Source organism: Acinetobacter sp. YH12106 (assembly GCF_013418995.1).
Classification (GTDB): Bacteria; Pseudomonadota; Gammaproteobacteria; order Pseudomonadales; family Moraxellaceae; genus Acinetobacter; species Acinetobacter pseudolwoffii.
Genome location: NZ_VPAV01000006.1, coordinates 57,672 through 115,342, shown reverse-complemented (window position 1 = coordinate 115,342; position 57,671 = coordinate 57,672). Strand labels below are relative to the sequence as shown.

Genomic DNA, 57,671 nt, shown 5'->3' with positions numbered 1-57,671 from the left:
CATTAGGTAACAAGATTTCCAAAGACAAAACTGCAGAAAAAGCCAAATCACGCCACTACAAGAAAAAACGTCATTACCGTTATAACTGATCAATGCGTTAGACCTCAGACATTCGTCATTAAGAGCACCTTCGGGTGCTTTTTTTATGCTTTTCAAACACAGTCAAATTCATGTAATACATAAAATTATTCACTCAAAATCATGAATAAATTAAGGAGATAAAAATCACAATTCGTCAACACGGCCTTCATGCTGTTTGACGCTTGCTAGATTAAATTGATCTTATCAACAAATACAGCTAGATATATAAAAGGTGTACTCATGAACTATAAATCTCTAATGATCGCTGTCGTAGCAACCTCAGCCATGGGTATGACAGCAGCCAATGCGGGTAATACAACCAATACCGCCTTAGCTTCAGCACTTGGTGGTGTTGTTGGTGCGGCAGTAGGTAATAAAATGGGTGGTACAACCGGTGCAACCATCGGTTCGGCAATTGGTGGTGGTGCTGGTGCAGCAGTTGCAGCAAACAAGCGTGACCGTAATGGTGCAATTATCGGTGGTGCCCTGGGTGGTGGTGCAGGTTATGCAGTCGGCCGAAATATGGCGGGTACCAATGGCGGTTATATCGGTGCAGCACTAGGCTCTGCGGGTGGTTCAGCACTGGGTAAAAAAGTCAGTGAGGATCGCCGTTATGATGACCGCTATGACCGTCGCTACAGTTCAAAAAACTACCGCACGAATGACTATCGCTATAACAACCGTCGTCGTTAAGGCTGCACTCTCTAAGCTTCCCTCCTTAAATAAGCATCTTCGGATGCTTATTTTTTTGCCTGTTATTTTCGTTTACACTTATATCGATTTTTTTCGATATACAAATACAATGCAAAGTCGTATGCTTTTAGTCATGTCTATTTAAGAGTAATACGATGCGTACACTTAACGATACCCGGTTCTCTATCCTCGAACTGGTTCCTGTTCGTGACGATAAGACTATTCAATTCGCGCTGAACCACGCGCTGGAGCTTGCCCAGGCAGCAGAACAACTGGGTTATAGCCGAATGTGGCTGGCAGAACATCACAATATGGATGGCATTGCCAGTTCAGCCACAGCCGTTCTTTTAGGCTATTTACTGGCGAACACCAAAAGCTTAACTTTAGGCTCAGGCGGGATTATGCTCCCGAATCATGCGCCGCTGGTGGTGGCTGAGCAATTCGGAACTTTAGCGACCTTATATCCAGATCGTGTTGAACTCGGTCTGGGCCGTGCTCCTGGAACTGACCAGATGACCATGCGTGCCCTGCGCCGTGGCCGTCAGGAAACTGAAGATCAGTTCCCGCAAGATATTCTGGAAATTTTGCAATATTTTAAAGATCCAGAGCCAAATCAGCGTATTGTTGCGACTCCCGGTCAAAGCACGCATGTTCCGGTCTGGCTACTCGGATCGAGTCTGTTCAGTGCACAACTTGCAGCAAAACTGGGCCTGCCTTATTCTTTTGCTTCACATTTTGCCCCGCGTATGCTCGGTCAGGCGATTCAGCTGTATCGTGAAAACTTTGAGCCTTCCGAATATCTGGAACGTCCTTATGTCTCAATGGGTGTCCCAACCTGTGTGGCAGATAGCGATGAAGAAGCAGAATACCTCGCGACCAGTGCCTATCAGCGGGTTTTGTCATTGATTCGTGGTCAGACCTTAAAACTGAAAGCGCCGATAGATTCAATGGACGGTCTATGGTCACCTGCCGAGAAAATGTCGGTTGATAATTTCTTTGCCATGGCACAGGTCGGCTCCAAAGAAACTGTGAAAGCTGGGCTGGAATCGCTTTTGGCCAGATATGATGTCGATGAGTTTATCTTCACTTGTGACATCTATGACACTGACAAGCGTCTGCATAACTTTGAGCTGTTGATGCAGCTTAAAAACGGGCAATAAATGAAAGCGACATCTACCTATTCTCAGCAATGGGTAGATGTTGTATAACTTTCAAATAAAATAGCAACAATCTGTTCAACACCGTCATCCAAACTTTTTCTATTCATTCTTCTCTCTTACTTAACACCACCGCTTTTTAATCATATTTATATCTCCTGACTTAGAAAAAAATAAGCCGCTGTATTTCTGTCAAATAGATGACTGTCTAAGTTAAATTTTCTCCTTTACCCTGCTTCTGGTTTTTGTTTATATCTAGGACAAAGAAAATCAATTATTAAATAAATTCAAGGAAGTCTAATGGCCACCAAGCAAGATCTACACGCTGGCATTTTTGAAAATCATCCCGAACATTTCCAGCTGTTTACCGGAATAAATATCGCTTCTTCCGAGCTTATGAAACTGGATTATTCAAACAAAGATATTGCAATTATTGGTACAGACCAGTTTACCGTTACCCAGCTGGATAAAATTAGTCAACATGCCGGTTCGGTGAAAGTTTTTCAGATTAATCCTGCTTTTGTGCTGCCAGGTTCAGACCGCATTCTGCAACGCATTATTAATCATCCTTTAATTGGTAAAAATCGTCGTCTATTTAACAACCGGATTAAGAGTCTGCTTTCCCTCAGATTTCTGGAAAATCAGGTACAAAACCTGTGGCTAAGACGCCAGTTAATGCCAAATCTTGCATCTTCTCCTAACACCTATCTCAAGTCAGATCATTATTATGCCGCGCTACAGCGGGAAAATTGTCAGCTGATTACCTGGCCAATCCTAAAAATTACTGAAAACAGTATTTGCTGTATCAATGGAGATCAGCATCAGGTCGATATTATTATTCATACTTATTTAGCAGAAGAATAAGCTACGTTGGCAACTCAACATGAAAAATTGATGAAATCTAGAACTCTACACCCAGGATTAATAGTGTACTTATTCAACAAATTGATTAAATAACGCTCTTTTGTATTTTTAATTATGATACTTGATATTTTTTAAATTTATAAAAATCATATATTATTTCTATAAATAAGCACTTATTGGTATTTTTTAGCTATAAAACAGAGCCAAATCAAAGTTTGGCTCTGTTTGGCTTTTTAGCCAATTCGACGTTTTAAACCCGTCATTTGCAAGACACGTGTCGAGATTTCTTCAATCGACATTTCAGAGACATTCAGGTACTTGATTCCTTCCGAAATGTAGATTCCTTCAATGGCACGCAGCTCCATCTGGCACTGGCTAAAGCTGGCATAACGACTATTGGCCTTACGTTCAGTGCGAATCGCGACGAGACGGTCTGCATCAATCATCAGACCAAACAGCTTGTTTTTATGCGGACGCAGTACCGCTGGCAAGCGATTATCGTCCAGATCTTCTTCTGTTAGTGGATAGTTGGCCACCCGAATACCAAATTGCAAAGACAAATAAATAGAGGTAGGTGTTTTACCCGAACGCGACACCCCAATCAGAATCAGATCGGCTTTATCATAATGACGCGTACGCGCGCCATCATCATTGTCCAAGGCAAAATGTACCGCATCGATACGGGCTTTATAGGAGGCAGTATCAGTCACCGCATGGGTTTGACCGACTAAAGTTGTAGGCAACACCTGCAACTCATCCGACAACTTACTGATAAGTCCTTCAAATACATCAAGATTTATGGCATTTGCGGTATTAATAATCTCCCGCACATAAGGGTCGACTAAAGTATCAAAAACCAGTGGTTTTTCACCGTCTTGCAGAGCACGCGCATTGATCTCTGCAACCACACTGGTTGCGGCTTCTTCAGAGCTAATATAAGGGATAATATGAATGTCAAACTTTACATTTGGAAACTGCGCTAATAGTGAGTGTCCAAGCGTTTCAGCGGTAATTGCCGTGCCATCCGAGATAAAGAAAACACTACGCTGAATTTGTTTACCTTCTGACATTAAAATTCTCCTCCACCATTTGTCTTAGTGCTATATAATCTTTATAGTAAACCGATCTTACATGACTGTCGCTTAGTAAAATCAAAAACCTAGATGATTTGCTATACTCTCATGCCAAGATAGTGATTAATACTGCAAAAGTGGAGTAACAACTTTGGAAGCGCGCGTAATTGGTCTGGAAAAATTAGGGAAGCACGACGTTGAACTCGTGGGTGGGAAAAACTCATCCTTGGGCGAAATGATCAGCCACTTATCCAATGCTGGTGTATCGGTGCCAGGTGGCTTTGCAACTACAGCTGAAGCATATCGTGAATTTCTCGAGCAAAGTGGCCTAAACGCTAAAATTAATGCAGAGCTTGCAGCACTAAATGTGGATGATGTGAATGCTCTTGCTGAAACCGGTGCAAAAATCCGCCAATGGATTGTGGATACTCCACTTACCTCTGAATTAGAACAAGAAGTTCGTACAGCATTTGCAGAACTTTCTAACGGCAACCCTGATATCGCGGTTGCCGTTCGTTCATCAGCGACAGCAGAAGATTTACCAGATGCTTCTTTTGCTGGACAGCAAGAAACTTTCTTGAATATTCGCGGTATTGATAACGTGCTTATCGCGATCAAAGAAGTTTTTGCATCTTTATATAATGACCGCGCAATTTCTTATCGTGTCCATCAAAACTTCGCGCATGACGTGGTTGCCCTTTCAGCAGGGATCCAACGTATGGTTCGCTCTGAAACGGGTGCTGCAGGTGTGATGTTTACCCTGGACACTGAATCAGGCTTCCGTGATGCAGTGTTTATTACCGCGTCTTATGGTTTGGGTGAAATGGTCGTTCAAGGTGCAGTCAACCCTGACGAATTCTATATTTCTAAACCGCTGTTAAATGCAGGCCGACACGCGATTTTACGCCGCAACTTGGGTTCTAAACACCAGAAGATGATTTATGGTGAAGAAGCTTCTGCAGGTAAATCAGTGGTTGTCGTAGATGTAGAAAAAGCTGAGCGTCAACAGTTCGCTCTAAACGACCAAGAACTCCAAGAACTTGCCAAACAAGCGCTGATCATTGAAAACCACTACGGTTCTCCAATGGACATCGAGTGGGCAAAAGATGGCGATGATGGAAAAATCTACATCGTTCAGGCACGCCCTGAAACAGTAAAAAGCCGTGAAAATGTCGGCACCATGGAGCGCTATCTCCTCAAACAACGTGGTACTGTGATCTGTGAAGGTCGCTCAATCGGTCAACGTATCGGTTCTGGTAAAGTCCGTATCGTGACTTCAATCAAAGAAATGGACAAAGTACAAGACGGTGACGTGCTGGTATCTGACATGACTGACCCGGATTGGGAACCAGTGATGAAACGTGCTGCTGCGATTATTACCAACCGTGGTGGTCGTACCTGTCATGCTGCAATCATTGCACGTGAACTTGGTGTTCCTGCGATTGTAGGCTGTGGTAATGCCACTGAAGTACTGGTTGACGGTCAGGAAGTGACTGTGTCTTGCGCTGAAGGTGATACGGGCTTCATCTATGAAGGTGCGCTGGATTTCGAAATCCAAACCAACTCGATCGAATCAATGCCTGCTCTTCCGTTCAAAGTCATGATGAACGTCGGTAACCCGGATCGTGCATTCGACTTCGCGCAAATTCCAAACGAAGGGATTGGTCTTGCACGTTTAGAATTCATCATCAACCGTATGATCGGTGTGCATCCTAAAGCATTGTTGAATATTGACAGCTTGCCACGTGAAACACGTGCTGCTGTGATGGCGCGTACTGCTGGTTATGCTTCTCCAATCGAGTTCTATGTAGAAAAACTGGTTGAAGGTATCTCTACTCTTGCTGCTGCATTTGCAGATAAACCAGTGATCGTGCGTATGTCTGACTTTAAGTCAAATGAATACGCAAACTTGATCGGCGGTAAGTTGTACGAGCCAGAAGAAGAGAACCCGATGCTGGGCTTCCGTGGTGCAAGCCGCTACGTGTCTGACAACTTCCGTGACTGCTTCGAGCTTGAATGCCGTGCATTGAAAAAAGTTCGTGATGAAATGGGCTTAACCAATGTACAGATCATGATTCCATTTGTGCGTACTGTGGCTGAAGCAAAACGTGTGATCGAGTTATTGGAATTGAACGGTCTTAAACGTGGTGAAAATGGTCTTAAAGTGATCATGATGTGTGAATTACCAACCAACGCATTGTTGGCCGATCAATTCCTTGAACACTTCGATGGTTTCTCTATCGGTTCAAACGACCTGACCCAGCTAACGCTTGGTCTAGACCGTGACTCTGGTATCGTATCGCACTTGTTCGACGAACGTGACCCTGCTGTAAAAGCGCTTCTTGCTCTTGCAATCCAGGCATGTCACCGTGCAGGCAAATACGTGGGTATTTGTGGTCAAGGTCCTTCAGACCATCCTGATCTTGCGAAATGGCTCATGGAACAAGGCATTGAGTCTGTATCTTTAAACCCGGATTCAGTCCTGGATACCTGGTTCTTCCTGGCTAAAGAAAAAGTGGCAACTGCATAATAGATTTTAAATAAAAAAAGACCCTTTCGCAGGGTCTTTTTTTTATGGGATGAATATTCTTTTATATTTCAAAACGCTCTTCTGAAAGTTTTAAAAATATAAGTTTTTGTATTTTGTTTCTCCACATTCAAATTGTAATGACAAACAAATGCCAACAGTAAAATCATTTTTAAAGGGCAATAATTAAAGCGAATCGGATATGTTGAATGATGCACTCAAACCACCCGATCCTTGTTACACTGTTTTTGATTTGAAGCATTTTCTTCATAAATAGGATTGAAAATACTCAATTTATCTATAATCTTAACGATAAGATGGTGTTTGTTTTCAAAATAGAATTCAATACAATCTTAATTCAACCTATTATCAGTTCAAATTTATATATTGAGATTCAGTCTATATGCAGATTTACTTGGCACGAAACAATCAACAAGCTGGTCCATATACGCTCGAGCAATTAAATCAAATGCTTGCCAATCAGCAAGTCATGCTAACTGATTTGGCATGGCATCAAGGCATGGCAGAGTGGAAAGCTTTAGGTGAGCTTACCCAGGGAAAATCGGTATATCAACCTGAGGGTTATGTCGCACCAACCGCAACACCTGACACGCCTTTCCAGAACAACCCGCCTATAACAGTGTCTGGTACGCAACCACGCACCCAAGCAACTACGCAAAAAAATACACTTGCCAGTATTCCCAGCCGTATTCTGGCCAAAATTGTAGACGTGTTACTCTGGTTACCAGCGACTTTTATTCTGACTGGATTCTTCACCCCTGAACAGGAAGTCCGCTTTGCAGAATTGAACCAAGAGTTCATGAGTGTGATACTCAACAGTGATGCTGATCCTACCATGGCGCAGCAACTGCAAACCCAGATGTTTGAGATGTTTTCTCAACAAGCCTGGATTGCAACTGCGGTCTATTTACTGATCATGCTGGTGATTCAAGCCTACCTTATTGCCAAATCTGGGCAAAGTATTGGCAAAAAAATGACGAAAATCAAAATTGTAGATGCTGAATCTGGTGAGAAAGTTAGCTTATTACGTGCCTTCACCATTCGTAGCGTATTCTTTATATTTCTGAATATCATCTTCATGCCCTTGAGTTTAATGATTGACTGGGCCTTCGGATTGGGTAAAAAACGTCAGACCCTGCACGATAAACTGGCAAAAACTCAAGTGGTAAAACAATAATTTTGAATCACTTAAAATGGGATGATATTCATCCCATTCTTTCTTACATAACTTTGAAATTGAAATAAAATTCCTATAAATATTCCTAAATCCCGAGCAACAAAATCGGTTTTTATTACAGGCATTTAAAGCGGCTTTAGATATAGCTTAGTTCGTCAATCTCAGGCATAATGCCCTACAACGTAGCGGTGTATTATGATTAATAGGATGTTTTGTAAAAATCAGCCTTTTTCGTCATGTGCACTTTAATCGCTATCCCATATTAAATTAGGGAATGGGACTCTTCACCGAGGTTGTAAAATGAGACAAACGATTTTAGCTGTATTGTCTTTATCTGCGATGACTGCACTCTTGACCGGGTGTGGTGGTGATATGGTACTTCTGAACTCTAAAGGTCCAGTTGCAGCAGGTCAAAGTAACCTGATGATGACTGCGATTTACTTAATGCTGTTGGTGGTTATTCCATCAATCATCATGGCATTATGGTTCGGTTGGAAATATCGTGCATCGAATAAAGACGCAGACTATAAACCTACATGGACACACTCTACTGCGATTGAAATTGTGGTATGGGGTATTCCTGTCATTATTATTGGTATTTTAGCTTGGTTAACTTGGTGGGGTTCCCACAAGTATGACCCATACCGTCCAATTGAAGCAGATAAAGCACCATTAACTGTTCAAGTTATTGCTGAACAATTTAAATGGATCTTCATCTATCCTGAGCAAAACATTGCAACAATTAACGAATTGCGTTTCCCAGAGAAAACTCCGGTAAGCCTTCGTATCACGTCTAACTTCACGATGAACTCTTTCTTCATCCCGGCGTTAAGTGGTCAGATTTATGCAATGGCAGGCATGCAAACTCACCTTAACTTCTTAGCTGATGAAACGAGTCCAGCTGAAGGTTATCGTGGTTTCTCTTCAAACTATTCAGGCTATGGCTTCTCACAAATGCGCTTCCGTGCACATTCTGTGACTGATGCTCAATTCGCTGAATGGGTTGCTGCAGTTCAATCAGGTAATGGTACTTCAGTAAATCCTGTTGCAGTTCAAAAAACTGTTTTAGACCAAGCTGAATTTGCGACCTTACGTGACGGCAACCGTTCACAAAAACAAATTGATGCAATGGTTCGTAATGCAAGAACAGATTTAGAGAAACGACTTGCTGAAACTGCACAAGCAGAAGGCCCATATAAGACTCAGCCACATCCTGTGACTTATTATTCTTCTGTCGAGTCTGGTTTGTTTGAATCTGTGATTCACAACTATATGAGTAACTACCACGGTGCTGATCATACAGCTCCTGTAGAAGCTGCAGCGACTGATGCTGTTGCTCAGGAAGCATCTGCTTCTGAAGCTCATGTAGCAGGTGAACATGCGACTGCTTCTCAAGGAGAATAAGACATGAGCTTCTTAGGTAAGTTAGGTCCAGATGCAATTCCTTACGATCCAATCGTATTGGCAACTGTTGCAATGATGATCTTGGGTGCTATCGCAGTTGTTGCTGGTATTACCTACTTCAAAAAATGGGGCTACTTGTGGAACGAATGGTTCACATCTGTAGACCATAAAAAAATTGGTATCATGTATATCTTCGTATCTGTGATCATGCTGGTGCGTGGTTTCGCCGATGCGATCATGATGCGTCTTCAGCAGTTCCTTGCAAAAGGTGGCGGCGAAGGTTATTTACACCCTGAGCATTACGACCAGATCTTTACCGCGCATGGCGTGATCATGATCTTCTTCGTGGCAATGGGTCTTGTAGTTGGTTTAATGAACATCTCTGTACCGCTTCAAATCGGTGCACGTGACGTTGCATTCCCATTATTGAACTCACTCAGCTTCTGGTTATTTGCCGGCGCTGCGGGTCTGATGATGGTTTCACTTGCGTTAGGTGAATTCGCTGCAACAGGCTGGATGGCATACCCTCCACTGTCAGGTATCGAATATTCTCCAGGCGTAGGTATGGACTACTACATCTGGGCACTGCAAATTTCAGGTCTAGGTACGCTATTAACGGGTGTTAACTTCTTTGTTACCATCATCAAAATGCGTGCGCCTGGCATGAAACTCATGGAAATGCCAATCTTTACCTGGACATCTTTATGTACAGCAGTATTGATTATTGCGGCTTTCCCGGTGTTGACTGCAACAATTGCAATGCTAACGCTTGACCGTTACTTCGATTTCCACTTCTTTACAAATGACCTGGGTGGTAGCCCAATGTTGTATGTAAACCTGATTTGGACTTGGGGTCACCCAGAAGTGTATATCTTGGTATTACCAGCCTTTGGTATTTACTCAGAAGTTGTTGCGACTTACTCGCGCAAAGCATTGTTCGGTTACAAATCCATGGTGTATGCAACAGTAGCAATCACAGTATTGTCATTCGTTGTATGGGTTCACCACTTCTTTACCATGGGTGCAGGTGCCAACGTTAACGCGTTCTTCGGTATCATGACCATGATTATTGCGATTCCTACTGGTGTGAAAATCTTCTCTTGGTTATTCACCATGTACAAGGGTCGCATTGTTTACACAACCCCAATGCTGTGGACACTTGGCTTCCTTGTGACTTTCGGTATCGGTGGTTTAACAGGTGTATTGATGGCGGTTCCACCAGCGGACTTCCTGGTACACAACTCTTTATTCCTGATCGCTCACTTCCATAACGTAATTATTGGTGGTGTAGTATTTGCGATGTTCGCAGGTATCATCTTCTACTGGCCGAAAATGTTCGGTTGGAGACTGAATGAAACTTGGGGTAAAGCAGCATTCTGGTTCTGGTTCTTCGGTTTCTACTTTGCATTCATGCCACTTTATATCCTTGGTTTCATGGGTATGACTCGTCGTCTGAATACATTTGACAACCCAGATTGGGACCCATATGTAAATATCGCGATGTTCGGTTCAGTTCTTGTTGCACTTGGTATCGTATGTTTCGTTATGCAAATCGTGGTTGGTTTCTTACAACGTGACCAACGTCTAGATTTGACTGGCGACCCATGGGATGGCCGTACGCTTGAATGGTCGACATCTTCTCCTGCTCCGTTCTATAACTTTGCTCATCTTCCAAAGATCAATGGTATTGATACTTTCTGGGTTGAGAAAGAAAATGGTGTTGCATATGCAAAACCAACGAAGTATGAAGATATCCATATGCCAACGAATCGTGCTGCTGGTTTCGTTATCGCGATGTTCATCACTGTAATGGGCTTCGGTTTAATCTGGCACATCTGGTGGTTAGTAGTTGTTACGTTCATTGCTTCTATCATTAGCTTCATCGTGTCTTCTTTCACCAAGAAAGTGGATTACTATGTTCCTGCTGCTGAAGTTGAGCGTATTGAAAACGAACGCTATGCGATTCTTGAAAAACACTTGAAGAAGGACTAAGACAATGGCTGAAGTACTTCATCACGATAACCACGGACACGATGAGCATCATCACGATGATACTGACATCACCGTCTTTGGTTTCTGGACTTACTTGATGAGTGACCTTGTCCTGTTCGGTACACTCTTCATTGCGTTCGCTGTTTTAAGTAGCCACATTCCTGTGGGTACTCCAAGTGCGAGAGACCTGTTTGGCGACTCTTTAGGTTTCGTTCTGACTGAAACCTTCGCTCTCTTGATCTCTTCTGTAACCTTTGGTTTTGCAGTTCTTGCTGCATACAAAAAAGACGTTGCAAAAGTACTGACTTGGTTAGCGATTACTTGGGTATTCGGTGCTATCTTCATCGGCATGGAACTATATGAGTTCAATCACTTAGTTCATGCGGGTCACGGTCCAAGCACAAGTGCGTTCTTATCTGCGTTCTTTACCTTGGTAGGTACGCACGGTATTCACGTAACTTCTGGTCTGGTCTGGATGATCGTGTTAATGGTTCAAATCAAGAAATATGGTTTGACTCTTGCAAACACGCGTCGTCTAGCTTGCCTAAGCTTGTTCTGGCACTTCCTTGACATCGTTTGGATCTGTGTATTCAGCGTAGTTTACTTGATGGGAGTTCTGTAATGAGTCACGATCATAACTCAGCTGGTGCATCACACGGTAACGTTAAGCAATATACAATTGGCTTCGTACTTTCTGTCATCCTTACCGTAATTCCATTCGGTATGGTGATGGCAGGCGGTTTTGAACGCGGTATCTTGATTGCAGTAATTGCGATTACTGCGGTTGCTCAGATTCTTGTGCAGTTAATTTACTTCCTGCATATGAACTCTTCTTCAGAGCAACGCTGGAACGTGATTGCGTTCGTGTATACCATCTTAACCATCGCTATTCTTTTAGTAGGTTCTGTATGGATCATGAATTACCTACACTACAACATGATGATCTAAACTGGTCGTCATGTTGAAAAAGTATTTATTCCTGACTAAGCCAGGAATTCTCTTCGGTAACTTTGTTACCACTTTGGGTGGCTACTTCGTAGCCACTCAAGGTTCTGTAGATTTCCTTCTCCTGCTTATTACCCTTCTCGGTACTACGCTTGTCGTAGCATCAGGATGTGTGGTCAACAACGTGATTGACCAGGACATCGACCAAAAAATGCAGCGCACACAAAATCGTGCTCTGGTCATCAAAACCATCTCTGAACCTGTTGCCCTGGCTTTTGCTCTGGTCTTAGGCCTCATTGGTTTTAGCATTTTATGGTTCTGGGTAAATGCGTACGCTTTTCTTTTCGCGGTGATTGGTTTTGTTGTATATGTTGGTTTCTACAGCCTATGGACAAAACGAACCACAATTCATCAAACTGTAGTCGGCAGTATTTCTGGTGCAGCTCCGCCTGTCATTGGCTATACCGCTGTGGCCAATCAATTTGACCTGGGTGCATTACTGATCTTTTTAGGTTATGCGTTGTGGCAAATGCCTCACTCATGGGCAATTGCGGTTTACCGCTTTGATGATTACAAAAATGCAGGCATTCCCATTTTGCCTGTGGCGCGCTCGATTCATCGTACCAAGATCGAATCACTTTTGTATGTGGTGTTATTCACCCTGACCATGAATGCATTATTTGTATATGGCTATGCCAATTGGTTGTATGCAGTCATTTTAAATCTATTGTGCATTTACTGGTTGTATATCGGTGTCATTGGATTTAAAGCTGAAAATGATCAGCTTTGGGCAAAGAAATATTTTCTGTTCTCTGTCATCCTGATTACCGTGATCAGTATTGTATTTAGCTTTACTTCAACTGCGCCATCTACACAGATAGTGTTTTTTTAAAAAGATAGAGAGTTCGCCTCTATCTTTTTTTATTTTGATTTTATCCCCCCCACTCCGAGCATCTGTTTGCAGAATCAAAATTTCAGCTTTAAGCGCTCGTCCCCTCCTTTCTTATCTTCTGTGAAATTCACTCATTTTTGTTTTAGAGTCACATTCATAGGTTTAGGCCAATTCCTGCCTAGAAAGAGTCGGTTGATATGATCAACAGTATATTTAATAAATTTAAGCAGTTTAAGCCTGATTAAAAATATAACGATTTTTTGATAAGAGAATCTGGCAATAGATATAATTTCACAAAAATGGCTTATCTGGTTGAAATTATCCTCGAAAATCTCTACAATTCACCCTTCGCAAACACTGCGACACAACCTTGGTTGTGACTCCTTGCTTCAATTTACTTAAATTGGGGCTGTCCAAACCGTAAGGAGCTGACAATGCGTCATTACGAAATCGTACTTTTAGTACACCCTGATCAAAGCGATCAAGTCGTTGGTATGGTAGAACGCTACCTAACTCACATCAAAGAAGCTGAAGGTCAAATCCACCGTCTTGAAGACTGGGGCCGTCGTCAATTGGCTTACCCAATCAACAAGATCCACAAAGCTCACTACATTCTTATGAATGTTGAGTGTGGTCAGACTACTCTTGATGAGCTTGAAGAATTGTTCCGTTATAACGATGCAATCATTCGTAGCCTTATCATCCGTCGTGAAAACGCAATCACTGAAGAGTCACTATTGGCGAAAAGTGCTGAAGAAAAACGTGCGCGTAAAGCTCAACGTGAAGAAGCACAACACGCTCAAGACTCTGCTGAAGCTTAAGGAGAACATAACATGGCACGTTTTTACCGTCGTCGCAAGTTCTGCCGCTTTACAGCTGAGAACGTTACGTACATCGACTACAAAGATATCGACACTTTAAAACAGTACATCACTGAAAACGGCAAGATTGTTCCTAGCCGTATTACAGGTACTAAAGCTCGTTACCAACGTCAATTGGCGCTAGCTATTAAACAAGCTCGCTTCTTGTCTTTGATCCCTTACACTGACAATCATAAGTGAGGTTGAGCTGTGGATATTATCTTATTACAACGCATTAAAAACCTAGGTAAACTAGGCGATAAAGTATCAGTTAAAGCTGGTTATGGCCGTAACTTCCTTATCCCACAAGGTATGGCAGTTGCTGCAACAGAATCAAACACTGCTGCTTTTGAAGCTCGTCGTGCTGAACTTGAGAAAGCTGAAGCTGATGTTTTAGCTGCTGCTCAAGCACGTGCTGACCAATTGAACGAAGTAAATATCGTAATCACTGCGAAAGCAGGCGACGAAGGTAAACTATTCGGTTCTATCGGTACTCGTGACATCGCTGACGCGTTGACAAATGCTGGTCTAGAAGTAGACCGTGCAGAAGTACGTCTTCCAAATGGCGCACTTCGTCACACTGGCGAATTTAACATCGCAATCCAATTGCACCATGATGTTACTGCAGAAGTTCTGGTTACTATCGTAGCTGAGTAATTTCTCGCCTCAAAAAGAGCATGCGAAAGCATGCTCTTTTTTTATCTATAAAAAAATGACAGGTATCTCCTGCTTAAAAATTATTTTATTACCCATACAAATGAAAATTTACCCTTCGCATTTGATTTCAGAACGCGTATGATTTCATGTCGTAGTGAATAAAAGCTATTCATCTCCGATAATGTTTAACCATTGTATTTAAAATCAGGGATTTATATGTCACAGGCGAATGCCAGCAAAAAGCCGACCAGCGCTAATATCGAAATCAGTACTGAGAACAGCAATCTCAAGGAATTTCGTACTCCACCGCACAATTTAGCGATTGAACAAGCCGTACTTGCTGCATTAATGACCGTTGCCGAATCTTTTGAACAGGTCGGTGATGTGCTGACTGAAAATGATTTTTATGCGACCCGACATAAATATATTTTCCGCGCCATTGATCAACTCTCTAAAGAAAACTCACCTTATGATGCGGTACTGGTGCATGACTGGCTGATCAAGCAGAACTTGCTGGATGCCATTGGTGGTGAAGAATATCTGATGCAGCTCATGGCAGACTCGCCATCGAGTTTCTACAACCTGGAAACCTATGCAGGCAAAATTAAAGAATTCTCCACCCTGCGCAGCATGATTAAAGTCAGCTCTGAAATTTTACAAAATGCCTATGACACCAAAGGCCGTACCGTCAGTGAAATTCTGGACTTGGCTGAAACCAATATTTTCTCGATTGCAGAACAACATAATAACAATGCCAAGGCGCAAGGGCCTAAACCGATTAACTCTGTCGTTGCCGATGTTTTTGATAAATTGAATGAATTATCACAAATGGAAGGTAGCATTACCGGTTTAACCACAGGTTTTGTGGAACTGGATAATAAAACCTCAGGCATGCAATCCGGCGACCTGATTATTGTCGCAGCGCGTCCGTCCATGGGTAAAACCACTTTTGCCATGAATCTGGTCGAAAGCGTTTTATTTAATAACAACCTGCCGGCGCTGGTCTATTCTATGGAGATGCCAGCGGATTCGATTGCCATGCGTTTGATTTCGTCATTTGGCCGTGTGCATCAGGGGCATTTGCGTTCAGGCAAAATGGACAGCGATGAGTGGTCAAAAGTGACCAGTACCATTGTGCATTTACAGGAAAAAAACCTGTATATCGATGATTCCTCTGCCCTGCCACCAACTGAATTACGTTCCCGTGCCCGTCGTATTGCCAAAATGCATGGTGGCAAACTCGGCTGTATCATGGTCGATTATCTTCAGTTGATGAAAGTACCCGGTATGGGCGACAACCGTGTCGGCGAGATCTCGGAAATTTCACGAAGTTTAAAAGCCTTAGCCAAAGAAATGCAGTGCCCTGTGATTGCACTTTCCCAGTTAAACCGCGCCCTGGAAAACCGCCCCAATAAACGCCCGGTGATGTCCGATTTACGTGAATCCGGTGCAATCGAGCAGGATGCCGATTTGATCATGTTCATTTACCGCGACGAGGTTTATAACAAGGAGTCAAAGGAAGCCGGCACTGCTGAAATTATTATTGGTAAGCAGCGTAACGGCCCGATTGGTACGGTACGTCTGGCTTTCGAAGGTCAATATACCCGTTTTAGTAATCTCTCACCTGAGTTTTATGCTCAGTATGATGATGAAGAGTAAACAAGCTCAATCATCAGATTTCCATCGTCCCTCCAGGAGTAATTTAGGGTGCGCCAAGCTACAGTTTATATTGACAGTGCAGCACTGCAATATAATTTAAACCGTGTCAAACAACTTGCCCCAACCGCTAAAATCGTCAGTATGGTCAAAGCCAATGCTTACGGACATGGAGTTAAAGACTGCCTGGCAGCCTTAAGTGCAAGCGATGCTTTTGGTGTCGCATGCTTACAAGAAGCCCTGGAAATTCGTGAACTGGGTTATCAACAGCCGATCACGCTCATCGAAGGTGTTTTTGTTGCAGACGAAATGCCAATCGTGATTGATCAGAATATTGAAGTGATTGTGCATCAGCAGGCACAGGTCGATTGGCTCTTGGCACATAAAGATGCTTATATCGCCAAAGACCTGAAAGTCTGGGTCAAGCTGAATAGCGGGATGAACCGTCTTGGCTTTAAAATTGATGTAATTAAAGACGTGATCAATCAACTCAAAGCTGAAGGTTTTACTTGTGTTTTGGCGATGCATTTTGCCAATGCCGATGCTGATCACCCGCTGAATGATGAACAAATCCGTCAATTCTTAGAAATTAAAAATGACTGTGCACCATTGATGGGTTCATGTTGTAACTCAGCAGCCATTTATAAATATCCAGAATTGCATTTTGATTTTGTCCGTCCCGGGATCATGCTTTATGGCGCGACTCCATTTGCAGATCGTGATGTGCATGATCTGGATTTAAAACCAGTCATGACCTTTACTGCCGAAGTGATTGCGCTCAACCATATCAAGGCAGGTGAGCATGTCGGTTATGGTTCAACATTTACAGCTGAGCAAGACATGACACTTGCGATTGTTTCAATTGGCTATGGTGATGGCTACCCTCGTGCTTTCCCGAAACAGAACTATGTGGCGATTAATGGCCAGCAAACGCGTGTCATTGGTCGTGTAGCAATGGATATGATCGCGATTGATGTAACTGCTATGCAGGTAAAACCTGGTACTCAAGTCGAACTTTGGGGGAATACCCGTTTGGTCGATGATGTTGCTGAAGCCAATGGCACCATTGGTTATGAACTGTTATGCAGACTCAGTCATCGTCCGCTACGTAAAGTTATTTGAGTTGATCCTCAGAGCCAAAAAAGTCCAACAGAAGTTGGGCTTTTTATTTAAGCTGATTTTTGTTCTTCAGCCTGCTCTAAACTCAATTTCTCTAATAAAGCATCGACATGATGTTGCTGAAAGGCAAAAGGATTAAAGTCATTAAATCCCATGTCCTGACAGAATTGCTGGATTTGACTGCGTTTAGAAATATACTTCATCGACCAGTCGGGGAAACTCGGATATTCGATTTCCTTGGTCTCAAACAATTTAATATCATGATGGCGAGGATCTTTATTGAGTCTCTCGAGCAGCAGACTTTTTAAGGTTAAACACTCACCTTCCAGACATTGAAAAAAATAACCATCGGCAAAATACAGCACTCCTGTGACTTGATAGCGATGATTAAAATCACGTGCTTCTTTCAGGATATTGGTCAGATCTTCAAGCAAATCAACTTTAGAAGACGTACTTTTACTGGCGTAACAAAATTGGTACATGCGCTAACTTATCTATTTTTATTATGCTGGTGCACAGAAGTTCATACTGTACGCGAAAAAACTGAACCAGAATACCTTTTACAGAAAATATTCATTCGATGGAACAGGTAGCGCTGCCAGTCCTTTTTTCAAGGTGTCTGACCATTGCCGGCTGATCGACGTGAAATATTCATCATCTTCGGCAATACGTTTACCCCTCGGCATCATTAAACTGTCTTTTTTATACACCAGCACATCGAGTGGCATTCCGACCGATACATTGGAACGTAAGGTCGATGCAAATGAAATGAGCGAACAACGCAGAGCTTCATCCAGCGGCATATCATAAGTCAAGGCGCGATCCAATATCGGCTTGCCATATTTACTCTCGCCAATCTGGAAATACGGCGTATCCCGCGTGGCACAGATAAAATTTCCTTGCGGATACACATGATAGAGCTGCATTTCTTGATCTTTGAGCTGACCACCCACCAGTAAATTACAATAATAATTACTCTGTTCCAAAATGTCGCTGGTGACATTGGCGATGACTCTCTTAAGCGTGCTCCCGATCAGTTCAGCCACATCAAACATGGTATGCAGACTGAGTATATTGGGTTCCTGCTTCAATTCTAGCTGATTTTTGATACGCCCAATTACGGCTTGTGTTGTGGCCAGATTTCCGGAGGCCTGTATGACGATCATACGCTCCCCAGGAATACCAAAGGTATACAGTTTGCGAAAGACAGAAATATGATCTACTCCGGCATTGGTCCGTGTATCACTAATAAAAAGCATACCTTGCTCTAAACGTAGCGCACAACAATACGTCATTCTTTTGTCCTTATTAACATCCTAGTACCTGAACAATGGAATGCATGGATTCCACACCGCCCTTCTCCCTCACACCACGTACCGGTGCTACATCCCAATAATCCCGCCCAATGGCCACATAAATATGCGAGCTTGGACTAAACAGCAGATTACTCACATCAAAACAATACCATGTCTGCTCTACAAACACCTCTGCCCAGGCATGACTGGCCAGATGTGAAGCATTTTGTGCATATAAATAGCCAGACACATAACGGGCAGCTAAGCCCAGATATTTACACATGGCAATGAAAATATGACTATGATCCTGACAGACCCCCTGACGTGCTTCAAAGGCATCTATGGCAGAGCCTTGCACTGAGGTGCTATTGGAAATATAAGGGACATGTTCCAGCAAGGCCTGTGCCAGTTCAATCAGATGTTGACGGCTTAATGCAGGGACATGAGCTTGTGCAAAATTTTTCATTGCTGCATTACATTGCGTTGATTCGGTCGGCTGTAAAAAAATATTGGGATTGATTGAATCATTCAGTCCAGTCTGATGCGCGGGATTCAGCTCGACAATCCCTTGCGCCATGATCGTTAAGGAATAATAAGGTTCGCGCTGGTTACAGGTCATCCACAGATTATGAAAGGCATCTTTTCGGATTTCTTTATTCCCCGGTACACTAATATCCCAGGAATGCACCCGTTGATGCGCATTGCTCGAAGGCATCATTTTGATGTACTGAATACTGTTCCTCACCTCAGCTGTATACATATAATGCGTTTGGTGATTCACCATCAATTTCATACATCTGCCTCAAACAGTTGATGGATATGGTCGCTAAACTGATAGAACTGAATCCGGTTCGGTTCTGTACGCAACTGTTCCCAGTATTGCTCCAGGTCACCCCAGCCCATTTCCACTAGAATTCTGACTACATCATCGATCTTGCACAGTGTCGTACTGGTTTCTTCACCGAGTCGTAACTGATGATCGAGCTGTTCGACACATTGTCCCAGGCTAAAGAACAGAAAAATATCGGCAGATTCAGCTTCCAGAATATCTTCACATTCAGTCACCACTTCACAAATATAACCAGCATTTTTGTCTGCAGTTTTGATCAGTTTCATTAGTTCTGCATAGCCTGATGCAGACAATACTCCGCGTAGTTCCTGAATATTATCTTTAGCCACTTTAAACTGCTGGCTAAAAGATGCGGTCTGAGTTGAATCTAGTACCAATTCATTTAAGGAACTGGCATCAAAAGCGGGTAAACAAAAAGCATGGGCATAGGCCACAGCTGCTTCGTCTTCTAAAAATGGAAAGCGCGCACATAAAAAATGAGTGCGAGATAAATAACGCCCTAACCAAAAAATATGTTGTGCATTGCTATTCAGCAAAACCATGACATTTTCCTTCTTTGGAATATTATGAATGTAAATTGTCGACTACCCAGGTATCTTTAATACCGCCACCCTGTGATGAATTCACCACCAGTGAACCGGGCTGCATCGCTACACGTGTCAAGCCACCCTGCACAATTTCAGTACGGTAAGGCGAGCTTAAGACAAATGGGCGCAAGTCAATATGACGTTCAGCAATACCAAAATTGGTCAAAGTCGGACTAACCGATAAGTCCAAAGTTGGCTGCGCAATATACAAATGCGGCGCAGCTAAAATTTTCTCCCTGAAAAATTCAATTTGCTGTTTCGAAGCCTGTGGCCCAATCAGCATGCCATAACCACCCGAACCCTGAGCTTCTTTTACCACCAGCTGGTCCAGATAGGCCAAAACATAGCTTAAATCTTGCTGATTACGACATTGATACGTCGGAACATTTTTTAGTATTGGCTGTTCACCCAAATAAAAATGAATCATTTTATCGACATATGGATAAATCGATTTGTCATCTGCGACACCTGTACCCGGTGCGTTGGCAATCAGGACATTATTTTGTAAATAAGCTGACATTAAGCCAGGTACACCCAGGGTACTCTCCGGTTTAAAGCATAATGGATCGAGATAAGCATCATCGACCCGTCTATAAATAACATCGACTCTTTGGCGACCACGTATAGTTTTTACATAAACCTTCGAGTCATCAACAAAAAGATCACGTGATGTTACCAACGGTACATTCATTTCTCTTGCGAGAAAGGCGTGCTCATAGTAAGCACTATTAAAACGCCCTGGCGTCAGCACTACGACAAAGGGTTTGTCGACATGGGCATTTTCGATCAGGATTTCTTTTAAAAGCTGGGGGTATTGCTCAATTCCAGCAATCTTGGACTGTTCAAATATTTTCGGCATCAGCTTTTGGCTAATCTTACGGCATTCCAGCATATAAGAGACACCCGATGGCGTTCTAAGATTGTCCTCCAAGACATAAAATTTGCCCTTGGAATCACGTATTACATCAATGCCACTAATCTGGCTATAAATCCTGCCTTTCAGGCTATGTTGATACATATGCGGCTGATAAGCCTCATGCGTCAAAATCTGGAGTTCAGGAATGATATTGGCTTTTAAAATATCCTGTTGATGATAAATGTCATGTAAAAACAGATTCAGTGCGCGCACGCGTTGTGCCGACCCCAGAGCCACTATATTCCACTGTTTGCGGTCAATCACTCGTGGAATGATATCGAAAGGAATGCTTCGCTCTACCCCCTCTTTATCTTCGTAAACCGTAAAGCTAATGCCATGATGTAAAAAATGTTCTTTTGCCACCTGATTCAGAGCATTCAATTCATCCAGCGTGTGTTGGGATAACCATTCTTCCAGTCTTTGACTTGCCTGACTGGACATGACTTGCTCATCCTGCATTTCATTAAAGAATTTTGAAGACAACTGTTGAAATAAAAGTTGTGGATTTGCTGTAGTCGATACCGTTGCTGTTTTAGCCTCTATAAAATTTTTCCCAAGATTTTGGGAACTAAAATTATCAATTTTTTCAATTACATTTGTATCCCGATTTCCTTTAAGCATACAAACCTCGTCTTATCATCTATTATAATTAAATCAAAGCAATATCCATGCCATTGAACCTATATTGCGACTACCATTAATCTAATAAATGCGCCCTGAACTCAATGCCATTTCTTACCAAGTTGTTTTTAGTTTGTAGGACAATTGTTGCGCAGAAAGACTTGCGAAAAAATGAGAGTTTTTTTATTGTGTTAGTCTAAGCCTAAATCCCATCCTCTTTATCGCCAGCAAAATAAATTATGTCAGCACAAGAAAAAGAAACCTCGAATAGCCTGTATCGCCAATGGCAAATCTTGTCGCGTCTTTCTACCGGCAAATGGATGGGAACACGTGAATTACAGGAAATCTTGAATCGCGAAGGAATTGATATCAGCCTGCGTACCATTCAGCGTGACCTGAACCAGATTGCGCAGCGCTTTCCAATCGAAAGCAGCAAGACCACACCACAAGGCTGGCGTTGGCGCTCAGATGCACCGCTGCAAAGCTTGCCGCATATGACCAGCTCACAGGCGGTCACCTTTATGATGGTCGAAGAACATTTAAAACATTTGCTGCCACCGAGCCTGATCGAAGAAATGAATCCCTGGTTTGATCTGGCACGCCGCAGTCTGTCCTCGCAAAACAATGTCCGCCAATGGATTAATCGGGTACGGATTGTGCCAGCCACCCAACCGCTCATTCCACCTTTCGTGGATAAGACTGCACAGCAGGCGGTATATGAAGGCTTGTTGCAGGACAAACAGCTGGAATGTGTCTATCAGGGCCGCGGTCACAACAGCGAAGAAAAGACTTATATCCTCAATCCACTGGCTTTGGTGCAAAAAGGCTCCATCATTTATCTGGTCTGTACCCGTCATGACAAATCTGATATTCAGACCTTTGCCCTGCACCGTTTTAAATCGGCAGTAGTTCTCAATTCACGTGCCCTGCATCCGGTGAATTTTGATATTGATGACTATATCGATTCTGGTGCATTGGGCTTCCGGGTGGATTTCAATCACCCTACTGAAAATGTCATGCTAAAACTGAGCATGTCGGAATCGGATGCACATTATTTTGAGGAAAGTCAGCTCAGTAAAGATCAGAAGATTGAAAAACTGGACAATGGTATGTCGCTGATTAGTGCAACGGTTCCTTTTACTTCACAACTGGTGTGGTGGCTGCGCAGCTTTGGTAAAAAGATTAAACATATTGAACCCAGTATGGTGTCCAATGCAGTTAGCCAGATGGATGAGGAAAACCCTTAACCAAATGGATTTCATTCAGCTTTAATAATTCCAGAATAAAAAAATCCCCAGATTGGGGATTGGAGAATTATGCTTGTATTTTTATGATTGTTCTGGTGGTCTACCGCTGTACCAACCTGCTTTTCTCTAATACCCCGAAATGCAGATTGGATGAAACCTCAATATTTAAATAGAACTGAGACATGAGCAAGCCAGTTCGGCATTATTAAAGCGAATGGATTTTTTTGTCATGGTTTATAACTCCTGTATGGGTGATAAATCGACTATAAAAGCATTCACTCTGCCTGTGAAATAAATAGAATATATGTGCTTTGCATATTTTTTCTATAGGAATTTTTCCGCAAAATTTATCTGCAATTGCTACTGATTGCTTGCCTGTCTGGGTATGATTTTTGGCAAGTTTATAAAATTGAATAACAATTCTATGCTTGCATAAGATACCTGGCTCTGCACATCATAAAGCCCTATAGAAGTAGAAATAGGGACTTAATTTTACAATGGCTAACCCTGCTCAATTAGTACGGCACAAGCTGCTCAATACTTTCTTTTCTCGCCATTCAGTCTGGTTTGCCTGCATTCTGATTGCAGTGATTTTTACCACATTCCATATCGGTTATTCGCCGCGTTATATCTATTATTTTATGCCGCAAACTTTGGTGAATACCCTGTGGATTCTGAGTATACTCCTGAGCCTGTTGGGTTTGTATGATGTACTGCAAAACAAGCATTCTATTCTGAAAAACTACCCCATCATGGGACATTTCCGCTTTATCTTCGAAGAATTTCGTCCGGAGATTCGTCAATATTTTATTGAAGCCGACCGCGATGCACTGCCCTTTTCCCGTATGCAACGTAGTCTGGTGTACCAGCGGGCGAAAAATGAAAATTCAGATAAACCTTTCGGTTCAATTCTCAATGTCTATGAAGACAATTATAGATTTGTCAGTCACTCTTTGACGCCATGTAAGGTGGCCGATCCACAAACTTTCCGTATCCTGATCGGCAATGAGCAATGTACACAGCCCTTCTCTGCTTCCATTTTAAATATTTCAGCCATGAGCTTTGGCAGTATGAGTGCCAATGCAATCCGTGCGCTGAATCTCGGCGCTCAAAAAGGTGATTTTTTCCATGATACCGGTGAAGGCAGTATCAGCCCCTATCATCTTGAATATGGGGGCGATCTGGTCTGGGAAATTGGCAGTGGTTATTTTGGCTGCCGTACCTTAGATGGACAGTTTGATCCGGAACGCTTTGCGGCACAAGCCAAATTACCGCAAGTAAAAATGATTGAAATCAAGTTATCACAAGGGGCTAAACCCGGACATGGCGGTATTTTACCTAAAAGTAAGATCTCGGAAGAAATTGCCCAAATCCGGGGCATCAGCCGTGAACATGATTGCGTATCACCCTCTAGTCATCCCGCCTTTAGCACCCCGATTGAAATGATGAATTTCATCCAACGATTACGTGAACTTTCCAACGGAAAACCGGTCGGATTCAAGCTATGTCTGGGGCAGCCCTGGCAGTTTATGAGTATGGTCAAAGCCATGCTGCACACCCAGATTTATCCCGATTTCATCGTCGTCGATGGCTCTGAAGGTGGAACGGGCGCTGCACCCATTGAGTTAATCGACTTTGTCGGTGCACCCCTAAGAGAAGGTTTACTATTTGTGCATAATACCCTTGTTGGTGCAGGTTTAAGAGATAAAATCAAAATTGGTGCAAGTGGTAAAATTATTAGTGCATTTGATATTGCCAGCACGCTCGCGATTGGGGCAGATTGGGTGAATTCGGCACGTGGTTTTATGTTTGCCGTCGGCTGTATTCAGGCTCAAAGCTGTCATACCAACCAGTGTCCTGTCGGTGTCACCACACAGGATAAAGATCGTCAAAAGGCCTTACATGTGCCCACCAAAGCAGAGCGCGTATTTCATTATCATAAAAACACCTTACACGCCTTGTCTGAACTGATTGCTTCTGCAGGCCTGAAACACCCTTCGGCGATTAAGGCACATCACTTGGCACAACGTGTGAATAATCACGAAATAAAGAACTTTGCGCAGATTCATTTTTGGTTGAAAGAGGGAGAATTATTATCCTGTGAAAATAAGGATGAGGAGAACTTCTACTTCCGGATGTGGAACCTGGCTAAACTGGATAAATTTTAACTCAATACAGTTAAATTAGAAAAGGCGTTTAATCAAACGCCTTTTTTCACATTGAATTGTAGATCAATAATAGGTTTTACTGCCCTGTGCATGTAGAAAAGCAGGAATCAAGCCGGTCAATGCAGCACGAATATCCGCGCGTTCATTGATCAGTTGATGCGAACCTTCTTCCAGCATCAGTAAGGTCTGGAGACGGAATTTACGTCGGATAAATTCGATATTATAGCGCCAGTCTACGGTCTGATCCTGTGCACCCTGTGCCAGCCAGACCGGAATACGACAGGCCGGACGCGCTTCCATTTCCAGCATCCAGCGCGACATCGCCAGAATCCAGTCCATACCCATCATCCGCGGCTGTAACGGATCTTTAAGCCGGATAAAACGCAGAAACTCCGGATTATGGTTATTGCGTCTGAAATGCCGGGGAACTTCACGCTTGATCCGGCTAATAATGCCCAGCCCGACCGAGTTATGCCACCAGGCTGTTTTCGCAGGACGAATCAGCGGCGATAACAGCAAAACCCGTTCTACAAAAGGATTTTCGCGGCGCTGTGCAAATTCGAGTAAGTGATGCATCCAGATTGCACCACCGGTACTCTGTCCAATTCCCACCCAAGGTTTGGGCAATTGCGAGGCAAGTTGTACATAGCGATGTACGGCATGCAAAACCTGCTGATAATGATCAAAATTCTGAATGCTGGCAGGTGAACCATCACTCAGACCATGTCCGGGCAGGTCATAGGTCAATACACTAAAACCTTGCTCCAGCAGCTCTTTGACAATCGGCTGATAAATCCCGCTATGTTCCAGATAACCATGCAGCAAGAAAGCAGTGCCCTGAATCTTGTCAAAGCGGGTATTTTCCAGGTTTGGTTCAAATACCTGTACATGTAATTTAAACAATGGCATCTGTACGTAGCCTTGCCAGTGTTTGCAGTCCAATAAATCAAAGCCATACAGCTTGCGATAGGATTGCAGATCAATTGGCGGCTCATCACTACGATTCAGGTTTAACGGCGGCAAGAGTTGTGGCGTTATATCCCGGCTTGGGATGGGTAAATCAAGTTGCTTCAGGATCGTGGGATTTAAAAATGGGATATCAGACATTATGGCACCTCCCGACAGTCACTAGATCCAAACCACATATCGCGCATGGTCGCCAACATTTCATAATTGGCACGACGACTATGATCATAATTTTGCGCACTTGGACGCCATCGTGTCAAAGGCTTCGGCATCGGTGCCTCTACCGGAATGGTTTGTATGCCATTTAAAGCAAATAAACGGCGGGTCCGTGGCATATGATAACGATCCGTAATCAGAATCACAGTCGGTGCTCCACCTTTCTTTTGTAATAATAATGAACTGAAACGGGTATTTTCACAGGTATTCATGCTGCGATCTTCCAGCAATTTGGCATCAACATCGTGGTTTTTCAACCAGCGCTGCATATACGGCGCTTCTACACCACTCAGCACAATCGGTAACTGATAATGTTTTTCTACCGCCAGCGTGGTTTCCAGACGTAAACGCGTATAGTGATTGACCACAATCTCTTCACCTTTCTCATCTAGCGTTAAACCGCCACCCAACACCACAATGGCATAAGGCTGGGAGCTATTCGCCGGTTTCACTTGTTGCTGATCTTGTAGTAAAGCCAGGTCCTGCTGAATTTCCTCTTCGGCGGTTTCTTGTACCGAGCTGGCCTCTTCTTGTTCTATAGGATGCGTACTCAGGAACTCAATATATTGTTCAATACGTTCTTTGTTTTCATTGCTGTCCCATTCCAGCAACTTCCGAACATTTGCAGTCGGATCAACCGGCTCTGTCGGTACTTGTGAATATAATAATGGGACTTGAGCTGGCGGACTTTGCTCTGCCTTTTGACTTTGCTGCTCACGCTGATGTTCTTCAATGACCTGTTGCAGCGCTTTATAACGTGCCTGAATCAGAATCAGGTTGGCAGAATTGTTTTGTTGGATATCCTTTTCCATGACCTTTAAATATGCCTGACGGGCAATCCATAAATCGGAGCCAGGTTCCAGATTTTCATGCTCGCTCAATGCTGCCATTTTCTGGCTTTGCGCTGCTACTTCATTAAGTTCTAAAGATACAAACTGGTTTAAGCCCTTGACGATCATTTGCGAGTAAAAAGGGGTATAAACCAACACCAGTAGACAGCCGAATAGTACAAACAGTCCAGTGACCACTTGTAGCAAACGTACCATCCAATGGGTTTTATTCATATCATTTTTCATCCTGATGAGAACGGATCAATCCATTTTGGTCAAACAATACAGGTTCTGGTTCCAGCAGCAGCTTGAATTTTTCCCAGACCGACTGCTGTACTGCACGATAAGTTTTACGCACATCGGTAAGAGAGGCCTGACCATAATTCACCAAGACCAGCGCCTGTTTATGAAACATGCCGACAGACCCCAACTGTTTGCCCTTCCAGCCAGCCTGATCAATCAGCCAGCCTGCCGCCAGTTTAACTTGAGTATTGGCTTGCTGGTAATGGGGTAAATTCGGGAAAGATGCCGCAATCTGGTCAAAGACCGGCTGATCTACCAGCGGATTTTTAAAAAAACTCCCCACATTGGGAAATTCTTGCGGATCAGGTAATTTGCTTTGACGGATCTGAATCACTTGCTGTTGCAGGTTTTCTGCTGTAAGCGTATCACCGACGGCTGTCTTTAAGTCACCGTAATTCAGTTTCAAATCTGGCTGTTTCAGTAATTTAAAAGTCACATGGGTAATCACATAACGGTTTGGCTCATCTTTAAAAATACTATGTCGATAGGCAAACTGGCAATCTGCTGCGCTAATCGAGCCAAACTGTTTGAGCTGACGATCATAGACTGCAACCGAATCGATAAACTCGCCAACTTCGACGCCATAGGCGCCAATATTCTGTACCGGCGATGCACCAACACGCCCAGGAATCAGGGCCAGATTTTGTAAACCATACAGACCTTGTGCTGTAGTCCAGAGCACGAAGTCATGCCAGCCCTGCCCGCCGCCCACGCGTAAACGTTGCGACTGATCATCGCCATCCAGCATCTCAATGCCCTGAATATCGATATGCAAAACCAGTGCGTGAATCTGTTCAGGCAACAACATATTGCTGCCACCTGACAGAATCAGCACATTTAACTGTTGCTGTTCAGCAAAATCCAGTGCCGCCAGCAGATCATCGGTCGATTGAATATGGGCATAGTGTGAAGCAACGGCTTCTAAATTTAGGGTATTAAAGGGTTTAAGTTGAACCTGAGTTTGAATCTGCATTGCTTAAACCTTGTGTACATTCTGTTTGAAAATTTCAACCCATGCCTGACTGCTGGACTCACACTGATCGAGCACCCGTTCAAAACCATCCGCTTCGCCATAATAAGGATCGGGCAAGGCCTGTTGTGGATAATCCTGATCATGCTCACTCATCAATGCAACGCGTGCACGTAAATGACCGAACTCAGTTTCGGCCAGACGCTGTATATTCTGGATATTAGATAGGTTTTCCAGATCCATTGCCAGAATCAGATCATAATCAATAAAATCATGCGTGGTCAGCTGACGTGCGCGAAGCGTTGACAGATCATAGCCACGTTTCAGTGCATGCTGCTGGCTACGCAGGTCTGGGGCCTTGCCCGGATGATAATTACTGGTTCCAGCAGAATCGACCACAATATTCAGTTGCTGTTCATCACAATAATGTCTGAGTACCACCTCTGCCGTGGGAGAGCGGCAAATATTTCCCAAACAAACACATAACACCTTGTATGGCGTTCTGGATGACATAAACAACCTCAGAGCTACTTTATTTTAAGGATTCTTATGTTAAGTTATTTATATACTGATTCCTATCTCACAACCATAGAATAATCTCGTATTTGCAATAAAAAAATCAAGGATATCGCCATGAATCGTTTTCAGTTTCAAACCGTCCCCAATATCATTGCCGGACTAGGCACGATTCAGGAATTATTTAAAATTCTAAAAAATGGCCGTTATCAACGTCTTCTACTGGTGACTGACCCGGGTATGCTGAAGCAGCAATTACATCTGCCGATTCTGGATATTATTGAATCTGCCGGTCTGGATTATGTGATTTACTCAGATGTTCAGGCTGACCCGCCCGATAACATAGTGCTTGAAGCAGCAGCTTTTGCAAAGCAGGAAAAGATTGATGTGGTGCTAGGCTTTGGTGGTGGCAGCTCGATGGATGTGGCCAAGCTGATTGCGATTTTGGCGCATCCTGAGCAGCATCAGACGCTTTCCGATCTGTATGGCGTCGATAATGCCACCGGGCCACGTTTAGCTCTAATTCTGGTTCCCACCACAGCCGGAACGGGCTCCGAAGTCACACCAATTTCGATTGTTACTACAGGTGAAACCACCAAAAGCGGCATTGTCGCGCCTATTCTCTATGCCGATATTGCTATTCTGGATGCGACTTTCACTCGGAATTTGCCGGCACAGATTACCGCTGCCACCGGAATCGATGCCATGGTACATGCCATTGAAGCCTATACCTCAAAACACAAGAAAAATCCTTATTCGGATATGCTGGCCAAACAGGCTTTAAGATTATTGAATGCCAATTTGCAACGTGTTCTGCAAGATGGTCATGATCTAGATGCCCGTCAAAATATGCTGGTCGGTTCCATGCTGGCCGGACAAGCCTTTGCCAACGCACCGGTTGCCGCCGTGCATGCGCTGGCTTATCCACTCGGTGGGCATTTTCATCTGTCGCATGGACATAGCAATGCTTTGGTGCTGACCGAAGTCTTAAAATTTAATGCACCTGTAGCCAAACAGCTCTATGCCGAATTGATGACCTGGTTAGATCCCCACAGTAAAGGTTGTCATGATGGACTGACCGATCTGTTTATTGATCATTTTAATAATCATCTGATACAGAGCGGCTTAACCTTAAAATTAAAGCAGTTAAATGTACCAGAACAGATGTTGATGGTTATGGCAGAAGATGCCATGCAACAAAGCCGGCTGTTGCAGAACAATCCACGCGAACTCAAGTTGGATGACGCTTACCAGATTTACCAGGCGATTTATGCCTAAATCTATTTCCACACTAAGCCTTGTCTAGCTGAGAGCGAATCCTGATGAAAGCCACGATCAAACAACGCGAACACTATGCCTTTTTCTTGCCCATTCAGACCCGCTGGGCAGACAATGACCTGTATGGCCACGTCAACAATGTGACTTATTACAGTTATTTTGACACCGCAGCCAATGCCCTGCTGATTCAGGAAGCGGCCTTTGATCCGAAATACTCTCCGATGATTGGGCTGGTGGTCAGCTCCAACTGCCAGTTTAATCAGGAACTGTCTTATCCGGAAATTATTGAAGTGGGCGTGGCCATTGAAAGCATGGGAAATTCATCACTGAGCTACGATCTGGCCATTTTTAAACGCAATTCGGATACAGCTGCAGCTCAGGGTAATTTTGTTCATGTATTTGTCGATCGTGAGACACGAAAAAGCACCCCGATTTCAGCCGAAATGCGGGATGCCTTATCTCGATTTGTTGTGCCTTAAAATCCAGTCTATTTCAGCTGAATATTTTGCAATTCACCATCGAACTGCTGCAACAGGTCACGTACCGCAGGTTCAGCCTGTAACAGCTCTTCAGCGCGTTTAAAGGCACGAGCCTTCCGCTGATGCTGCATGGTATAGGGTGTTAGCTGGTCCACACTTTCAAATTTCACCTGGAAATGAGTTTGCGGCCACTGCTGTTGTAAAGCAGCTTCCAGAGTATGTTGCAGTTGTGTCAAAAGTTGCTGGTATTGCTCAGGGATATGAAAAACGGATTGGCCATTAATCTGTCCGCTCATGACACCATACTGTGCCAGTTCCTGCACTGCTGGAGAAAGCTGGCTGTTACGGAACCAGTATTCCCATTTTTCGACGCTCCACTCACCCTCTAACATTTGCTCAGGGATTTTTAAAATATCCTGTGGCATCAGATTCTGCGTATTTAAATCTTGGGAAATGTCATCCGGTAGCGCAGTCTGAATCGGAGCGACTTCTTCAATCACAGGCTGAGCAATCGTTTCCTGTGAAAGTTCCAATTCCGGTGAGGCAAGACTAAATTCCTCATCAGCAGATATTTCTTGTGCTGCTTCGACATGAGTAACAGCATCTACAGGAATAAACTCTTCAAGCAGGAAATCATCCGAGCTGCTGCTTGTCGCCGGTGCTTCTACGCTACTCTCGATTTCATCAAAACCAAACAGGCCTTTGTCGTCATTTGGATCAAAAACGATCTGATCACTAGACTGTACTTCCTCAATCGCTGTCTGAATTACTCCCTGTTGAACAGGCTCAGGTGCATGATCATTAGTGGACTTTTCTTCATGGAGAAAATCATCTGAAGATGGTTCAGGCATTGATGGCGTATAAGCTTCCTCATCCGTCTCATCGTCCAGAGAGAAATCATCAAACACTGGTTCCGCTTCAAATGTTTTTGCTGTGACTGTTTCAGACTGCAATTGTGTCTGAACGGGCTGTTGTAGACGTGTAGGAGAAGCTGCTATTGGTTGAGTTGCGGCTTCATGAACGACTGGAACCTCGCTTGGCTGTAAGGGTCGGAATGCCAATAAGCGTAGCACCGTCATCTCAAAACCTTGTTCCTGAGTCACAGCCAACTGTAAATCAGCGCGTCCCTTACAAGCAACTTGATAATACAGTTGTAAATCCTGAGCCGAAATCAGACCGGATAATTGCATGATCTTTTGATTGATTTCAGCACTATATTTCAGACTTAAATCAGGCAGATATTGTAATAAAGCCAGTTCATGCAAAGTCGAAATTAACTGATCTAAAACCAGTGACACATCCAAAGCCTGCTGACGGAATTGCAGCAACAACTGACTGACCTGTGCTTTCTGGTTCTGGTGAATCGCCAGAATCAGATCATAAATAATGGTCCGGTCAATCAAGCCCAGCATGTCTTTGACATCCTGATGCTGAATCGCACCCTGACCATAGGCAATCGCCTGATCGGTCAGAGACAAGGCATCACGCAAAGAACCTTGAGCAGATTCGGCAATTTGCCAGATGGCATCCTGATCCGACTGAATACTTTCTTGGCCTAAAATCTGGGCCAGATGCTCGGTAATTTCATCAACAGCCAATGGGCGCAAAGTAAACTGCAAACAGCGTGAAATTACGGTAATTGGCAGCTTTTGTGGGTCGGTCGTAGCAAACAGGAACTTGACGTGCGCAGGTGGCTCTTCCAGAGTCTTTAATAAAGCATTGAAAGAATGCGTGGACAGCATGTGCACTTCATCAATCAGGTAAACTTTAAAACGACCTTGAGTCGGTGCATAAGGCACATTGTCGAGCAGCTCGCGAGTATCTTCAACCTTGGTGCGTGAGGCCGCATCGATTTCGATCAAATCGATAAAGCGTCCTTCGTTGACGGCGCTACAAGTCGCACAGACTTCACACGGTGTCGAGGTGATACCGGTCTCACAGTTCAAGCACTTCGCCAAAATACGTGCAATCGTGGTTTTTCCGACACCACGCGTTCCTGTAAACAAATAGGCATGGTGCAAACGGCCACGTTCGAGCGCGCTGGTTAAAGCACGTGAAACATGGTTTTGCCCCACCAATTCATTAAAATTACGAGGACGGTATTTTCGCGCAAGTACTTGATACATGTATGCTCCTTTTTACAGGTCTAAGCATACTGTTTTTTTAGTAAATAGTGAAATGAATGCCGGTTTATAAACAATAAAAATCCCTTGATCAAAATCATTGAAAAAGGGATATAAAACATATATTTTCTTAAAATCAGACCGATTCAAACAGGATAAAGTCACTTTGCATCTGGTAGCGTTTGCCTGTTTGATCTTCACGAATTTCCAGAACCTGCTTTTTCAGATCCACATAAACCAGATTGCGGGTATCGACATTCAGCAGTTCAATCTTTTGTTGCGTATCATCCTGAAAACGAATCGGCCCAGTAATGGTTTCAATCGGGTTATGCCCACTCAAGCTTTCACGTGATAACGTAAAAGTCCGATCATCATGCAAGCTCAAAGCAACAGCCATACCCGGACAATCGTCACAACTTGAAAAACATCCCATACAGGGTGTGGTGCCCTGATAATTCCCGACCCAGGCAGGAATCTGAGCTTTAGCCTCAATAGCAGTATTTGCCGTCGATTGGTTTTGATCCTGGCAGCCAAACAAGGCACTGCTTGCGACCAGAGGAATCATCAGCACTTTTTTCATCACTTCATACCACAGACTGGGAGTCACGCCAAAATAACATATTTTAAGGACTTTACTAAACTCCCCAATCAGGGATATTTAGCGCCAACCTTTACGTCCAGTCAGGACGGCATCAGCACAGCGTAAGGTTTCCTGTGTCAAACCCCACAGACGATAATCTCCGGTCAATGAACCTGTCGGGAAATTATGGGTATAGGCAAAACTTAAATTACGCTCAGGGTCACACCAGGCTCCCGAACCATTAAAGCCCATATGACCAAAACCTTGCGAAGCTTTACCTAAAGTAAGCACCCGATGATAACCCAATCGCCAGTGCATCGGCAAAGGCATGACTCGATCGCGTTTTTTGCATTGAATCTGACTGAGACGCTGAAAAACTTCAGGCGAGATCAATTGCTGTCCTTGCCATTCGCCGCGGTTGGCCAGCATGGCATAAATTTTTGCCAGACTCTCTGCGGTAAATACTCCATTGGCGGATGGAATGATTGCTTGCAGGCCTTGCTCACTAAAGAAACTGAAATTCCTCATTCCTTTGGGAATCATCGCATCCTGAAAATCCTGCGGATCTTGTCCACTCCAAATCAAAGCCCGCTCCATCAGATTCGGTTTTCTTGATCCTGTTTTTTTCGCAGGCTGCGATTGAGACTTGGCTGCTTTAGCTTTAAAAATCGGCAGTGCTACCCGAGCTAATTCATTGGTCGGCACACTGAAATAAGCACCATTCAACATCAAAGGCTGAACCAGATATGCCTGCATCAGTTCAGTTAAAGTTTTAGCTGTCGCTTTTTCTAATGCACCACCGACCTGCCAGCCAAAGGTCAGCGGTTGATAGGCCGCATCTGTTGCAACTTGAAAACGTGGTTCAGCCGCGGCAATTCGGTCTAGCATCTGCGGCCAGTCGGCCATTTCAGTGGCGTCGGCAATGATATTACGGATATCAAACAATCCGCTTTGATGACTCAGCATATGCGCCAGAGTAATATTTTCTTTACCGTTTTGCGCAAATTCAGGCCAATATTCTGCAACAGGCTGGTCATAATCAACCAGGCCCTGACTGGCCAGAATATGTGCCAGTGTCGCCAGCACACCTTTCCCCGTCGAATAACACAGCGACATGGTATCGGTTTGCCAAGCCTCAGATTCCGATTTTTTCCCGGTATAAATATCGACGACTTTTTGTCCCTGAAAATAGACAACAAGTGCCGCACCACCCTGCTCTGTGCGAGCATGCTGTAGGCGACTAAACTGACGGGCAAGGTCACGGAAATTTTCATTTACCGTTCCTTGGTAATGGGCTGTATCCGCAAATAAATAATCTTTGAGTGGCTGCATCATTCTATCCATAGAATATTGATTTCTTAAAAACAAAAAAGCCTAAATCAGGTTCAGGCTTTTATCGTACTTTAAATTGCGGTCACAGTTCCTGTGACATGCGGCTTCTGATTTTTGCTATTACGAATCAGGATTTCCGTATCATTAGCTGCTTTCGCGGTTAAGAATTGCACTTTGGAAGGCAGATATAAGGGCAGTTTAAACCAGACATCTGCTTCATAGGCATCGGGCAATACCAGGCTGGACAAAGCTTTAGCCTTGGTCCACATACCATGCGCAATCGCCTGTTTAAATCCGAATGCCTTAGCCATTAGGGCATGAATATGAATCAGGTTAAAGTCGCCGGATGTCATGGCATAACGGCGACCCGTATTTTCTAGAATTTCCCATTCAGCATTCAGCTCATAATCGGGTGTCTTGTTTTCGACGATTTTGGCTGCAGCTTTGCCTTTACTCTTTTGACGGGACAGATAAGTGGTCAAGGCTTCCACCACCACTTCATCACCGACTTTTACTGTGGTGATGAAATCAAACTGTACACCTTTATCATGCGGCTGCAATTCACCAAACTTGCAAGACAATGTGAGAGATTCATTGACTCCGATTTTACGATACTGTTTGACCTGATTGCGGATATGCACCAGACCGAGAACCGGAAAAGGAAAAGCTTCAGCCGTCATCATATGCATTTGCAGGCTTTGTGAAAGAACTGTTAGATAAATGGCTGGAATATAGCCATTATTTTTAAAACCACAAACTTCATTATAGGCTTTCAGATGCTTTTGATCGACCTTGAATGAATCCACCACATATTCAACTTGCGGTAGAACTTTTTCAGCTTTTGGCTTTTTAAAAATCAAGCCCTGAATCACTTTTGGATAGGCTAAATAAGGTTTTGGAAGTTGACTAAAATGGCGAGTATTCATACTGAACCTTTGGAATATTTATCTTTATGACGTCCTTCTTTTTAAAAGAAGGAAGAATATCTTTTTAAATAAATCCCTCCCAACCTCCCTTTAACAAAGGGAGGAGTAGTCCCCTCTTTTGCAAAGAGGGATTTAGGGGGATTCTAAATTAAGCCCCTAACAGGCTCTGACCACACACACGCACCACATTGCCATTCAAACCTGAAGAGGCAGTCGAGGCAAACATCGCAATCGCTTCTGCCACATCAACAGGATGACCACCCTGACTCATGGAATTCATACGGCGTCCAGCTTCACGGATGGCAAATGGAATTGCTGCTGTCATTTGCGTTTCAATAAAACCCGGTGCCACAGCATTAATGGTTATACCATTTTTTAATGTCGGTGCTGTGAATTTCACCACACCAATCACACCTGCTTTAGAGGCTGCATAGTTGGTTTGACCCAGATTACCTGCAATACCTGAAATAGAAGATACACAGATAATACGGCCATTTGCATTTAGACCATCGTTGCAGAGCAAGTAATCATTGACGCGTTCAATTGCTGACAGGTTGATGTTAATGACCAGATCCCAAAGCTCAGGCTTCATATTGGCCAAAGTCTTGTCGCGGGTAATCCCGGCATTATGCACGATAATATCCAGACCACCCTGCGCCGCTGCCGCCTGTTTGATTTTCTCACCCGCATCGGCTGCAGTAATGTCAATCGCTAGTGTAGAGCCGCCAATTTCACCAGCGACACGATCCAGATCCGCCTGCTGTTGTGGGACATCCAGACAAATCACATGTGCGCCATCACGTGCCAGCACATGAGCAATCGCCTCACCAATACCACGGCTTGCTCCAGTTACTACTGCCGTTTTTCCTGCCAGTGGCTTACTCCAGTCCAAGTCTACTTGTGCTGCTGCCGATACACGAACAACCTGACCCGACACATAGGCAGAGCGTGGAGAAATTGCAAAACGTAGCACAGACTCAAGATTGGCTTCGGCACCTGCATCGACATAAATCAGGTTGGCTGCAATACCCTTTTTAAATTCTTTGCCCACAGATTTGACAAAACCTTCGAGCGCACGTTGTGCAATGGCCTGACTCACAGATTTTGCAGATTCAGGTGTTGTGCCGATCACGACCACACGACCAGAACTTTGAATCTGACGCGCAATCGGATTAAAGAATTCATAAAGTGATTTTAGTTGCTCTGAATTTTCAATACCAGAAGCATCAAAAATAACCACTTTAAACCTGGATTCTTTATCGCCAGTATTAAATGCATTCAGGTTCAGACCCGATTTCGCCGCTGCCTGTTGCAGTTCCGCATTATTGCCTGCATAGCTATTGGCATGAATATTGGCCAGTACCTGGGCAATAGAACCGGTCAATACACTCGCAGGTGCAGCACCGAATAACACAGCGCCTTTTACCACTGGCGTTGCAGACTCGAAACGGTCTAGGGAAATTGGGGATGGCAAGCCCAGATTTTTAATGACAAATTTACCAATAGGAGATTTTGCGAAAGTTTGGTACTGATCAGTCATGTTTATTATCTCTCATACAAATTAATTTTTGATCGATCTAAAGTTATCCTTTAACTTCAATATAATGCCAGATACTTATATTGCAATAGATCTACCAGATTCTACCCAATCATACTTGAGATATCTGGCAGATGACTTGACCTGAGCGCAGTCTGCAATGTCATTGTAGTCAATACAGCATATACTCATCTATGCTAATGTAAGCCACAAGAAGACGATCAATTTGCTTGGAAAAGCCTTATGAGCAAAACAACTCAAGAAAATCCAGCAGTCGAGAATTCCGCATCTCCAGCTGTGTCAAAATCATCAACGCGTGCTAAGCGTAGCACTAAAAACACGGATACAGCCGCTGCTGCAGCTAAAAGTCCGGCTAAAACTCCGCGTACCCGTCGTACAGCGAGCAGTAGCAGTCAGACGACATCAACTCAAACAGATTCAGTTTCAAAAACACAGCCTTCTGTTCAACAGGATAATAATATGAGCCAAAACACAGTTCGCCGCGTTGCTATTCTTGGTGGCAACCGTATTCCATTTGCACGTTCGAATGGTGCCTATTTTACTGCCTCTAACTCGGACATGCTGACCGCAGCATTAAATGGTCTGGTAGAGCGCTTTAATCTGCAAGGTCAACGTGTCGGTGAAGTGGTTGCAGGTGCTGTCCTGAAGCATAGCCGTGACTTTAACCTGACTCGTGAATGTGTTCTGGATACGGCACTGGCACCAGAAACCCCAGCTTATGATATCCAGCAGGCGTGTGGTACGGGTTTACAAGCTGCATTTTTAGTGGCAAACAAGATTGCACTGGGCCAAATTGAAGTAGGAATCGCCGGTGGTGTAGATACCACCTCTGATGCGCCCATTGCATTGGGTGACGGCTTGCGTAAAGCGCTGCTTGAATTGAACATTGCCAAAACTGCCAAAGACCGTTTAAAAGCCTTGACCAAAATTAATGTCAAAGAATTGATGGACGCACCTAAAAATGGTGAGCCACGTACTGGCTTGTCTATGGGTGATCATCAGGCGATTACCACACTGGAATGGGGTATTTCCCGTGAAGCGCAAGATGAACTTGCTGCATCTTCACACCAGAAAATGGCAGCAGCTTATGAAGAAGGTTTCTTTGATGATCTGATCACGCCATTCCTGGGTTTAGAGCGTGACAATAACCTGCGTGCTGATTCTTCAGTCGAGAAACTGGCGAAGCTTAAACCTGCGTTTGGTAAGGGCGATGCGCGTACCATGACTGCGGGTAACTCTACCCCACTGACAGATGGTGCTTCTTGCGTTCTGCTAGCGTCTGAAGAATGGGCAAAAGCCAATGGTCATGAAGTTTTGGCTTATCTGACTTTTCAGGAAACTGCAGCAGTTGATTTCGTCGAGAAGAAAGAAGGTTTATTGATGGCACCTGCTTATGCTGTTCCTCGCATGCTGGAACGTGCGGGCCTAAAACTTCAGGACTTCGACTATTATGAAATTCATGAAGCATTTGCTTCTCAAGTGCTGTCTACTTTAAAGGCATGGGAAGATCCAGCATTCTGTAAAGAGCGTTTAGGTCTGGATGCGCCACTCGGTTCAATTGACCGTGTAAAACTGAACGTGAAAGGCTCATCCCTTGCAGCCGGTCATCCCTTTGCAGCAACTGGTGGTCGTATTATTGCGACGGCAGCCAAACTGATTGCTCAAAAAGGTTCAGGTCGTGTACTGGTATCGATCTGTGCTGCCGGTGGTCAGGGTGTTACAGCGATTATTGAAAAATAAGCTGCTACCTTGATTCAAAAAAGCTCCTCGATTGAGGAGCTTTTTTATACCTTTTACCTACTGTATTGGCATTGGATTATTTTTAAAGTATTCGTCAACTTTATTCCAAGGTGCTGTTGATGCTACACCCCTCACAATGTTTTGATTAACCCCCTGGCACAGCGCTGCATCGGGAGTGAGGTGGAATGCGTTAACATTTGGATCCATATAAGGCAGTGAACCAGGACGGCGCTGGAAGTAGAAGTTCAACCAATCCACCATCGGCTCGAAGCCATGTGATGACATCGCCCATGCGCTATTATGTCCCCCCCAATGATGTCCGAATTCATGCGCAATAATACGAAAACCTGATAAACGATAGTGACCATAGAATAGCCAAGTATCGACACCCAGCACGGTACCGCCACCAAGACCACCACCCATATTGGTAATACCAAGATTAATCTCGTTACGATTTAAAATCTCTTTGTAGATACGAACATAGTCTTCAGGCATATAAATACCGTTTGGCCCATCGACTTGACCTGCATTACCAAAGAAATCATGGCCCATCACTGCTTTATGATTAAACCAGAGGTTTTCAAATTCAGGGGTACTGAGCATGTATGCTAAGTTCGTCATCATGATGACCCATTCACGCGCATAGACAGGCGTTACTCGACACCATTTGCCTGGTTCGTCATATTTACCAAAATAGATTTTCCATTTTGCCTGAATTTTATTGAGCTTTTTCACATGCTCGTCTGTTTCAGAAGTCACATGTAAATCGAAAATATCACTTGGTATCAGCGTGGTCTGACTTAAACCTGCCAACTGAATTGAACCACTGCCATCTGCAAGCGGGAAGCGGGATTGATCATTCAATTTAATATTAAATTTTGCAGTGGAAAATGGCGTAAGCTCATCTAAATCTGCAAGTATAACCCAATCATCTGAATGACGGATTTTGGCGCGAATTTGTAAATTTCGAACAGGAACAGCGCTATAACTTTTAAGCGTTAAAGCGTTGCTACTCAGCTCTGCCGATAAAATCCGATTCATATACACATGACGTTCAGCACTATTGGTCAGCGCCTCCCAAGATTCACCATCTTGCAATACACGTGTTTGATTTTGTGCTTTAGATTCAGTCAACAATAATGCAGAACTCAGCTGTTTGGTCTTATTTTGCTGTAATGTGACCATTGGCAAGAGCTTAACCCTTTGATTAGACAAATGAATCAACTGTTGGCCATACACCGCAACATCACCTGCTCTTTCGATATGACTGCTTTCAGCTTGCCCTTTCAGGATATATTTTTTGAATTGGTCGATATTGTGCTTTGGCAGAATTGATTTTAAGCCAAATTCCTGAGTAGGATATGTTGCTATCGAACCATCATTCCTTGCGGTATACACAGTACCGTCATCATGACGGTGTAAAAGGGTCGCAAGATTTGACTCTGTCAAAATAGGTGCAATGTGAGTGTCATTTTCACGAATTTGGTTAATGTCATGCACATAAGTTTTACCGTTTGGAAGGCTGGTATACAGATGATCTCGCATGACTTCCATACGTGCATTACAGTTACGACCACAATCAGGAAGACTGAGCCGAGCAAACTTTTTCGCTTTTAAATGGTTTTGTGCAATAGCATCGCTTTGACGCCAGACATTAATACGACCTTCGATATCGGGGACATAGATATAGCGGTCATCTGCGGTAACAGCATTACTGTGAACTAAAGCATGGTTCACTGTATCGCCCCACCAAACGCCAGTTCCTAGCGCCATCACAAAGCTCGGTTGAGGCTGTGAAATATCTAGAATATCGACACGGTTAGAACCATAACTGGCCACATATAAGCGTTCTGCATGGATTTCGATATCTGCAAGACTGTCCCATTTTTTTGCTAAGCCTTCAATTTTTAATGGGTCAATTGCACTCAGCGCACGTTTTTGTTTTAAATCATAACGTAAAATTTTTGATTCTGATTGGCTATTGGCGATATACAATACATCACCAGTTCGTACCAGGGCTGTAGGATTCCATGTACTTAAACCGAAATCTTGAGCAGTAAGTTCCGAACCCACATCCAAGACTTTAAATTCTGAAATTTTGGTAAATTGAGCATTATTTCCTGTTGATGGATTAGAGCCAACCGTACCTGACCCAGGCTTAGATGCATGGCTGTCATTCTCACCACCACCACCGCCACAAGCAGTCATGAGTAAGGCAATGCTTAAACTCAACAAGCTATATTTTAACTTCATAATTCCCCTTAGATGCAAATGCATAAAAACTTCTGCTCTTATAAAGGGGTTTAAGATGAATACCAAGTCGAATAAGTGTGCTATGTGTCAAAGAAATACTGCTGTTTACTAGATTCCCCACATAAAGCACAAGTAACATTAGCTGTGCTTTATTTTTTTCTATGCTTTTCTTATTATATTTTTCGATGCTCAGGCTGATATCCAAGCATTTCTTCTATCGAATCATAACACCACTGAAAAATGAAGGTATATACCAGAATACACAAGGTCAGGCTAAAATCGAGCACAATCGCCTGCCATAGCCCCATGTTCATCGCATAGGCCACCATTGGAATGGTGGCGAGCATTAAACCACCTTCAAAGCCAATCGCATGTAAAATACGCACTCGAATCGTTCGTTTCAGTTGACGTTTCGCTTCAAATTTTTCGAAATAATGATTAAACAGCATATTCCAGATGACAGAGGTCACGGCCATCACAATTCCCAGTGCACCTGTGACTTCTAGCGGCATATTAAAAATAAGACTCAAAGCTATCGCAATGATCACCAACAGGATGACTTCATAGCTAAGCGCATGCACAAGTCGTCTTTTGGAAATCAACATTTTCATTACTCGGTTTTTTATCAATAATCGCGCATATTATGTTCTTTAAACTGATTAATCGAGTTAGAATATTTCAATAAAATTGATAGATAAGATTGCATGAATATTAATCAGGAACAACTCACTGTATTTAAAACTGTGATGGAAACCGGTTCATTCTCTGCAGCTGCACGAAAATTGGGAAAAGTTCCCTCTGCCATTAGCATGTCAATTGCGAATTTAGAAATTGATCTGAATCTGCAACTGTTCCAGCGTATTGGGCGTGAACCTGTGCCAACGGAGCAGGCACAGACACTGTATGAAAGAACAGAACAGCTGTTAATCGAAATGAATCAGTGGAAACAGCATGCGCTTGCCCTAAGTTCAGGCCTGGAGTCTGAACTGAATATCGTCATCGTTTCTGAATTACTGCATACGCGCTGGACTGATTATGTCGTTCTGGTGGAACAGCAATTTCCCGAGCTTCAGATTAATGTCTTTGGTGCACCTCAGGAAGATGCGCAACAGATGCTCTTGGATGGTAGCGCACAACTGGCATTAATGTTTGAGCGGGAACAACTCGATGCACGTGAACAGTTTGTGGAATTAAAGCGTGAAGTCTTGATTCCTGTCGCAGCCAAGCAGCATGTACTGAGTCAATACGATCAGGTCAGCTTTGAACAGATTCTAAATAGCCGTCAAATTGTGGTGGCGAGCCGTGACCGTAATATTAAACCTGAATTATTATATTCCCGTCATTACTGGCGCACTGACAATCATCATTCTGCCTGTAGCATGATTCAACAGGGTTTGGGTTGGGGTGTTCTCCCGCAGGAAATGCTAAAAAAACAGCCGAATTTACAGCAAAATCTGCAAGTGCTGAATCTGCTCGATTTCACCCCAAAGTTTGAATATTTTATCGATCTGGTCTGGAGTCGGGAAAGCAACTTGGGCACAGCTGCTCATTTTTTGATTAATCATCTGCGAAATCAGCGTAAAAGTAGCAAATAATCACAGAAACACCACTTCAGTCTACTTGGTAAATACAGGGTTTATGATATAAAAGTATGCATAAGCAATAACCATAGAACTAAATCGTAATGACATTAACCGCATTAGACCAATTAAAAAACTTGACCACAATTGTGGCGGATAGCAGTGACTTGAGCGCAATTGAAAAATTTCGTCCTCTGGATGCAACCACCAATCCATCACTGATTACAGCAGCGGCCAGTCAAGTTGAGAACAAGGCCCTGATTGAAGCGGCCTATCAGCAGGCGCAGCAGGAAGGCTATGCGGATGATGCCCTAATTGAACGTACCATTGATATTTTGACCGTCAAATTCGGCGTTGAAATCTTGAAATTAATTGAAGGGCGTGTTTCGACTGAAGTCGATGCGTCCCTGTCTTTTGATACTGCTGCCACCATCGCAAAAGCCAAAGAGTTACTGGCACTATATGCGCAGTATGGGATTGACTCCGATCGCATCCTGATCAAGATTGCATCAACCTGGGAAGGCATTCAGGCCGCAAGAACCTTAGAAGAAGAAGGCATTCATACCAACCTGACCCTGTTATTTGGCCAGCATCAGGCCCATGCCTGCGCTGATGCCAAAGTTACTTTAATTTCACCTTTTGTTGGCCGGATTCTGGACTGGTACAAGAAGGCTGAAGGTGTGGATGCTTATCCAATCGAAAAAGATCCTGGCGTGTTATCGGTTAAAAGTATTTATGAGTTTTATAAAGCCCATGGCATTCAAACCGAAATTATGGGCGCCAGCTTCCGCAGTATCGATCAGGTCTTGGGCTTGAGCGGTTGTGACCTTCTTACCGTTGCACCAAATCTACTGGCAGAACTGAACCATGATCAACGTAAAGTTCAGCCGCAACTTTCAGCGACAGCTATTACTGTGCAGGGTGAACTGAGTCCGATCAGTCAGGCAGCATTTCTGGAACAGCTGAAGCAGGATCAAATGGCCAGTGAACTGTTACAAGGCGGTATTCAGGGTTTCATCAAAGCGCGTGAGCAACTGGCTGCGCTATTAGGTCAAACCTTTCTCAATCCCGTTGAAAGCTAAGCTAAAATCTTAGAAATTTTACCAGCCGATGTTGCTATAATGCCGCATCGGCTTTTTCTTGTGCGAATTCTTCGTGTTTGGTATTACAGATCTCAGTACCTTTATCATTGGTACCACCTTAATTGTGCTCTTGCCCGGCCCCAATTCCCTTTATGTCATGTCCATTGCCTCACGTTTTGGTATCAAGACAGGTTATTTAGGTGCTCTGGGAGTGTATACCGGTGACATGATTCTGATTTTATGTACTGCTTTGGGGGCTGCATCTTTATTGCATGCTTTTCCAATCCTGTTTATTACTTTGAAGATTATCGGCGCCATCTACCTGAGTTATCTGGGGATGAAGTTATTAATTGCCGCCTATAAAACCATTCGTCCAACAGAAAAAGTGACGATTCCGCAGATGAATGCGGCTGATGCTAAAGCTTCGTCTATTCAGCCATTTCGTACTGCATTGACCATCAGTATTTTAAATCCAAAAGCGATTCTGTTTTATCTGTCATTTTTTGTGCAATTTGTTGATCCTCGCTATCCTTATCCGGCATTGACTTTCATTCTATTGGCTTTGATCTTGCAATTGATTAGCATGACCTATCTGTCCATTCTGATTTTCTCAGGGGTAAAACTGGCCTCCTATTTCAACCAGCATTACAAACTGACAGCCAGTTGTGTGGCCATAGTCGGCATTTTATTCTGTGGTTTTGGGATGAAGCTAGCCAGCTCTACCTTATAAAAGCTTGAAACAGATATTGTCTAAATACGTGAAAAGCGTATGATTTAAACGCTTTTTAAAATTGTGTCATGGACGATGCCAAAACTATTACAAGATCTGTCTCTTACTGCGGTCATTGCCGGCCTGATTACCTGCCTGATTGGCATTAGTGTTTCTGCTGTACTGGTGATTGAAGCTGCACAAAGCTTAGGCGCCAATGCGGCACAAATCAGTTCCTGGTTATGGGCACTGGGAATCGGCATAGGTATCTCTGGTGTGTGGCTGTCCTGGAAATATCAGTATCCTGTTTCTACTGCCTGGTCAACGGCGGGACTAGCTTTGATCATTGCGTCTGCGGGTCATTACAGCCTCGGTGAAGCGATTGGTGCGTTTCTGATTTGTGGACTGTTGACTGCTGCGCTGGGATTCTTAGGAATTTTTGAGCGTATTTTTCATTTTATTCCACAAAGTTTAACCAGTGCCATGCTGGCTGGAGTATTGCTAAAATTTGGTATTTCAGTATTTGGTAGCCTGCAACAGTCCTGGAAATTTGTACTCAGTGTCCTGGCCATTTATCTGATCTCAAAAAAAATCAGCACACGCTATAGCATCGTGATTACCGTATTTACCGCAATTGCGCTCTGCCCTTTCTTTATCGATTTTACAATCCCGAGTTTAAACTGGAGTATGGCCCAGCCGGTCTGGATCCAACCTGAATTTAGTCTACAAGCTGTTCTAGGGCTGGCTTTACCACTGTTGGTGATCAATCTGGCTTCGCAATATCTACCCGGACTGGCAGTAATTAAAAGCTATGGCTATCCACCCAAGGTAAACGGTATTTTAGGCTGGACCGGTATAAGTCAGGCGATACTGGCACCTTTTGGCTGCTTTAGTGTCAATCTTGCTGCGATCAGTGCGGCAGTGAGTCTGGATACTCAAGCTCATCCCGACCCACAGAAACGCTATATTGCAGGCATGAGTTGTGGGCTGTTTTATATTTTGATGGGACTATTTGCAGCGACCTTGACCAGTGTCCTGATGGCATTTCCAGCAATCCTGATTACTATTCTGGCCGGAATTGCCTTATTCGGCACCATTGGGCATAACATCGCGCTGGCTTTTCAGCAAAGCCATGAACGTGAAGCGGCACTGATGACCTTTTTATTCAGCGCATCCAATATTCAGTTTTTCGGGATTGGTTCAGCCTTTTGGGGCCTATTACTGGGATTAATGGTTCATTTTCTATTTAAGCTCAAGCCTCAAGTCACTTAAAATTGATGACTGATCATTAGAATAAAATGACAAATAAGGGCAGCGATCATGTCTGCCTTTTATGAATGTCCTGCGGTCTGGGAAAAAGGTTGATGACGAGTACACCGGAAATAATCAGTGCAATGCCAATAAGTGCAGGCACATCGAGCGTCTGCTTGAAAAGTACATAACCCACAATTGCAGTCAGAACAATTCCCACACCGGCCCAGATGGCATAAGCGATTCCCAATGGAATGACTTTAATCACTTGCGACAATAAATAAAATGCAATACAGAATAAAACCACGACTGCCAAAGACGGCCATAATTTGCTAAAGCCTTCAGATTTTACTAAAAATGTAGAGCCTGTGACTTCGGCGACAATCGCCAGTGCCAGTAACAGGTAGGCCCACGATACAGGATTCATTTTTCCATCTCCAAAATTTCAGTGTTCATGCTTTGAATAACAAGCCAATTAAAATAGAAAATTAAACTTTAAATAATGCTTATTTTACAATGAATGCTGGTGCAGAAAATCAAGGGTGCGAATAAAGGTTTGCTGACTCTCTTTTTTGCCCATAAAAAACTGGTATTCATGAATCAGCCAGGCCTTAGATTCCGGATAAAATACCTCGGTCACTGCAATATTCCGGGCCTTGAGTGTCTCTACAAAAGGTAAGGACTGAGTATCGGTCAGAAAGTCTTTATTACCGCCACTGATGAACACCGGCGGATAAGCATTTGAAATATGCTGGATCGGGGAAATCTGCTTTAAAAATTCGACATCATCTTTCTGGTCGCCCGTATAAGCCTGTACCAGATTATAAACGCCCCATTCGACCATTTTGATTTCATCCGGTGCTTTTTGCACAAAGGCCTGTAGATCGTAAATACCACAATGCAAAATCAAGCCTTTGAGCTGCATTGGCTGAATATTTGGACTGAAATTGGATTGTTGTGAAAACTCTGGATTGGTCAACAACGCGGCATAATGACTGGCCAGATTGGCACCGGCAGAATCTCCGGCTAAATACAGTTGTGCTGCATCAATGTGATAGTTCTCGGCATGCGTGTTGATAAATGCCAATGCCTGATTAATTTGCTGAAGTTGACTCGGATAAGTCACCTGCGGCGCAAACTGATATTGTACAGAAATCACGTTATAGCCTTGCGCCGCCAATAGCTTAAAATAGCCGCGGGCATGTGCCTTGGAACCTGAAATCCAGCCACCGCCATGAATCCAGACAATGGTCGGTCTCGGGCCTAGATTCTGAATATTTTGCGGTTGATACAGATCGAAGCTTAAATCTTGTAGCGGCTGGTACACAATATTGTTTTGTACCCGAACAGTTTTAGGGGCATAACGATCCATCACTTTTTGTTGTAGGCCCGTAGTCATATTGAAGGCACTGGCAATTAGCCTGCTATTTTGTACGGTATTCTGACAGCCCGCTAACATCATCGAGCTGACCAGCACAAGATTTACCGCGATATATCTCACAATTTCAATTTCCCTATATTGATAAAAATCAAGCGCAGGCAGTTTAACTGAAATGCTCAAAAACCAAAAACTTAATCCAGTTCGTTCTGGCAGCAGAGGTGAAAATCCCCAGTTTTTTGCTCGGATTTATTTGCCCATTTCTTTACAGTTTTATGTGAATAATAGTTGTAATTTAATGAGTTTTTTCATTTTTTTAGGTTTTGCAATTGCACCTGTAGAGTCACTGTGCTATCAATGAATCAGAAGCGAACAATAAACATTTGGAGTAAAAAAATCATGGCCTATCAGCATATTTTAGTTCCGGTAGACGGCTCAGAAATTTCTTTTTCCGCAGTACGACATGCTGCAAAAATTGCCAAAGCATTTGGTGGCCAGCTTTCCCTGATCAGCCTGATTGCAGAAGATCCTTTTACTGAAGCTGATTTCTATTACAGCTCATCTATCATGAAGGAATATTTTGTACAGGCGCATGCCAATGCCAAAAATGCCCTGAAAGAAGCCACTGCGATTGCAGCGACTGAAGGTATTGAAGCTCAGTCACGGATCGTCACAGGTCTGGTCAATGCCGAACACATTGCCAAAACTGCTGATGAAGTAAAAGCAGATCTGATTGTTATGGGTTCTCATGGCCGTAAAGGCTTCCAGAAAATGATTCTGGGCAGCTTTGCACAGGATGTTTTAGGTGCCAGTGAAATTCCGGTTCTGATCGTGAAAAAATAATCAAAGCTTTGCGCATCTTCAAGGTGCGCATTACTCGGTTTTCTATATTTGATTTCAAACCAAACCGTACGTTATGGAGATTCACCCACCTAACCCCTACTCTCCTTACTGCAATAATAAATATCAGGAAGCACCATGAATAATTATGATCATCTTCTCGTAGCACTCGATGAGTCCTCGATTTCCTATGCTGCCGCAGAACATGCCCTCGAACTGGCCAAAGTATTTCATAGCCATGTCACCTTACTCAGTGTCATTGCGGTTGACCCTTTTAAGGGCGTAGATTTTTATAAAGTTGCTCCAGCAGTCACAGATTACTTTATGCATGCAGAACAAAATGCGCTTGATCGCTTAAATGACCTGAAACAGAGCTTTGTTCGTGAAGGCATACAGGTCACGACAAAAATCCTGCATGGTATGGCACCTTCAGAAGGAATCTTACAGGCTGCAAATGAATCACCGACTGATGTCATTATTATGGGTTCACATGGCCGTAAAGGTTTGCAAAAACTCATGCTGGGCAGTGTGGCGCAAAATGTGCTGGCACTTTCTGATATTCCAGTACTGGTGGTCAGACAATAACAGGTATTGATGAAAGCCTGAGCTGAGCAGGCTTTTAGCGAAGCTTTTGATTCAGCTCACTCAAGAAGATTTCTGCATCAAGCTGGCTTTGAAATACTTTCTTGTATTCCCCGACCTGCTGAACAGAATGAGGCGTATATTGAATCGAAATTTCAAGTAAGCCATTTTCAGGATTCTTGCTGACATGTACGGCAATAATATGCTGGCTATTTAAATAAAAACCATCTTCAATTTTCACTAACATATCTTGGACAACCTCTAGTAAGCGAATCTGTAGATCCCTTTACCTAGCTTACAGCTTAATAAATAAATACTCTTTTCCGTATAATCATACTGTAACACCCTTTGGTACTTACTAAGCCTTTAGAGAAATTCAACTGTATTTAAAGCCAGCGTTTGAAATAAACAGGAAATAAAAAACCGGATCAGGTCGATCCGGTTTTTTATGAATATTGATGTTATACGCTGAGCATACTATTGAGTGTCTCAGACACGTTTTTAGATTTAACCAGTGGTTTTAAGGTTTCAAGCTGTGCTTTCACTTCACTGTGTTGCGGCTCAGCAAGGGTGTACCAGCGTGACAATACTTGCAGCAGACGTGAGCCCACAATTGGGTTTTTCTGATCTAGATATTTCGCCAGACCAATAAAATGCTGCACACCAAAGCTCCAGGCATTCACCGGGTTGGCGTTCAGACCACCGCTCACAGCACGGATTCGGTTTGGTACAGCCAGATCATAATCAGGATGCTGGGTCAGATAGGCAATGGTTGCATCGGTTGCTTTTGGATGCGCTGCCTGCACCATAAACCACTGATCTAAAGACAGGGCTTCGTCTTCAAAGCGGTGATAAAAGTCTGCCAAAGCTTCTTTTGCTTGTGGTGCATCGTTCCAGACCAGAACTTTCAGGGCGCCCAAACGTTCAGACATATTACCTGTATGGTACTGTTCATAGGCCAAATCAAAGGCAGATGCATCTCCCTGACGGGCGATCATCGTCAGCATGATGTTTCTTAAAGCACGTACACCCATCGCTTGCGAGAATTCCGATTGCAGATCAGGATCCAGATCAAGATACGTCTCTTTGGCTGTTTCACCAAAGGCACGGGCCAGTGTATGCAGCAAAGCCTCACGCTTTTCCTGAATCAGAACCGGATTATAGTCCTGATCAATACGGCTGCCCAAATAACCTTCAGACGGTACATCAAACAGACGTGATGCCAACAGCGGATCTTTTTCAATCACACCCGGCAAGGTATTCAACATCGCCGCGATATAAATATCCGCAGGCTGATCATCTAGCAAGATACGCTCTAATAACGTTTGAGTGGCTTGCCACTGGTTAAAACCATTGGTCTCATATTGCAGCAGGAAGGCCAATTCTTGTTCTGAATAGTCAAAGTCCAGATTGACTGGCGCAGAAAAATTACGCAACAAGGACACCACCGGTTTGCTGCTTATGCCGCTAAATTCAATCGTGGCTTGTTCCTGATCAAACAGATACACCCCATCTTTCACGCCATTTTCAAAGAGTGCTTCAGAGTTCAACTTTAACTGCTCACCGGTTTCGGCATCAAACAGCGCCAAAGCCACTGGAATAGGTACCGCTTTCAGATTCGGATATTTGGCATGGGTTTTCAGGCTTTGCTTCAAGCTAAGACGATAAGTTTGCATTTCAATATCATATTCGGCTTTTACTTCAAGTTTCGGTGTACCCGGCTGGTTATACCAGGTCAGGAAGTTGGATAGATCCACCCCTGAACCTGCGGTGAGCGCGGCCACCCAGTCTTCCACCGTTACCGCCTGACCATCATGACGGCGGAAATACTCATCGGTACCTTGGCGGAATTTGTCCTTGCCCAGCAAGGTCGCCATCATGCGGTTAATTTCCGCCCCTTTTTCATACACGGTTGCGGTATAGAAGTTGTTAATTTCGACAAAATGATCCGGGCGTGGTGGATGGGATAGCGGGCCAGAATCTTCCGGGAACTGATGTGCCTTCAGAACCGCCACATCATCAATACGCTGTACCGCAGCCGACTGTAAATCTTCCGAGAAAGACTGGTCACGGAACACGGTCAAGCCTTCTTTCAAGCAGAGCTGGAACCAGTCACGGCAGGTAATCCGGTTACCAGTCCAGTTATGAAAATATTCATGGGCAATCACCGACTGTACCCGCATGATCGCAGCATCAGTGGTAAATTCTTCATCGGCGAGCACACATGAGGTATTGAAGATATTCAGACCTTTGTTTTCCATGGCACCCATATTAAATGCACTGGTGGCCACGATCATGTAATTGTCAAGGTCATATGGCAGGCCATAATGCTCTTCATCCCAACGCATGGAATGTTTAAGCGCTTCCATGGCAATCTTGCATTTTGGAATATCTTTTTCTTCTGCATAGATTTCCAGTGCCACATTGCGGCCTTCTGACGTGACATAGGAATCTTTCATCACCGCCAAGTCACCAATGACACAGGCGAACAAATAACTTGGCTTTTTGGTCGGGTCCTGCCAGATGGCGTAATGACGGTTGGCATCAACTTCACCAGTTTCCAGCAGGTTACCATTGGCGAGTAAAACAGGATATTTCTTGTCTGCTTCGACACGTGTGGTAAAGACCGACAACACATCCGGACGGTCTGGATAGAAGGTAATTTTACGGAAACCTTCTGGCTCATTTTGGGTTACAAACAGATCTGAACTGGCCTGATACAGACCTTCCAGCATAGTATTGCTTTCCGGATGAATTTTCACCACGATTTCAAGCAATACCTGATCAGGTGCATTGGCAATCAGCAGTTGCTCAGCATCCAGGTTGTAATCACTGGCATTGAGTTGTTGACCATTTAACTGAATCGATTGCAGTTCCAGATCTCGTCCGAGCAAGACCAGATCACCGGCAGTTTGACGCTGCATCTGCAGTTTGCTGCTGACCAGCGTATGATCCGCATAGACCTGAATATTCAGCTCGATAGAATCGACGATAAAGGAGGGTTTTTGGTAGTCTTTTAAATAAATGGTTTGATCCGCTTCGATCACCGGGTTTGCCGCAATATTCATGTCCTGTCCTAATCTTTATCTTATTCGACATTGTTCATGTCAAAATCATACGCCAAGTTTTAAACGCTGTCTGTGCATTTGTATTGTTCGCTCTAATATGGGCATTGTACGCACCACTTTCAATGCATTTTGCCTAATTGTGCAGCATTCGATTAAGCTTAAGAAATATCTATGCCAAATAAACAGCCAGAATCATAATTTCTTACATTATTATAAATATTTGATTTAAAGATATATATTGATATCCAAATTACACTTCACAAATACAGATTAAAAAATAAGCACACTTCTTGCTAGAGTTAAGCTGTATTTCCCCGCCCTTAAAATTAAAGAATAATGATAACCATGAGGTGAGCCATGTACTTAAAAAAACATATTGTACGAATGGAAAATATCAAAACCCTGCAAACACTGGATCAGGCCAATATTGACCATAAAGTCATTGCACTCTTGATGAGCTGTGAAGGTATTCCGCTTCAGGCACATGAAGTGACTGCCATTCTCAACAGCTACGATGCCCTCGGTACCAAGAAAGTTCCATCTAAAAAAGTTCAAGCCTTAATTCACGCCAAACATCGCGGACAGCAAGATGAAACCTTACCATGCCCAGTCTAAAACCCGTCATTTCATGTTTTTAAGATCAGAGCTACTTCCGTAGCTCTTTTCATGTGCGCGTGTATTTTTTGCTGACGTAAAATAGCATCAGTCAACTACATTTGCCTCGCATCAGCGGTGTATAATCAAATGCCCGTCCATTCTAAAGTTGCTCGCGCCCATGGTATTCAGTGTTCTGCAAAAACAGCTTGATGAAAGCACCCACTGCCCGCTATGTAAGGCATCGATGTATTGGATTGAGGCGGAACAGTATGATCAGGAGATGAGTTACCATGAATGCAGCCATTGCCAGCATCAGCTTCATCCGGATCAAAAAAATAATTGTTATTGCGCACAGTGTCTGGCCCAACGTAAACGCATGCTCAAGGAAGTCCGTTTACAGGAAAATCGTCTCTATCATAAAAAACAGGACCGGCCGGTTCCTGAGCTCAATCAGCTCAGTTTTATCAATAAACTGTTTCTACTTTCGATTTTAGATGAACAAGTACAGGAATATAGCCAGCACCGCGAATATATCGACTGGCATCAAATTCGCTATTTTTCCATCAGTCCGAACTATCTGTTTCAACATGGTCTGGTCAAAAATATGCTCAGAGAACAGATTTTAATTCCCAAAGATGTGCAACAGGAAAATCAGCACTATTATATTAATGTACGTCTGGATGGCTATTCTGAACCGAGCCTGTTCAGCATTACCCAGCAACTACGCAACTGGTTTTATCAGAACCTGAGTCAAGGTGTGCCCTTTAAAAGTGCAGATGAAGTCAAAGATGCCCTGTATTGTCTGCTATATGAGGAGATCATTCAGTTTGCGCAATTTTACTGTCGTAGCTGGAATGTGCAGATTGCCGGAAATCAGAGCTTTCAGACCTTTTGCTATCGCCTTTTAGATGTCTTGGCAGTGGGACAGATTTATTATCTGGTACAGACCGCACTGGAATATCTATATAAGCAAAAAGCGCTTAAGCCACGCAATGAAAATTTTATTAATACCAATCTGCTGAAAAAAACCTTACAACAGTATCGGGAACGTTCTGTCACGGAAAAATGGGAAACCTCTACCCTGCCACGCCCGCCACAACTGGCCTTCAGCAAGATGAGTGAAATCCTGTTTTATCGCTTCCTGGGTTATGATGAGAATATTTTCTTTCAGCCGGTCTGGCGCTCATGGCATAAAATTGAACCGCGCCTGAAATTTTATTCGCAGAAACGTTGTATGCACTGCGGTTCACAGGAACTTTCGGTGGATTATGATGCCAGTGACTATGTCAGCCTGTTCTGCCGTAGCTGTAAGCATCAGGACCATTATTTTACCCGTTGAGCGAAGATACGACTTAGATTCCTTTTTGACAGATGATCATTATGAATACTTCTACGCAAGCACTACAGCACACGCTTCTGGATCAAATCTGCGAGGCATGGTTAAAGTTACAGCAACATCAGCCATTGGTACATATCATGACCAATGCCGTGGCCAGTAATTATGTGGCCAATGTGGTGCTGGCTGCCAATGCTTCCCCCGCCATGATCGATAATCCTTTTGAGGCCGAAAGCTTTGCCAAAATTGCAGCTGCGATCAATCTCAATCTGGGTACACCGACCACCGAACAAGTACAGGCCATGCACATTGCTGCGGAAACGGCACATCGTCTGAAAAAACCGTGGGTACTGGATCCGGTTGGTTATGGAACGGTACTGCATTGGCGCTCGAATACGGTAGATCAGTTACTCAATTCCCATCCGACAATTTTACGGGGCAATGCCTCTGAAATTGGTGCTTTGGCCGGCAAGCGGATCGAATCCAAAGGTGTGGACAGTACCATCAATAGTGCCGATGTTTATTTACAGGCACAAAGCTTATTGGCGCATTGTGACTGTGTCGCGATTTCCGGTGAATCTGATTACATCATTTCCAGAGATTATCCGGTAATACAGGTATCAGGCGGATCATATTTACAACCGCGAGTCACGGCCACCGGTTGTGCACTTGGTGCACTGATTGCAGCCTATAGTGCTGTAAGTTCTCCCGCAATCGCAGCACTCGCTGCACATGTGCATTTTGCAATTGCAGGTCAACGGGCTTTTGAACGTGCGCCACAGCTTGGCAGTTTTAATGTGGCTTTTTTGGATGAAGTCCATCAACTTAATACTGAAAGCATCCGACAATACGCCAACTTTCAAATTTTGCCGGGAGCAGTTTAGTTTGCTAACAGCTTTAAGGGATGTTTGCAGGTTTGCATAGACCTGACACCCCACTTTTAGCTGTACATCGCTCACATTTTCTACTAATTTCTGAAGAGATAGGTTGTTTCTGAATCCTACGCTGAAACTATTTTGAGCATAATCGGTGGTTAACTGAACAGGCTTCATATAACTTAATGTAATTTATCTACCGATTTCCGCCAAAGAGATCAAAATTTTGTTTGATCTGTTTTTGCATGATCCAACTGAAATCATATGAATTATAATTTAATTATCCAGCAGGATTTGAATGTTACTTTTAAGCTTTAATTAACAGGCTCTATTGATCAATATCCAGTATGTGATTCTGCTTATGCTACATTACGAATCTGGCTTTTAGACTTAAAACTCTAGTGCAATATCAAGCCATTCAGCTCAATATCCAACTTGAAGGATAGTCTGCATCGAATGATAAAAAATCTGTCTGAACAATGACCTCACTTTGTTTTAATAAGGACAATTGAGAAAAGATGCATTAAAAAAAGTCAGCTGCCACTAGAGCAACTGACCTTCAAGATTTGAACAAAGCAAGTGTTTAAGCCGCGTAATGAATACTGACTGATTTGATACGATTGCTTTCAATTTCAGTGACTTTGAACTGTACACCTTGATAATCCAATTCAGTACCGACTTCGACCACACTGTTGGTTTTATCCAGAATCAGACCCGCAACACTGATATAACCAGCATCTTCATCAATCAGATCAATCATGCCGAGTTCAAGCTCAAGCTGATACAGATCCAGCATACCTGAAGCGATCCAGTGGGAATCGTCAATTCTGACCAAATCAAGTTGTTCGTCTGCATCCGGGAACTCACCGGCAATGGCTTCAAATACATCTAGTGGTGAGATCAGACCCTGTACATTACCAAACTCGTCGCTCACCAAGACCAAAGAGCCTTTAGAGGTACGCAAAGTATTGATCGCATCAATAACTTTCATCTTTTCAAAGATATAAATTGGACGATGGCGTTTGATCAGGGCTTTTAACTCTTCCGGTTCTTCCAGCACATCCAGTAATTCCTTGGCGCGTACGATGCTAATCACCTTATCCAGGCTGCCACGACATACCGGAAACAGGCTGTGGGGAACAGATAGAATTCTTTCACGGATCTGTTCCGGGCTATCCTCTAGATCGACCCATGAAATCTGACTGCGCGGTGTCATGATCGAAGCGACTGAACGCTCTGCAAGGGTCAATACCCCGCCAATCATGTAACGTTCTTCATCTGCAAAGGCTTCTTGAGCTTCATTTTTGTCAGTATCAGTGGTTTCCAGCTTGCCGCCCATTAACTTCAAAATGGAATCAGCCGTACGATGACGCAAAGGAATCTTAGATTCATGCTTTGCTGCATTACGCTGGCCGAACTGGTTGAACGCTTCGATCAAGATCGCGACACCAATACCCGAATAGATATAGCCTTTTGGAATGTGGAAACCAAAACCTTCTGCAATCAGACTGATACCAATCAAAAGCAGGAAGCTTAGACACAGAATCACCACGGTTGGATGACGGTTTACAAAACTGGTCAATGGTTTCGATGCCAGTAGCATTACACCCATCGCAACAATCATTGCAGCCATCATGACGTAAATATTGTCGACCATCCCAATTGCAGTAATCACTGAATCTAAAGAAAATACAGCATCTAAAACCACAATTTGGGCAACAACAGCAGTGAAACTTGCATAAACCACCTTAGTGGTCAATTTGACTTCAGGCTTACCTTCTATCTTTTCATGTAACTCTGTGACGGCTTTATACACCAAGAACAAGCCACCAAATAACAAGATCAAGTCCCGACCAGAGAAGGTCCAGTCAAACAGGGTGATCAGCGGCTGAGTCAAAGTGACCAGCCAAGCAATGGCAAACAACAGGCCCAGACGCATCAATAATGCGAGTGAAAGACCGATGACACGAGCTTTATCACGTTGTTCAGGAGGAAGTTTTTCAGCCAGAATGGCAATAAAGACTAGGTTATCAATACCTAAAACGATTTCAAGAATAATAAGAGTAATTAAACCTACCCAAATTCCGGGATCTAATAAAAATTCCATTAGAGAACTACCCCGTTCGAGTAAGCTAGAAATAGAGATGGAAGATCAACGCACGGCGAGGGATCCATTAAATTTAACCTATGTAACTTAAGACCATTCCATTATGCATAAACTGAGTATTTTGTAATGTATTAATTTATAAAAAAATTACATGATTATGATTTTCCTTAGACTTTTTTCATTAATCAGTGTGTATAAAACGCATTAAACTTAATTTTTTCTTCACAAATTATTTTACTTTAATTAAAAATATGCAGTAATTACCATTCATTAGCTCAACCACTTTTAAAGTGAACTAAAAATTCAGCCATCAAATATATACCGATTAAAAAAGCAATCAGTTAAAATAGGGCTTGAATTTTTTGATGGGGAAATTCCTCCGCATAACTGCATAGATCCATCAGCAAAATTGTCTGGTTGATTAAAATCAGAGTGATTGCATTTTGGCCGATAAGCGAATCATGCTGTCGAATGACAAACGATTGCGGAAAATGATTCCGCCTCAGAAATATACAATTAAGTATTAATTTTACACAAAATATTATTGCCTTTCATCCGATTTAAAATGGCCATTCTCTGTCCTGAATCAGCGCATATGCAGAACTGCTCGACTTCTGGGGCTATTAAGAAAAACTAAAAAGTGCAATCTCTTTAACATTTTTAAAATAAAGGTTGAAACATGCATAAACTTTTTCATAAAATGGACGGGCCCTAGAAAAATAAATACAAGGAACATTTCATGACTAAGAAATATGCAAAATTTTTACCGTGTACGGAAGAATTTAATTTAGAAAACTTTCCCTATTATTGGGTTACTCAGGTTCATGCTCAATATGTACTTAATGTCGATCACGCACTTAAAAAATATGGTGTCGACAATTCGCGCCGCCGTATCCTTCTTGCCTTAAAATCCAAACCGCGTGCGAGTGTATCCGACTTATCAGAGATGGTCGTATCTAAAATGTCGACCACCACTAAAATTGTTTATCGCTTAAAAGATGAAGGTCTGGTCGAGACCTATTCATGCGAAGATGATGCACGGATTACCCGGGTATTCCTGACTGAAAAAGGCATGCAAATGACACATAAGATCAACGATCTGACCAATGTGGTACTTGAGCAGTCTTTCGAAGGCCTGACCCCTTTGCAAATTGAAAAAACCATGGAAAGTTTACGTCATATTTTTAAAAATCTGGCTCGTTAAAAGTCTTACTTTTTATTTTTAAATAGACGCTGGTAAATTGGCATACTTTCAATAATAAATAATTTATCAGAACTTTCTAAGAATCAAAAAAGTTCAGTTGCGGGCTGACTTTTTTGATTTTTTCTTTTGGCACATGCGAACATTCAAACTCTTCTTCCGGAAAGCCCTGTACAAAACCACGAATATCCGG

The 57,671-nt window shown here is 43.3% G+C and carries 54 protein-coding genes (2 of these 54 cut by a window edge); 31 read left to right on the top strand and 23 right to left on the bottom strand.

All coding sequences use genetic code 11. The features are described from left to right. The 4 genes from FTU45_RS07370 to FTU45_RS07355 all read left to right on the top strand — a co-directional run. On the top strand, positions 1-89 hold the final stretch of the coding sequence (locus FTU45_RS07370) for a glycine zipper 2TM domain-containing protein (RefSeq protein WP_005097225.1). It extends 343 nt beyond the left edge of the window; only the last 89 of its 432 coding nucleotides appear in the window; its start codon lies beyond the left edge, outside the window; its stop codon occupies positions 87-89. A 232-nt stretch (positions 90-321) separates the two neighbouring features. Next, a complete protein-coding gene (locus tag FTU45_RS07365; protein ID WP_005097226.1) occupies positions 322-774 on the top strand; it encodes a hypothetical protein in 453 nt (150 codons plus the stop codon). A gap of 155 nt (positions 775-929) precedes the next feature. Next, on the top strand, positions 930-1,934 hold the full coding sequence (locus tag FTU45_RS07360; protein WP_100355348.1) for an LLM class flavin-dependent oxidoreductase: 1,005 nt from the start codon (positions 930-932) through the stop codon (positions 1,932-1,934). Between the two features lie 297 nt (positions 1,935-2,231). After that, positions 2,232-2,795: a hypothetical protein gene (locus FTU45_RS07355; protein ID WP_005097230.1), complete on the top strand. Its 564-nt coding sequence runs from the start codon at positions 2,232-2,234 to the stop codon at positions 2,793-2,795. Between the two features lie 233 nt (positions 2,796-3,028). On the opposite strand, the gene FTU45_RS07350 is transcribed toward FTU45_RS07355, so the two are convergent. Further along, entirely contained in the window at positions 3,029-3,865 is an 837-nt protein-coding gene (locus tag FTU45_RS07350) for a pyruvate, water dikinase regulatory protein (protein WP_180001139.1), read from the bottom strand. Between the two features lie 154 nt (positions 3,866-4,019). On the opposite strand from FTU45_RS07350, the gene ppsA reads away from it, so the two are divergent. The 12 genes from ppsA to alr all read left to right on the top strand — a co-directional run bounded on the left by ppsA (position 4,020) and on the right by alr (position 17,121). Continuing rightward, a complete protein-coding gene (gene ppsA / locus FTU45_RS07345; RefSeq protein ID WP_005097232.1) occupies positions 4,020-6,398 on the top strand; it encodes a phosphoenolpyruvate synthase in 2,379 nt (792 codons plus the stop codon). Between the two features lie 400 nt (positions 6,399-6,798). After that, positions 6,799-7,593, top strand: a complete 795-nt coding sequence (locus tag FTU45_RS07340; RefSeq protein ID WP_179999412.1) for an RDD family protein — start codon at positions 6,799-6,801, stop codon at positions 7,591-7,593. A gap of 300 nt (positions 7,594-7,893) precedes the next feature. After that, positions 7,894-8,997, top strand: a complete 1,104-nt coding sequence (gene cyoA / locus FTU45_RS07335) for a ubiquinol oxidase subunit II (RefSeq protein ID WP_005097235.1) — start codon at positions 7,894-7,896, stop codon at positions 8,995-8,997. Between the two features lie 3 nt (positions 8,998-9,000). After that, on the top strand, positions 9,001-10,989 hold the full coding sequence (gene cyoB / locus FTU45_RS07330) for a cytochrome o ubiquinol oxidase subunit I (protein ID WP_074383225.1): 1,989 nt from the start codon (positions 9,001-9,003) through the stop codon (positions 10,987-10,989). Positions 10,990-10,993: 4 nt separating this feature from the next. Further along, a complete protein-coding gene (cyoC, locus tag FTU45_RS07325; protein WP_005097238.1) occupies positions 10,994-11,611 on the top strand; it encodes a cytochrome o ubiquinol oxidase subunit III in 618 nt (205 codons plus the stop codon). Continuing rightward, a complete protein-coding gene (locus tag FTU45_RS07320) occupies positions 11,611-11,937 on the top strand; it encodes a cytochrome o ubiquinol oxidase subunit IV (RefSeq protein ID WP_005097239.1) in 327 nt (108 codons plus the stop codon). Before cyoC ends, FTU45_RS07320 begins: the two co-directional genes overlap by 1 nt. Before the next feature lie 10 nt (positions 11,938-11,947). Then, on the top strand, positions 11,948-12,826 hold the full coding sequence (gene cyoE, locus FTU45_RS07315; protein ID WP_005097240.1) for a heme o synthase: 879 nt from the start codon (positions 11,948-11,950) through the stop codon (positions 12,824-12,826). Between the two features lie 434 nt (positions 12,827-13,260). Then, positions 13,261-13,647 (top strand): 30S ribosomal protein S6, encoded by a 387-nt coding sequence (gene rpsF / locus FTU45_RS07310; protein WP_004278789.1) that lies wholly within the window; start codon positions 13,261-13,263, stop codon positions 13,645-13,647. A 12-nt stretch (positions 13,648-13,659) separates the two neighbouring features. Next, complete coding sequence (gene rpsR, locus FTU45_RS07305) at positions 13,660-13,887, top strand: 30S ribosomal protein S18 (protein WP_005097242.1); 228 nt, start codon at positions 13,660-13,662, stop codon at positions 13,885-13,887. A 9-nt stretch (positions 13,888-13,896) separates the two neighbouring features. After that, positions 13,897-14,343 (top strand): 50S ribosomal protein L9, encoded by a 447-nt coding sequence (rplI, locus tag FTU45_RS07300; protein WP_004645413.1) that lies wholly within the window; start codon positions 13,897-13,899, stop codon positions 14,341-14,343. A 216-nt stretch (positions 14,344-14,559) separates the two neighbouring features. Beyond that, positions 14,560-16,002, top strand: a complete 1,443-nt coding sequence (gene dnaB, locus FTU45_RS07295) for a replicative DNA helicase (RefSeq protein ID WP_005097243.1) — start codon at positions 14,560-14,562, stop codon at positions 16,000-16,002. A gap of 48 nt (positions 16,003-16,050) precedes the next feature. Then, positions 16,051-17,121, top strand: a complete 1,071-nt coding sequence (gene alr / locus FTU45_RS07290; protein ID WP_100355351.1) for an alanine racemase — start codon at positions 16,051-16,053, stop codon at positions 17,119-17,121. Between the two features lie 47 nt (positions 17,122-17,168). On the opposite strand, the gene FTU45_RS07285 is transcribed toward alr, so the two are convergent. From FTU45_RS07285 to FTU45_RS07265, 5 genes are all read right to left on the bottom strand, one after another. Continuing rightward, positions 17,169-17,600: a BLUF domain-containing protein gene (locus tag FTU45_RS07285; protein WP_005097246.1), complete on the bottom strand. Its 432-nt coding sequence runs from the start codon at positions 17,598-17,600 to the stop codon at positions 17,169-17,171. Between the two features lie 78 nt (positions 17,601-17,678). Next, positions 17,679-18,413 (bottom strand): proteasome-type protease, encoded by a 735-nt coding sequence (locus tag FTU45_RS07280; protein ID WP_005097248.1) that lies wholly within the window; start codon positions 18,411-18,413, stop codon positions 17,679-17,681. A gap of 13 nt (positions 18,414-18,426) precedes the next feature. Continuing rightward, on the bottom strand, positions 18,427-19,206 hold the full coding sequence (locus FTU45_RS07275) for a transglutaminase family protein (RefSeq protein ID WP_100355354.1): 780 nt from the start codon (positions 19,204-19,206) through the stop codon (positions 18,427-18,429). Next, entirely contained in the window at positions 19,203-19,805 is a 603-nt protein-coding gene (locus FTU45_RS07270; RefSeq protein ID WP_005097250.1) for an alpha-E domain-containing protein, read from the bottom strand. The genes FTU45_RS07275 and FTU45_RS07270 overlap by 4 nt, the downstream gene beginning before the upstream one ends. Before the next feature lie 22 nt (positions 19,806-19,827). Further along, complete coding sequence (locus FTU45_RS07265) at positions 19,828-21,387, bottom strand: circularly permuted type 2 ATP-grasp protein (RefSeq protein ID WP_180076208.1); 1,560 nt, start codon at positions 21,385-21,387, stop codon at positions 19,828-19,830. A 239-nt stretch (positions 21,388-21,626) separates the two neighbouring features. Here FTU45_RS07265 and FTU45_RS07260 point away from each other — a divergent pair, with 239 nt between their 5' ends. Next, the gene (locus FTU45_RS07260) at positions 21,627-22,634 is read left to right on the top strand and encodes a YafY family protein (protein WP_005097252.1); all 1,008 of its coding nucleotides are present in this window, start codon (positions 21,627-21,629) and stop codon (positions 22,632-22,634) included. A 497-nt stretch (positions 22,635-23,131) separates the two neighbouring features. Beyond that, positions 23,132-24,802: an FMN-binding glutamate synthase family protein gene (locus FTU45_RS07255; protein ID WP_005097253.1), complete on the top strand. Its 1,671-nt coding sequence runs from the start codon at positions 23,132-23,134 to the stop codon at positions 24,800-24,802. A 63-nt stretch (positions 24,803-24,865) separates the two neighbouring features. Here FTU45_RS07255 and FTU45_RS07250 read toward each other — a convergent pair whose 3' ends face one another. The 4 genes from FTU45_RS07250 to FTU45_RS07235 are packed head-to-tail and all read right to left on the bottom strand — an operon-like array spanning position 24,866 to position 28,600. Next, complete coding sequence (locus FTU45_RS07250) at positions 24,866-25,909, bottom strand: alpha/beta hydrolase (protein ID WP_005170484.1); 1,044 nt, start codon at positions 25,907-25,909, stop codon at positions 24,866-24,868. Continuing rightward, complete coding sequence (locus FTU45_RS07245) at positions 25,909-27,048, bottom strand: YdcF family protein (RefSeq protein ID WP_074383538.1); 1,140 nt, start codon at positions 27,046-27,048, stop codon at positions 25,909-25,911. Before FTU45_RS07245 ends, FTU45_RS07250 begins: the two co-directional genes overlap by 1 nt. 1 nt (position 27,049) lies before the next feature. Then, positions 27,050-28,090: a UDP-N-acetylmuramate dehydrogenase gene (gene murB / locus FTU45_RS07240; RefSeq protein ID WP_180076207.1), complete on the bottom strand. Its 1,041-nt coding sequence runs from the start codon at positions 28,088-28,090 to the stop codon at positions 27,050-27,052. 3 nt (positions 28,091-28,093) lie between these two features. After that, complete coding sequence (locus FTU45_RS07235) at positions 28,094-28,600, bottom strand: low molecular weight protein-tyrosine-phosphatase (RefSeq protein WP_005170478.1); 507 nt, start codon at positions 28,598-28,600, stop codon at positions 28,094-28,096. Between the two features lie 120 nt (positions 28,601-28,720). On the opposite strand from FTU45_RS07235, the gene FTU45_RS07230 reads away from it, so the two are divergent. Further along, positions 28,721-29,881, top strand: a complete 1,161-nt coding sequence (locus FTU45_RS07230; RefSeq protein WP_180076206.1) for an iron-containing alcohol dehydrogenase — start codon at positions 28,721-28,723, stop codon at positions 29,879-29,881. Positions 29,882-29,925: 44 nt separating this feature from the next. Beyond that, entirely contained in the window at positions 29,926-30,360 is a 435-nt protein-coding gene (locus FTU45_RS07225) for a thioesterase family protein (RefSeq protein ID WP_005170474.1), read from the top strand. 8 nt (positions 30,361-30,368) lie between these two features. On the opposite strand, the gene dnaX is transcribed toward FTU45_RS07225, so the two are convergent. From dnaX to FTU45_RS07200, 5 genes are all read right to left on the bottom strand, one after another. Beyond that, positions 30,369-32,486 (bottom strand): DNA polymerase III subunit gamma/tau, encoded by a 2,118-nt coding sequence (dnaX, locus tag FTU45_RS07220; protein ID WP_100355356.1) that lies wholly within the window; start codon positions 32,484-32,486, stop codon positions 30,369-30,371. 133 nt (positions 32,487-32,619) lie between these two features. Continuing rightward, positions 32,620-33,063 (bottom strand): copper resistance protein NlpE N-terminal domain-containing protein, encoded by a 444-nt coding sequence (locus tag FTU45_RS07215; protein ID WP_034608473.1) that lies wholly within the window; start codon positions 33,061-33,063, stop codon positions 32,620-32,622. 78 nt (positions 33,064-33,141) lie between these two features. After that, on the bottom strand, positions 33,142-34,407 hold the full coding sequence (locus tag FTU45_RS07210; RefSeq protein ID WP_080633092.1) for a serine hydrolase: 1,266 nt from the start codon (positions 34,405-34,407) through the stop codon (positions 33,142-33,144). A 59-nt stretch (positions 34,408-34,466) separates the two neighbouring features. Continuing rightward, a complete protein-coding gene (locus tag FTU45_RS07205) occupies positions 34,467-35,321 on the bottom strand; it encodes a MaoC/PaaZ C-terminal domain-containing protein (protein ID WP_180076205.1) in 855 nt (284 codons plus the stop codon). A 148-nt stretch (positions 35,322-35,469) separates the two neighbouring features. Continuing rightward, entirely contained in the window at positions 35,470-36,861 is a 1,392-nt protein-coding gene (locus FTU45_RS07200; protein ID WP_180076204.1) for a 3-oxoacyl-ACP reductase, read from the bottom strand. 240 nt (positions 36,862-37,101) lie between these two features. On the opposite strand from FTU45_RS07200, the gene FTU45_RS07195 reads away from it, so the two are divergent. After that, positions 37,102-38,619 carry an acetyl-CoA C-acetyltransferase gene (locus tag FTU45_RS07195; protein ID WP_159516011.1) on the top strand — a complete coding sequence of 506 codons (1,518 nt, stop codon included), beginning with the start codon at positions 37,102-37,104 and terminating at the stop codon, positions 38,617-38,619. Between the two features lie 57 nt (positions 38,620-38,676). Here the strand turns inward: FTU45_RS07195 and FTU45_RS07190 are convergent, their stop codons facing one another. Continuing rightward, on the bottom strand, positions 38,677-40,872 hold the full coding sequence (locus FTU45_RS07190) for a beta-propeller fold lactonase family protein (RefSeq protein WP_180076203.1): 2,196 nt from the start codon (positions 40,870-40,872) through the stop codon (positions 38,677-38,679). A gap of 173 nt (positions 40,873-41,045) precedes the next feature. After that, the gene (gene aceI / locus FTU45_RS07185; RefSeq protein WP_005170461.1) at positions 41,046-41,477 is read right to left on the bottom strand and encodes a chlorhexidine efflux PACE transporter AceI; all 432 of its coding nucleotides are present in this window, start codon (positions 41,475-41,477) and stop codon (positions 41,046-41,048) included. 99 nt (positions 41,478-41,576) lie between these two features. On the opposite strand from aceI, the gene FTU45_RS07180 reads away from it, so the two are divergent. From FTU45_RS07180 to FTU45_RS07165, 4 genes are all read left to right on the top strand, one after another. Continuing rightward, positions 41,577-42,467 (top strand): LysR family transcriptional regulator, encoded by an 891-nt coding sequence (locus FTU45_RS07180; protein ID WP_005170459.1) that lies wholly within the window; start codon positions 41,577-41,579, stop codon positions 42,465-42,467. An 89-nt stretch (positions 42,468-42,556) separates the two neighbouring features. Continuing rightward, on the top strand, positions 42,557-43,534 hold the full coding sequence (gene tal, locus FTU45_RS07175; protein WP_005170457.1) for a transaldolase: 978 nt from the start codon (positions 42,557-42,559) through the stop codon (positions 43,532-43,534). 73 nt (positions 43,535-43,607) lie between these two features. Further along, on the top strand, positions 43,608-44,264 hold the full coding sequence (gene leuE / locus FTU45_RS07170) for a leucine efflux protein LeuE (RefSeq protein WP_005097277.1): 657 nt from the start codon (positions 43,608-43,610) through the stop codon (positions 44,262-44,264). Between the two features lie 75 nt (positions 44,265-44,339). Beyond that, positions 44,340-45,515 (top strand): benzoate/H(+) symporter BenE family transporter, encoded by a 1,176-nt coding sequence (locus FTU45_RS07165; protein WP_100355360.1) that lies wholly within the window; start codon positions 44,340-44,342, stop codon positions 45,513-45,515. Positions 45,516-45,561: 46 nt separating this feature from the next. On the opposite strand, the gene FTU45_RS07160 is transcribed toward FTU45_RS07165, so the two are convergent. Continuing rightward, the gene (locus FTU45_RS07160) at positions 45,562-45,921 is read right to left on the bottom strand and encodes a multidrug efflux SMR transporter (protein WP_100355361.1); all 360 of its coding nucleotides are present in this window, start codon (positions 45,919-45,921) and stop codon (positions 45,562-45,564) included. An 84-nt stretch (positions 45,922-46,005) separates the two neighbouring features. Continuing rightward, entirely contained in the window at positions 46,006-46,956 is a 951-nt protein-coding gene (locus FTU45_RS07155; protein ID WP_218949424.1) for an alpha/beta hydrolase, read from the bottom strand. A gap of 315 nt (positions 46,957-47,271) precedes the next feature. On the opposite strand from FTU45_RS07155, the gene FTU45_RS07150 reads away from it, so the two are divergent. Beyond that, positions 47,272-47,715 carry a universal stress protein gene (locus FTU45_RS07150; protein ID WP_005170452.1) on the top strand — a complete coding sequence of 148 codons (444 nt, stop codon included), beginning with the start codon at positions 47,272-47,274 and terminating at the stop codon, positions 47,713-47,715. 135 nt (positions 47,716-47,850) lie between these two features. Further along, positions 47,851-48,297 carry a universal stress protein gene (locus tag FTU45_RS07145; protein WP_005097283.1) on the top strand — a complete coding sequence of 149 codons (447 nt, stop codon included), beginning with the start codon at positions 47,851-47,853 and terminating at the stop codon, positions 48,295-48,297. Positions 48,298-48,331: 34 nt separating this feature from the next. Here FTU45_RS07145 and FTU45_RS07140 read toward each other — a convergent pair whose 3' ends face one another. Beyond that, positions 48,332-48,541: a hypothetical protein gene (locus tag FTU45_RS07140; RefSeq protein WP_005097285.1), complete on the bottom strand. Its 210-nt coding sequence runs from the start codon at positions 48,539-48,541 to the stop codon at positions 48,332-48,334. A gap of 214 nt (positions 48,542-48,755) precedes the next feature. Beyond that, the gene (gene pepN, locus FTU45_RS07135) at positions 48,756-51,362 is read right to left on the bottom strand and encodes an aminopeptidase N (RefSeq protein WP_180076202.1); all 2,607 of its coding nucleotides are present in this window, start codon (positions 51,360-51,362) and stop codon (positions 48,756-48,758) included. 357 nt (positions 51,363-51,719) lie between these two features. On the opposite strand from pepN, the gene FTU45_RS07130 reads away from it, so the two are divergent. From FTU45_RS07130 to thiM, 3 genes are all read left to right on the top strand, one after another. Continuing rightward, positions 51,720-51,977 (top strand): hypothetical protein, encoded by a 258-nt coding sequence (locus tag FTU45_RS07130; RefSeq protein ID WP_005097289.1) that lies wholly within the window; start codon positions 51,720-51,722, stop codon positions 51,975-51,977. Between the two features lie 160 nt (positions 51,978-52,137). Then, a complete protein-coding gene (locus FTU45_RS07125; RefSeq protein ID WP_005170446.1) occupies positions 52,138-53,298 on the top strand; it encodes a hypothetical protein in 1,161 nt (386 codons plus the stop codon). Between the two features lie 32 nt (positions 53,299-53,330). Beyond that, on the top strand, positions 53,331-54,179 hold the full coding sequence (thiM, locus tag FTU45_RS07120; protein WP_179999379.1) for a hydroxyethylthiazole kinase: 849 nt from the start codon (positions 53,331-53,333) through the stop codon (positions 54,177-54,179). A gap of 574 nt (positions 54,180-54,753) precedes the next feature. Here the strand turns inward: thiM and FTU45_RS07115 are convergent. Continuing rightward, positions 54,754-56,277, bottom strand: a complete 1,524-nt coding sequence (locus FTU45_RS07115; protein WP_005097293.1) for a TerC family protein — start codon at positions 56,275-56,277, stop codon at positions 54,754-54,756. A gap of 739 nt (positions 56,278-57,016) precedes the next feature. Between FTU45_RS07115 and FTU45_RS07110 the strand changes: the two genes are divergently transcribed. Next, entirely contained in the window at positions 57,017-57,481 is a 465-nt protein-coding gene (locus tag FTU45_RS07110; RefSeq protein WP_180076201.1) for a MarR family winged helix-turn-helix transcriptional regulator, read from the top strand. Positions 57,482-57,557: 76 nt separating this feature from the next. Here FTU45_RS07110 and FTU45_RS07105 read toward each other — a convergent pair whose 3' ends face one another. Further along, positions 57,558-57,671, bottom strand: partial view of an SOS response-associated peptidase family protein gene (locus FTU45_RS07105; RefSeq protein ID WP_100355363.1) — the end only. The gene runs 549 nt beyond the window's last position; the window shows 114 of its 663 coding nt (coding positions 550-663); its start codon lies beyond the right edge, outside the window; its stop codon occupies positions 57,558-57,560.

What these genes read in the sequence shown, in the direction of transcription:
- FTU45_RS07365 (WP_005097226.1), top strand. Translation starts at nt 322, where the DNA reads ATGAACTATAAATCTCTAATGATCGCTGTCGTAGCAACCTCAGCCATG.
- FTU45_RS07360 (WP_100355348.1), top strand. Translation starts at nt 930, where the DNA reads ATGCGTACACTTAACGATACCCGGTTCTCTATCCTCGAACTGGTTCCT.
- FTU45_RS07355 (WP_005097230.1), top strand. Translation starts at nt 2,232, where the DNA reads ATGGCCACCAAGCAAGATCTACACGCTGGCATTTTTGAAAATCATCCC.
- FTU45_RS07350 (WP_180001139.1), bottom strand. Translation starts at nt 3,865, where the DNA reads ATGTCAGAAGGTAAACAAATTCAGCGTAGTGTTTTCTTTATCTCGGAT.
- FTU45_RS07340 (WP_179999412.1), top strand. Translation starts at nt 6,799, where the DNA reads ATGCAGATTTACTTGGCACGAAACAATCAACAAGCTGGTCCATATACG.
- cyoA (WP_005097235.1), top strand. Translation starts at nt 7,894, where the DNA reads ATGAGACAAACGATTTTAGCTGTATTGTCTTTATCTGCGATGACTGCA.
- cyoB (WP_074383225.1), top strand. Translation starts at nt 9,001, where the DNA reads ATGAGCTTCTTAGGTAAGTTAGGTCCAGATGCAATTCCTTACGATCCA.
- cyoC (WP_005097238.1), top strand. Translation starts at nt 10,994, where the DNA reads ATGGCTGAAGTACTTCATCACGATAACCACGGACACGATGAGCATCAT.
- FTU45_RS07320 (WP_005097239.1), top strand. Translation starts at nt 11,611, where the DNA reads ATGAGTCACGATCATAACTCAGCTGGTGCATCACACGGTAACGTTAAG.
- cyoE (WP_005097240.1), top strand. Translation starts at nt 11,948, where the DNA reads ATGTTGAAAAAGTATTTATTCCTGACTAAGCCAGGAATTCTCTTCGGT.
- rpsF (WP_004278789.1), top strand. Translation starts at nt 13,261, where the DNA reads ATGCGTCATTACGAAATCGTACTTTTAGTACACCCTGATCAAAGCGAT.
- rpsR (WP_005097242.1), top strand. Translation starts at nt 13,660, where the DNA reads ATGGCACGTTTTTACCGTCGTCGCAAGTTCTGCCGCTTTACAGCTGAG.
- dnaB (WP_005097243.1), top strand. Translation starts at nt 14,560, where the DNA reads ATGTCACAGGCGAATGCCAGCAAAAAGCCGACCAGCGCTAATATCGAA.
- FTU45_RS07285 (WP_005097246.1), bottom strand. Translation starts at nt 17,600, where the DNA reads ATGTACCAATTTTGTTACGCCAGTAAAAGTACGTCTTCTAAAGTTGAT.
- FTU45_RS07280 (WP_005097248.1), bottom strand. Translation starts at nt 18,413, where the DNA reads ATGACGTATTGTTGTGCGCTACGTTTAGAGCAAGGTATGCTTTTTATT.
- FTU45_RS07275 (WP_100355354.1), bottom strand. Translation starts at nt 19,206, where the DNA reads ATGAAATTGATGGTGAATCACCAAACGCATTATATGTATACAGCTGAG.
- FTU45_RS07270 (WP_005097250.1), bottom strand. Translation starts at nt 19,805, where the DNA reads ATGGTTTTGCTGAATAGCAATGCACAACATATTTTTTGGTTAGGGCGT.
- FTU45_RS07265 (WP_180076208.1), bottom strand. Translation starts at nt 21,387, where the DNA reads ATGCTTAAAGGAAATCGGGATACAAATGTAATTGAAAAAATTGATAAT.
- FTU45_RS07260 (WP_005097252.1), top strand. Translation starts at nt 21,627, where the DNA reads ATGTCAGCACAAGAAAAAGAAACCTCGAATAGCCTGTATCGCCAATGG.
- FTU45_RS07255 (WP_005097253.1), top strand. Translation starts at nt 23,132, where the DNA reads ATGGCTAACCCTGCTCAATTAGTACGGCACAAGCTGCTCAATACTTTC.
- FTU45_RS07250 (WP_005170484.1), bottom strand. Translation starts at nt 25,909, where the DNA reads ATGTCTGATATCCCATTTTTAAATCCCACGATCCTGAAGCAACTTGAT.
- FTU45_RS07245 (WP_074383538.1), bottom strand. Translation starts at nt 27,048, where the DNA reads ATGAATAAAACCCATTGGATGGTACGTTTGCTACAAGTGGTCACTGGA.
- murB (WP_180076207.1), bottom strand. Translation starts at nt 28,090, where the DNA reads ATGCAGATTCAAACTCAGGTTCAACTTAAACCCTTTAATACCCTAAAT.
- FTU45_RS07235 (WP_005170478.1), bottom strand. Translation starts at nt 28,600, where the DNA reads ATGTCATCCAGAACGCCATACAAGGTGTTATGTGTTTGTTTGGGAAAT.
- FTU45_RS07230 (WP_180076206.1), top strand. Translation starts at nt 28,721, where the DNA reads ATGAATCGTTTTCAGTTTCAAACCGTCCCCAATATCATTGCCGGACTA.
- FTU45_RS07225 (WP_005170474.1), top strand. Translation starts at nt 29,926, where the DNA reads ATGAAAGCCACGATCAAACAACGCGAACACTATGCCTTTTTCTTGCCC.
- dnaX (WP_100355356.1), bottom strand. Translation starts at nt 32,486, where the DNA reads ATGTATCAAGTACTTGCGCGAAAATACCGTCCTCGTAATTTTAATGAA.
- FTU45_RS07215 (WP_034608473.1), bottom strand. Translation starts at nt 33,063, where the DNA reads ATGAAAAAAGTGCTGATGATTCCTCTGGTCGCAAGCAGTGCCTTGTTT.
- FTU45_RS07210 (WP_080633092.1), bottom strand. Translation starts at nt 34,407, where the DNA reads ATGGATAGAATGATGCAGCCACTCAAAGATTATTTATTTGCGGATACA.
- FTU45_RS07205 (WP_180076205.1), bottom strand. Translation starts at nt 35,321, where the DNA reads ATGAATACTCGCCATTTTAGTCAACTTCCAAAACCTTATTTAGCCTAT.
- FTU45_RS07200 (WP_180076204.1), bottom strand. Translation starts at nt 36,861, where the DNA reads ATGACTGATCAGTACCAAACTTTCGCAAAATCTCCTATTGGTAAATTT.
- FTU45_RS07195 (WP_159516011.1), top strand. Translation starts at nt 37,102, where the DNA reads ATGAGCAAAACAACTCAAGAAAATCCAGCAGTCGAGAATTCCGCATCT.
- FTU45_RS07190 (WP_180076203.1), bottom strand. Translation starts at nt 40,872, where the DNA reads ATGAAGTTAAAATATAGCTTGTTGAGTTTAAGCATTGCCTTACTCATG.
- aceI (WP_005170461.1), bottom strand. Translation starts at nt 41,477, where the DNA reads ATGTTGATTTCCAAAAGACGACTTGTGCATGCGCTTAGCTATGAAGTC.
- FTU45_RS07180 (WP_005170459.1), top strand. Translation starts at nt 41,577, where the DNA reads ATGAATATTAATCAGGAACAACTCACTGTATTTAAAACTGTGATGGAA.
- tal (WP_005170457.1), top strand. Translation starts at nt 42,557, where the DNA reads ATGACATTAACCGCATTAGACCAATTAAAAAACTTGACCACAATTGTG.
- FTU45_RS07165 (WP_100355360.1), top strand. Translation starts at nt 44,340, where the DNA reads ATGCCAAAACTATTACAAGATCTGTCTCTTACTGCGGTCATTGCCGGC.
- FTU45_RS07160 (WP_100355361.1), bottom strand. Translation starts at nt 45,921, where the DNA reads ATGAATCCTGTATCGTGGGCCTACCTGTTACTGGCACTGGCGATTGTC.
- FTU45_RS07155 (WP_218949424.1), bottom strand. Translation starts at nt 46,956, where the DNA reads ATGATGTTAGCGGGCTGTCAGAATACCGTACAAAATAGCAGGCTAATT.
- FTU45_RS07150 (WP_005170452.1), top strand. Translation starts at nt 47,272, where the DNA reads ATGGCCTATCAGCATATTTTAGTTCCGGTAGACGGCTCAGAAATTTCT.
- FTU45_RS07145 (WP_005097283.1), top strand. Translation starts at nt 47,851, where the DNA reads ATGAATAATTATGATCATCTTCTCGTAGCACTCGATGAGTCCTCGATT.
- FTU45_RS07140 (WP_005097285.1), bottom strand. Translation starts at nt 48,541, where the DNA reads ATGTTAGTGAAAATTGAAGATGGTTTTTATTTAAATAGCCAGCATATT.
- pepN (WP_180076202.1), bottom strand. Translation starts at nt 51,362, where the DNA reads ATGAATATTGCGGCAAACCCGGTGATCGAAGCGGATCAAACCATTTAT.
- FTU45_RS07130 (WP_005097289.1), top strand. Translation starts at nt 51,720, where the DNA reads ATGTACTTAAAAAAACATATTGTACGAATGGAAAATATCAAAACCCTG.
- FTU45_RS07125 (WP_005170446.1), top strand. Translation starts at nt 52,138, where the DNA reads ATGGTATTCAGTGTTCTGCAAAAACAGCTTGATGAAAGCACCCACTGC.
- thiM (WP_179999379.1), top strand. Translation starts at nt 53,331, where the DNA reads ATGATCATTATGAATACTTCTACGCAAGCACTACAGCACACGCTTCTG.
- FTU45_RS07115 (WP_005097293.1), bottom strand. Translation starts at nt 56,277, where the DNA reads ATGGAATTTTTATTAGATCCCGGAATTTGGGTAGGTTTAATTACTCTT.
- FTU45_RS07110 (WP_180076201.1), top strand. Translation starts at nt 57,017, where the DNA reads ATGACTAAGAAATATGCAAAATTTTTACCGTGTACGGAAGAATTTAAT.